Genomic DNA, 55,903 nt, shown 5'->3' with positions numbered 1-55,903 from the left:
GCCGAACCGTCCCACATGTGCGAGTTGAACAGCGGATTGCGGCCGGCCTTCACCTCGGCCTCGGAGGCGGCCAGCAGCGGCAGCACGAACCCGTCCAGCTTGTCCTTCGGGCAGTGGTCCGTGTGCAGGGCGATGTTCACGTTGTAGTTCTTGGCCACCTCGCGGGCAAACGCCGCGAAACCCAGCGAACCGGCAACCATGTCCTTCGTGGACGCACCCGACCAGTACGCCGCACCGCCGGTGGACACCTGCACGATCCCGTCAGACTCGGCCTCAGCGAAACCGCGCAGGGCCGCGTTCAGGGTCTGGGAAGAAGTGACGTTGACCGCCGGGAACGCGAAGCCGCCCTTCTTGGCACGGTCGATCATGTCGGCATAGATCTCTGGGGTTGCAATGGGCATGCTGACTCCTAAATCGAATTTCGTCTGCGGGTTGGGTGGACCCTGGAGTGAACCTCGTCGGCTAGGAACCATCCTAGCCATTTCTGTTCAGGGGCCGTGTTTCGGGTCACCCGGCCCGGTAACACTTTGTACTGCAGTTCCCCTGCTACGCCCCGTCCGGACCCGCGTTCGGCAGAGCAGCCGCCTCGTCTGCTCCGGGTCCATGGCTGCTGCGCATGCCGCTGCGGCCAGTCCGAACGATCCGTCCAGCACCGCCTTGTCGGCGCCCGCAGAAGCACCGAACGCGGCGAACTCGGCGGTGTGGTGCGCGGCGCCCCGCACGTCGTAGCCGACCATGGGATGAATGCTCGGCACGAGCTGCGAGACATTTCCCATGTCCGTGGAGGCCACCGGCTCGGCGCTGAACACTATGTCCCTGCCCTTGGCCGTCATCGCTGCCCGGTAGGCCTCTGACAAGAACGCATCCTGACGCAGTTCTGCATAGTCATTGCCCGTGGGTTTGACCTGAAGGGTGCAGCCGCTGGCATGGGCACCAGCTTCGAGGCACCGCCTCATCTTGTCCTGGGTCAACCGGAGGTTTTCGATGCTCACGGCCCGCATTTCAATGGTGGCCCGGGCCCGCTCTGGAATAACGTTGACGGCACTCCCGCCCTCCGTCACGATCAACGACACGATCGATCCCGCCGGCAGTTGCTGCCGTGCCAAAGCAATCGCCGTCTGCGCGACTACGAGCGCGTCGAGGGCGTTAACGCCTTCCGAAGGCGCCGCCGCGGCATGAGCGGGACGACCCTCAAACAGCACGTCCCACATGCACATGGCCAGGGACGAACCACCCACCACGTCCGTTGCCGCAGCGTGCGCCATCATGGCCAGCGATACATCGTCAAAAAAGCCCTCGCCGATCAGGTCCACTTTGCCGCCGGTGGTCTCTTCCGCGGGCGTTCCGAGCACCTTGACGGTAAGGCCCAGTTCGTCGGCCACGGCCGCCAGCGCCAGCGCCGCCCCTACAGCGCTGGCCGCATTCACGTTGTGCCCGCACGCGTGACCGATGGCGGGCAACGCGTCGTACTCAACGCAGAGTGCCACCACAAGCTCGCCGGATCCGAAATGCGCGCTGAATGCCGTCGGCTGCCCAGGCTGCGGCCCATTGAAGCTGAACCCGGCCATGCGGAGTACCCGGCTCACCCGCTTGGCGGCACGGAACTCCTGGCCGCCAAGTTCCGGATCCGCATGGATGGCGTGGCTCAGATCCAGGATCTCCGGCCTCCAGCGCTCCACGGCAACCTCGAGGGCGCCTTCTATGGCGGCCAGGGATAGAGGTACGACGGCGGCCCCTCCCCTGCTGCTGTTAGGTCCAGAGTTCATGCCGCCACCTCGGCAGCCCGAGGCTTGGGGTAGCCCGCACTCGCTGCGGCGGCGATCAAAGCCGCCACTGCCAGGGCACCCCAGATGGCCAACAGTCCGGTCTCTGTGATGTGCCCGGACCCGGCCGAGGCTGAGGAGATGAGCTTGACCACCGCGGCCCCCACCGCGATGCCGACGGACAAGGCCAGCTCATTGAGCCCGGCCGCCGTCGAGGTCTCCTCCACGGGAACGCCCTCGACGGACAGCGCGCGGGTTCCCGCCTGGTACATCCCCAGGCTCAGGTTGAACATGGCGAAGCCAACGCAGTAGCCCGGGAGCGATCCGTGGGCAACCACCATCACCAGGAAGCCGCCCGCCAACAACGCACCCGCGAAGACGAGGGTGGCGCGTTCGCCGAACTTCCTGAGCGCCTTGGCCGTGAGCAGAGAGGAAGCCAGCGAGAGAACAGAGGCCAGCGAAAGGACAATCGCGATCATCAGCGGGCTAAGGCCGAATCCGTAACCGGTCTGGTCCGGGTTGGAATGCAGGAAAATACCGTTGGTACCGAAGTAGCTGATGGACGCGAAGCCGAAGAAGAATGTGGCGACCGAAACAGACCGGGTCCGCCGATTTGCCAGCATCCGCAGGTCCATGAACCTGCGGCCCCCGGTTGCGCTGAAGTCACGCCTGGCCCAGTACGCCAGCAGGGCCAGGGCCGCCACGCCGGCCGCCAGGGTCCGGGCGTCGAGCCAGCCCCATTCCGGCGCCATCGAGAGCGCCACAACAAAAGCAATCAGCCCGAGTGAACAGGCCAGGAGCGGTGCCATGGCGATGCCCTCTCGAGTCGGGATCCCGGCGTCGGGCAGTACGAAGGAGCAGCCGAAGGCGACCACGGCGAAGGGTACCGCCACCCAGAGGCCAAGCGTCGGGTCGGTGGCGCCGATGATGCCGGCCAGAAGCCCGCCCGCTCCCACCATGATCATGAGCATGCCGATCATGACGCTCACGCCCGTTCGCGTGTGGCCGGGGCTGCTGACCCGCAGGATTCCCATCATGAGCGGGATGAAGCCCACCACGCAGGTCAGCATGACGACGCCCACTGTCACCGTCCACAGCGACGGCCACAGTGCCATCTGGAGCACGCCGGCCGTAACAACACCGGTGGACCAGCGCAGCACCAGCCGGTACCCGTAGCTGTCGCCGAGTCTTGAAATGATTGGCGTGAGAACAGCGAAGCTGACGTTGGAGATAAGGAAGATACCGTTGATGGTGGGGTCGTCAATCTCGAAGACCGGTCCCAACGCGGGCAGGATCGGATTGAGGTACCCCTGGGTGACCCCGCTGAGCGACTCGATGAGTGCCATTGCCAGGATCATTCCGGCAATGGTGGTGCGCGTTGTGGCTGCCATCGCAGGAGCTGCTGTTTTGCTTGCCATATGATTCCTCGTGGTCCGGAACGGATTGCTTGGTGGTGATGCGAGTCACAACGTTAGGGCTGTCGTTTACACTGGCTTCGAAATTGTTCGAAATCCACCTGAGGCGGCAAATATTGAACGAATCAGCCACGCTCACGGAGCTGGATCTGGAAATCGTGAATGCCCTGCAGATCAATCCCCGCGCCGAATGGAGCCGGATTGCGGACGCTTTGGGCCTGTCCGGCCCCACTGTGGCACGGCGCTGGAACGCTCTTGCCGAGCAGGGGCAGGCATGGATTACGCCCGCTCCCGGGCAGCGTTACCTCAGCGCAGGATGGTCAGCGTTCATACACTTGTCATCCCTGCCCAGCGAGGGTGAGACGCTCATCGAGCGGCTGTGCGCCGAGCCAGCGTTCGGAACCGTCTCGCTGGTCACCGGCTCGCACGACCTCTTTGTGGACTGCTTTGCGTCCAGCCACGGTGAGCTGATGGACATCGTCACCGGATCCTTCCCGAAGCTGCCCGGCGTCACACACCGGGAGGTCGTTTTCGTCACCAAGCTGTACCGGCAGGCCTCGGAATGGCGCAGCGGTACGCTGGAACCCGCCCGTGCCCGGCTCGTGTCAGCGGAACCGCTGCCTGAGCAGGCCGCGTACTCACCGGACCGGCTGGATTCGGCGTTGTTGGAAGAGCTCGCCAAGGACGGGCGGGCGAGCTGGGCGGAGCTGGGTGCCGCCTGCGGCGTCTCCCCCCAAACAGCACGACGACGCGTGGAGCGGTTCCTGGCCGCCGGTTACATAGCGCTCCGCTGCGATACGTCGACGGCGGCCCAACAGGGACTGCGGGAAGTCACGTTGATCCTGAACGTCCCTGCCCGCTACGTTGACGACGTCGGCCGCTACTTTGCGGCGCTCAGCAACTGCCGCCTCAGCGCGCAGGTTCTCGGCGCGCAGAACCTGCTGGTGACTCTATGGGTCCGGGACTACGTGCAAGTCCAGGGCTTCGAGCGCGAACTGGCCGATCGGGCTCCGGGAAGTGTGGTCATCTCCCGGCAGGCCGTTGTCCGGACTTTCAAACGCCTGGGCCACGTCCTGGACGAATCGGGATGCAGCCGCCGCGTGGTGCCGCTGCCACTGTGGACGGAAAGTCTTTAGCCGAATTTCACGCATGACTGGACGAGCCATTCGGTGATCCGGCCACTGTCGTCGCCCGCGTTTCTCTGTCCGATATACCGGACAGTGAAAGGCGTATTCTTGGAGAATGACCAGTACATCGCCGCGCCCCAAGGCCCCCGCCGCCGTGCAGGTTCTTGCGGTTCTTAGATACGTCGCGGAACAGGCAGGCCCGGTGGCCGCCTCGATCATCGCCCGGGACGTGGGATTGCCGCGTTCAACTGCGTATCAGTTGATCGCGGCCCTGGTTGATGACGGGTTTCTGGTTCATCTTCCGGAGGAACAAAAATACGCACTGGGTGTCACGGCACATGAACTGGGGACCGGTTATTCACGGCAGGCCCCGCTTCAGCGCATCGCCCGTCACCCGCTGGCGCGGCTCGTGGGCCGGACCCGTCGTACCGCCCACCTTGCCGTGATGCATGGCCGGGACGTCGTCTACGTCATCGAAGAGCGCGCTCCCCGCCAGCGCCCCCTGGTGACAGACACCGGCGTCCGGCTTCCAGCACATCTGACGGCCAGCGGCAGGGCGATGATGGCTCAGATGGATCCCACCCAGGTCGCCGCATTGTTCCCCGGCGCGGAGGCCTTCACAGTCCGCAACGACAACGGACCCCAGTCGTTACCGGCCCTGCGGGATTTGCTGTCGCGGGCGCGGTCGCTGGGCTACGCGTGGGAACAGGATGAGATCACTGTCGGCTTCTCTTCCGTTGCGGTGGCCGTCCTGGACCGGGAGCGCTATCCCGTGGCAAGTGTGGCATTGACTGTCTCCAACCGTGCGTTCCCCCATGGGGGTGCACGCCGCGCCAAGGACGCCGAGACTCCGGAGGAACGGGCATTGCGGATTGAGGACGTCGCCCGCGAGTGGATTCCCGAGGTGAGCCGTTGTGCCCGCGAGATATCCCGAAGGCTGGGTACCCGCGGTTGACCGCGGTTAACACATGAGCGTCCCGGCCATGTATCTGGCCGGGACGCTCTTCAGGTGTCAGGACTCTTTGTCGGATGCCGGCGCCTCCGCGCCTGCAAGGCCTGGCTACACGGCCGGGCGGGCGGGCGCGGGGGGCGGCGTTTGGAGCACTGCTTCAGGGGCAGCGTCGGCCGGATAGATCATGTGCGACGGTGCGTTGGAATTCCTCTTGGCCAGCGGGTAGAACACCAGGGCTGTGACGACCAGTCCCACGAGCCAGGAGATGTCTGCTCCGCCGAGCAGCTCCGTCATGGGTCCGGTGTAGAGGGTTTGGGCAAGGAACGGAATCTGTACGAGGATGCCCACCGCGTAGGTGATCAGGGCGGTCTTGTTCCATCGCCCGTACCGGCCGTTCAGGTCATACAGGGCGGGGATGTCCACCTTTTCCTTGGAAATCAGGTAGTAGTCGACCAGGTTGATGGAGCTCCAGGGGATGAAAACCATGAGCAGCAGCAGCACGAAGTTCTTGAAGTTGGCGATGAAGCCGGGCGACGCCAGGACCGCGATAAGCACGGACAGCCCGATGAAGCCGACGACGTAGGCGAACCGGGTCCAGGTGGCTACACCTGTCTTACGGGTGAAGGCCGTGACGGAGGTCAGCATGGTCATGTAGCCGCCGTAGGCGTTCAGCGTGTTGACGGTCAGCTTTCCGGTCACGATGACCAGGTAGATGACCACAGCGATGAGGCCTCCTCCGCTCATGTGTCCGAGGAAGGCGACCTGGCCGTCCAGGAACCTCTCCCCCTTGGGCAAAGCGAGGGCGGCGAAGAGGGCACCCAGGGTCATGGACCACTGTGAACCGAGCACCGTGCCAAAGTAGGACGCTTGGAACGTCTTGCGGGCGGGGGTATTGGATGGAAGGTACCGGGAGTAGTCGGCGACGTACGGGCCGTAGGTCAGCTGCCATCCGGCGCCGAGGGAGATGGCGAGCAGGAACGTGGGAAATTCAAAGTTCCCGGAGCCCAGGAGGGCTCCGACGTCCTGGCTGATCAGAAGCCGGATACCGAGGTAGGTGAAGCCGAGAATGCCCACGATAGTGGCGATGCGTCCCATCAGGTGAATGTATTTGTAGCCAAGCGTCGCCACCAGGATGGTCAGCGCCCCGAAGAGGACCATGCCCACAGCGGGTGTGCCGGTATGCAGGATCTGGTCCACGGCCTGGCCCGCCAGGACGGTGCCTGTGGCCGCGAACCCGAGATACATGATGACTACCAGCACCAGCGGGATAACCGCACCAAGAATGCCGAACTGGGCCCGGCTGGAAATCATCTGCGGAAGGCCGAGTTTGGGGCCCTGGGCCGCGTGCAACGCCATGACGGCACCGCCAAGAAGGTTGCCGATCAGAACGCCGATGATTGCCCACAGGGCGTCAGCGCCGAACAGCACTGCTAGGGCGCCGTCGACGATGGCGGTGATCTGCATGTTCGCGCCGAACCACAGCGTGAACTGCTGTGCCGGGGAACCGTGACGTTCGTTGTGGGGGACGAAGTCAATGGAGCGCCGCTCAATGCGCGGCCCTCCTGATCCCGTTTTTACTGTGGACTGCATGCTGTTCCTCACTTCGATGACAGGATTTGAGGTCCCCCAACCTTTGAATCAATCTGAGCACGGACCGTGAGGTGCATCACCCGCACTCATTGAGCTTCCGTCCGGGGTTTCGGACAATCCGGCCAAAACTGTTCTTCAGCTCATCCTCGATGGGGACCTTCCGATACCTTCGAATCACCCCCTGCGCCGACGGCAGTTCGAGCCGGGCGGCCCAAAATCTTTCCCCTTTTGCTGATAGCCGCTGCCTGCCCGGAGGACTTCATGAACGCCGTCCCGCCCGCCCCTCTTCTCAACGATCATTCCCCGGAGGGCTTCCCGCCAGCCGGGGCCGCAGAGCATGCTGTGGCCACGCCAAGCAGCGTCTGGCGGCTTCGCACAGACAGCTGGGACTTTCTCGCCTACACCACCAAACTTCTGAGTGCTGCCACTGGGAACGGGGATTCTGCCACCGGGCTGATGGCCGAATCCGTCCGGCTGTTGAACATCCTCGACTCCATCGAGCCCTACTTCGCCTGCCCCGGGCGCGGGCTGATGACAGACCTGCGCTCGAGTTTCGCGATGAAGGACTACCGCGTCGCCGGGGAGCTGATCGAGTCCGCACGCAGCACACTCGCACGTACTGTCGCCGGCACCACAGAACTCCCGCCAGCACCCCAGTACAGTGATCCGGCCGCTCAGCCGGGCACCGTGGCCGGGTCCAGGCGCCGGTTTGAGGTTCTCGTCATCGACGACATGTCCGAATCGGACCAGGAATCCCTCAAGGCAGATTTGCGCGGCAGGAGGCGCCGTGACGACGAGTTCACATACGACGTCATCGTCGTTCCCAGCTTCGACGACGCCCTCATTGCAGTGCTCCTCAACCCCGAGATCCAGGCCTGCGTCCTTCGCCCCGGTTTCGCCACAGCGACCCGACAACATCTGGGACATGATCTGAGGGCATTTCTGGACAGCTTCTCCGGGGCCAGCCCTGACCCGATACATCCTGTTCAGCGCATTCTTCGGCTGGCAGGAAAGCTCTCTGAACTGCGCCCCGAACTCGACCTGTACCTGATCGCGGGCGTAGCCATCGAAAAGGTCGCCGGATCCTTAACCAGGCATTTCCGCCGCATCTTCGCCCGGGCGGACGGGCTCGAACTCCATCTCTCCCTGCTCCGCGGAATCGCTGGCCGCTACGACACTCCCTTCTTCACGGCGTTGCAGCAATACAGCAAGCGGCCAGCAGGCGTCTTTCACGCGCTCCCCATCTCACGGGGAGGTTCGGTGGTGAATTCCAGATGGATCAAGGACATGGCCGATTTCTATGGCCTGAACCTGTTGCTCGCGGAGACCTCAGCCACCTCGGGCGGCCTGGACTCTTTGCTGGATCCCCACGGCGCCATCAGGGATGCCCAGAACCTGGCGGCCCGGGCCTTCGGCGCCCAAAAAACGTACTTCGTGACCAACGGGACCTCTACCGCGAACAAGATCGTTCATCAGTCGATCGTTGCCCCAGGAGACGTGGTACTCGTCGACAGGAACTGCCACAAATCCCACCACTACGCACTGATGCTGGCCGGCGCTCGGGTGGCCTACCTGGACGCCTACCCGCTCGACAAGCATTCGTTCTACGGCGCTGTCCCGCTCCGGAGCATCAAGCAGACTCTGCTGGATTACCGCCGAGCCGGCCGCCTGCACGAAGTCAAGATGATCACCCTGACCAACTGCACCTTCGACGGGATTGTCTACGACGTGGAAAGGGTCATGGCCGAATGCCTGGCCATCAAGCCTGACCTGGTCTTCCTCTGGGACGAGGCATGGTTCGCATTCGCAGGTTTCCACCCGCTCTACCGCCGGCGAACTGCCATGGCGGCCTCAAGGAAGCTGGAGCAGGACTTCGAACAGCCGCGTTACGCGCGACAGCACGCCGAGCAGGCCCTGGCGCTGCATGACCCGCAAACAGGGGAACCGGCCCCGGACGAAGAGTGGCTCAACACACGCCTGATCCCGGACCCTGCACGGGTCCGCCTGCGGGTATACGCAACCCAATCAACGCACAAGACCCTCACCTCCCTCCGCCAGGGGTCCATGATCCACGTCTACGACCAGGACTTTTCACGGCACAACGAGGATGCCTTCCGGGAGGCATATATGACGCACACCTCCACATCACCGAACTACCAGATCCTCGCGTCACTGGACATCGGGCGCCGCCAAGCCGAGCTCGAAGGCTACGAACTCGTGCAGCGGCAAGCAGACCTTGCGGTCAGTATCGCCCAGACAGTCGCCCGCCACCCGCTGCTGCGAAAGTACTTCAGGATCCTGACTGCCCATGACCTTATACCCGGCGAATACCGGCAGACTGGCCGGTCCTTCCCCCTGAGGGACGGGATCTCGTCGATGCACAATGCCTGGCGAAGCGACGAATTCGTTGTTGATCCCTGCAGGCTCACTCTTGACATAGGGCGGACGGGAATCGACGGCGACACGTTCAAGCACCTTCACCTGATGGACCGGTTCGGCATCCAGGTCAACAAGACCTCGCGGAACAGCGTTCTGTTCATGACCAACATCGGAACATCACGCAGTTCAGTGGCCTACCTCATCGAAGTCCTCGTCAAAATCGCTGAAACCCTCGAAGAGGACACCAGCAACCTGAACCCTGCAGATGAGCGAGCCGGCCGGGCACGGGTAAAAGCCCTGACGAGCGACCCTCCGCCCTTGCCGGATTTCAGTCACTTTGCCGCACCGTACCGCAGCGGGGAGCAGACGCCGGACGGGGACATCCGCGCCGCCTATTTCGACACGTATAAGTCGGAGGCCGTTTCCCATCTCACTCCCGACGAGCTCGCACGCCGGGTGGGCGCAGGAGAGGAAATTGTCTCTGCCGGATTCGTCACCCCGTATCCTCCGGGGTTTCCCGTCCTCGTCCCTGGCCAGGTCATCACTGGAGACATCCTTGCCTTCATGAGTGCCCTGGACACCAGGGAAATCCACGGCTTCAACCATCAGCACGGATACCGCGTGATCGTGGTGCCGGCGCAAAAAACCACTGACAGCCAAGCGACTGCCAATACCGGCGCGCCTCAGAACCAAGGAACACGATGAACCCGCCCGTCCCGTCACGGCCTGCATCAGTCGAAGAGCCCCCTTGCCCGGAGGACTGCCCCTACTGCACGGGACCCGAAACGGACTGAAACCGCCCCGGGCAGGGGAAACACGCGCGACGTGCCGTCTCGGCGGGAATCAGACGTGCTGGCCGAACACGTGCCGGCGCACCCACGCATGCATGGCGATCGCCGCAGCCGAGCCCGCGTTGATGGAGCGCGTGGACCCGAACTGCTCAATGGACAGCGTGGCCTCCGCTGCCTCGTGCACCTCCGGCGTCAGCCCTGGGCCTTCCTGCCCAAAGACCAGCACGCATTTCTGCGGCAGCTCGTAGGTCTCCAGCGGAACCGAATCGGGGAAGATGTCGATCCCGATGATGGCCAGCCCCTCCCCCTGGGCCCAGGCCACGAAGTCCTCCACGGTGGGGTGGTGGCGGACGTGTTGGTAGCGGTCGGTGACCATCGCCCCGCGCCTGTTCCACCGCCGTCGTCCGATGATGTGGACCTCCTTGGCGAGGAACGCGTTGGCGGTGCGCACCACGGTGCCGATGTTGAGGTCGTGCTGCCAGTTTTCGATGGCGATGTGGAAGTCGTGCCGTTTGGAGTCCAGGTCCGCGACGATCGCCTCGTGCCGCCAGTACCGGTACTTGTCCACGACGTTGCGCCGGTCGCCGTCGGCCAGCAGGTCCGGATCCCAGTGGTCACCCTCCGGCCATTCACCTTCCCAGGGCCCGACGCCGACCTCCGGCTTTTGTTCGGGCGTCCCGTTCTGGTCCGGCTGGGCTGGGTCTGGCTGCGGTTCGGGTGTCCCGGGCGTTTGCGTCACCCCTCAACACTAGACTGGGCTCCGAACGCAAACATCTCGCGAAGGATAAACATGGCAGAAGCGGACAAGGTAAAGACATCGGCGGCCGTGTACCGCAGCGGCCAGGAGATCGAGTGCTGGCTCACCGACATGGACGGCGTCCTGGTGCATGAGAACCAGGCGGTGCCCGGGGCCGCAGAGTTGGTCCAGCGCTGGGTGGACACCTCCAAGCGCTTCTTGGTCCTGACCAACAACTCGATCTTCACGCCGCGTGACCTCGCGGCCCGGCTGCGGGCTTCAGGCCTGGAAATCCCGGAGGAGAACATCTGGACGTCGGCCCTGGCGACGGCCCAGTTCCTGAAGGACCAGGTATCTGCCGGCGGACCGGACAGCGGAAACCGCGCCTACACCATCGGCGAGGCCGGGCTGACGACGGCGCTCCATGAGGCCGGATTCATCCTCACCGACCAGAACCCGGACTTCGTGGTGCTCGGCGAAACCCGCACCTACTCGTTCGAGGCGATCACCACGGCCATCCGCCTGATCCTCGCCGGCGCCCGCTTCATCGCCACCAACCCGGACGCCACCGGGCCGTCCAAGGATGGCCCGCTTCCGGCCACCGGCGCCATCGCTGCGCTGATCACCAAGGCCACGGGCCGGGAACCGTACGTGGTGGGCAAGCCCAACCCCATGATGTTCCGCTCCGCCATGAACCAGATCGACGCGCACTCGGAGACCACCGCGATGATCGGCGACCGCATGGACACCGACATCATCGCGGGCATGGAGGCCGGGCTGCACACCGTCCTGGTGCTCAGCGGCATCACCCAGCGCGAGGACATCGCCGCGTACCCGTTCCGCCCCAACCAGGTGCTGAACTCGGTGGCGGACCTCAAGAACCAGATCTGATCCGGGCCGCGGCCGGCGGCCGGCCGCGTCAGAACGGGGTCATCTTCCCGCCGCCTCCGGGCAGCGGGAAGATCTGGTTCTCCAAATCCTCGAGGATGGGCCGGTACACGAACGGGTTCCAGCCCGGGCTCGCGTGTGCCGGCAGCGCCCCCGTGGTCTGCCGGTCGTCCGAGGCCATGTTGGCGGCGAAGGTGCGCGCCCACGAATCACGCGACGTCTGGTAGTTGACGGTCTGGTCCCGCGGATTTCCGATGTAGGCCATGCGGGCGTCGCCGATCTGGCCCGCGAAGCGCGTGGCGTCGAAGTGGTAGATGTAGGCGGACTCCGTCTGGATCAGCACGCTGGAGGGGGCGATCGGGGACAGCTGCTCCAGCGACTGGTCCAGGATCTGGCGCCAGGTGCGCTCGTCCTTGTGGGCCACGCGCTCCCCCAGTTCGTAGCCGCCGCGCAGCACGGACGGGATCCGGAAGCCGCTTTCATAGAGGAACACAACGCCGTCGAACCAGCTCTGGTCCAGGACGTCGAACTTGCTGTAGGGGCTGCAGTCGAGGAGGATCAGCTCCACCTTGACGCCGTGCAGCTCCAGTAGCCGGGCGGCCACCTGCGTGGCCACCATGCCGCCGAAGCTGTGCCCATAGAAGTAGAGCGTGGTGAGGTTGTGTGCCCGGACGTGCTCGATCACCGCGATGACCAGCTGGTCGATGTCCAGTCCCAGGTTTGAATATCCCGCCGCCGCGAGCTGGCCGCGCAGCCGGAGGCTGCCACGGAGCGAGTTGAGGATCCACTGGGCTTCTTCCCAGCTGGTCTTGTAGCCGGGGAACAGGATCCAGCTGGCGTGCGGGAAGTAGCTCTGCGCGAAGTCGTCCTCAACCGTAAGGATCTTGTGGACCTGCCGCTCCTCCTGCACCCGCTTGGTGAAGAGCATGTCCGCCGCCAGGACGGTGGAGGCGCCGGCTCCGGTGAGGAAGGTCCGGCGGGAGAAGCGTTTCAGGTCCGCGGCGCGCCGGAGCAGCCGGGCAGCGTCCCCGCCCGGCGCCTTATGCCGGCCCGTCTGGCCGGCGGCCCCTTCATATGGCACTGAACTACCCTAGGCACAGCCCATCGGGGCAACACAAGTCTCAGCTCAGATGCCTGGCACGGCATACGGCCCGGCAGGCCGTTGATCGGAAAGGTGGGGTCTGGGCAGCCTCGTCAGCTGCCTGAGGCGTGTTTTTGAGCCGCTTCGGCCGGTTCCCGGCGAGCGATCTCCTCGCCGATTGCCTCGTACCGGGCCAGCAGTTCATGTCCGGAATGCCCGGCGGGATCGTCCAGCATCCCGAAGACCGCGTCGCTCGCGGCCAGCAGCTCGTCAGGCGAATAATCGGATAGCAGGCGGAGCCCGGCCTCCTCCAGTGGCTGGGACAGCTCTGACGGGTTTGTCAGCGTGAAGTCATGCCGCGATTCCGCCACGGCGTGGTCGCGGGCGGGCATGACCTCAAGGAACACCCCTGGTGCGCCTGCCGCGGCGACCTGATGTGTGCCGGCGTCGAGGGCGTTGAGGTCGAAGCGAAGTCCGGCGAGGGCGGATGACTCGACGAAAGCAGCGCGGGAAAGATCCACAGTGATGGGCGAAGAGATGCCCATCCGGCGGACGCGCCGGATTTGGTGCATCAGCTCCGGGCGGGACGCCAGGGTAAGGCTCCCGCGGACGTCAATGCGGGCGGTGCCGGCGGCGTCGTCGATCTTAATGAGGGGATTAAGCTGGTTGTCCATAGGTACTCCAAAACGGGGCGTCTATGGCCGACGGCTCAACCTTGGACAGCCTATCCCGGCTAGTCCCGCCGCACAACCAGCCGGAAACCGGGCTACCCCGCCTGGACCTTCCCGGGCTCCTCGAAGTGGGTGCTGGCCTCGCCGCCTCCCACCGAATTCACCAGCGACGCAGCGATGTCGCGAAGCTTCAGGTTGCTGTGGCTCGAGGCATCGGTGAGGATGCGCACGGCCGTCGCCTGGCTGCACCGGTTCTGCGCCATAACAATGCCGACGGCGATGTCGATGACGGTCCGTGATTCCAACGTGGCGCGGAGGTTCGTGGCGCTGTCGGAGTGCAGCGAAAACCTGACCGCCAGGCGCAGAGCCTGGGAGATCTCCCGGGTGTACCCGCGGGCGCGGGCTGCGGCAGCCTCGTTGAACTTGTGGGGTACGTCGGAGTAGAGGTTGAGAGCGGCTTTCGCGTCCCCCTGCAGGTTGAAGGGCAGCGACAGCACCGAACGCAGCCCGTGCGAAGCCACCGCATTAGCGTAGTCAGGACCCCAGCGGTCTTCTTCGAAGAGATCCGGAACGTGGACTTCCCGTTCTTCCTCCGCAGCCGTCAGGCACGGCCCCTGGGACAGCGAATACTGGATTTCATCCACCTCGCGGGCGGAGTCGCTGCTCCAGCCGATCGTCGCCGCCTTGCGGTCCCTCAGCAGCGTGATACCGCAGAGGGCGTCGTCGCCGTCGCCTGCCACCTGGTGCGCCGAGTACCGCGCCAGCTCGTTGAGGAAGTCTTCAAAATCGGCGCTCTCCAGAATGAGGTTCTGGATTTGCTCTACGCTGCTCAGGGCTTGATCCGACGGGCGCATGACGGGTACTCCAAGTGAAGGGACTTTTCCGGGGTACGGAAATACTAGGCCACCCGAGGTGTGCCGTCCACCAGGACAGCCGGTCAGCTCAGGCCGAGCTCGTCCTTGCTGAAGGCGTAGAGGTACGGCACGCCGGCTTCGGCTTCGATCTTTTCCTTGGCGCCCGTGTCGCGGTCGACGATCACGGCAACAGCCACGACGTTGCCGCCGGCGTTCCGCACACCCTCGACGGCGGTCAGGGCCGAGCCGCCGGTGGTGGAGGTGTCCTCGAGGACCAGGACCTTCCGGCCCTCGACCGAGGGCCCCTCCACCTGCCGGCCCATGCCGTAGGACTTCTGGGCCTTCCGGACCACGAACGCGTCGATGCCCCGGCCGGCGTCGGTGGCTGCGTGCATGACGGCGGTGCCCACCGGGTCGGCCCCCATCGTGAGGCCGCCGGCGCACTCAAAGTCGATGCCGGCGTCGTCAATCAGGGACAGCATGACCTGGCCCACGAGCTTGGAGGCCTCGTGGTGCAGGGTGATGCGGCGCAGGTCGATGTAGTAGTCCGCCTCGGCCCCGCTGGACAGGATGACCTTGCCGCGGACAACCGCGAGCTCCTTGATCAGTTCCAGAAGTCGGGCGCGGGCAGCAGCGGCGTCAAGCGTGGGAGTCATGGGGTCCAGTTTAGTGGCTGACCGGTTTGTGACGGACCGCCTAGGCAGTGGGCCGCCGCGCCTCCCGGCGGGCGAACGCCGGGGCGTGCTCGGGCCTGGGGCCGATGGCGATGAGCCGCGGCAGAATGCGGCGCATCGCAGGGAAGTGCCGGCCGACGAACTGCACAAACGGAGGTGCGCCGGACCGTTTTCCGCTGAACAGGGGAATGAACACGGCACGGTGCATGCCCCGCTGGACAGTCTGGATGATGACCGTGGGCGGCATCCGGCGCCGCTGCACCGCCGCAAGGTCCTTCACCGTGACTTTGCGGCGGTGCAGCGCGGGTGCCAGCCGGGCAGCCGCTGCGACGGCGTCCTGGATGGCGAGGTTAATGCCGACGCCTCCGGCCGGGGACATCGCATGGGCGGCGTCCCCGATGCACAGCAGCCCGTCCACGCACCAGCGCCGGAGCCTGTCCAGCCGGACGTCCAGCCAGTGGAGGTCCTCCAGTGACCGGATGGCGTCAACACGGTCGGCCAGGTCCGGGCGCAGTGCTGCAATCCGTTCGCGGAACCGTTCCAGCCCCTCGCTGCGGATACGCTCGCCTGCGCCCTTGGGTGCGAAGTAGCCCATTTGGTAGTAGTCGTCCCGGAACAGGGCAATCACGGCGTCGCGTTCCCCGAAGGCGGGAACGATGCCGGCCACCTCGCCCTGCTCGGACGCGAAGCGCGGCAGCTTGAACCACCAGGTGTCGAACGGCACCGGGTACTCCTTGGACTTCAGGCCCGCGGCCTGGCGCAGCACCGAGTGCCTGCCGTCGGTGGCCACCACGAGATCCGCGCGGAGCTCACCCTCTGCTCCGTCCTTGGTGAGGTACCGGATTCCGGCGACCCGGCCGCCGTCGTAAATCAACGAGGTTGCCTTGTGCTCCATGAGCAGCGTGAACGAAGGTTCCTCTGCGGCGGTCCGGGCCAGGAAGTTCAGGAAGTCCCATTGCGGCATCATGGCGATGTAGTTGTAAGGCGGCTTCAGGCCGGAGAAATCGCCGAGTGTGATGGTGCCGCCGCCGGGCCGCGGGAAGGCGACGTTGCGGAGCCGGCTTTGCGGCAGTTCGCGGAACTCAGCGCCGAGGCCGAGTTCGTCGATGAGCCGGATCGTGGAGGCATGGACGGTGTCGCCGCGGAAGTCCCGGAGGAAGTCGCCGTGCTTTTCGAGGACGGTGACCCGGACGCCGGCCCGCGCCAGCAGGAGGCCCAGCATCATGCCGGCCGGTCCGCCGCCCACCACTGCGCATCCCGTACTCTCCATGAGCCATACGGTACGCTCCCCGTGCACGGGAGCACAGAGCGCGGAGCCTGGACCCTTAAGCCCCCGGACCCTCTGGCGCTGCGTCTAGCTCGCGGCGCGGCAGACGAGGCGCTCAAGGCCGGTCATCGCCTGTTCGACGACGGCGTCCACGGGTGCGGCGATGTCCACCACCACGCCTGCCTCATCGGCCTGCAGCGGCTCCAGGGTGGCCAGCTGCGAGCCGAGGAGGGCGGGCGGCATGAAGTGGCCGGTCCGTCCCTCGGTCCGGGCGGTCAGGACCTCTTTGCTGCCGTGCAGGTGCAGGAACACGGTGTCCGGCGCCTGTTCCCGGATCGCGTCCCGGTAGCCGCGGCGCAGGGCCGAGCAGGCGAGAACCAGCCCGTCGGGGCCCGCGGCCGCCAGTTCCCGGTCCACGGCAGCGAGCCAGGGCCAGCGGTCCTCGTCCGTGAGGGGCGTGCCGGCTGCCATCTTTGCCACGTTTTCCACCGGATGGAGGGAGTCACCGTCGAGGAACGGTACGCCCAGTTCGCGGGCCACCAGGTCGCCGATGGTGGTCTTGCCGCAGCCGGAGACTCCCATCACGATAATGCGGTGCTTGGTGCTCATCAGTGGTTCCTACCAGTCGTGGACGGTGCCGTCGACGAGGCGGTTGTAGGGCAGGTAGGCCTGCTGGTACGGGTATGCGGCTGCGGCTTCCTCGTTGAATTCGACGCCGATGCCGGGCTTGTCGCCCGGGTGCAGGTAGCCGTCGGTGAACGTCATGGACTGCTCGAACACCTCGTTGGTCGCATCCGAGTGCTGCATGTATTCCTGGATGCCGTAGTTGTGGATCGCCAACCCCACGTGCAACTGCGCCGCGAATCCGACCGGGGAGATGTCCGTGGGACCGTGGAAGCCGGACTTGATCTGGTACTGCGCGGCGAAGTCCATGACCTTCTTCAACGGCGAGATCCCGCCGAAGTGGGTGGACGCCGCCCGGACGTAGTCGATCAGCTGTTCCTTGATGATGCTCTGGTAGTCGTACACGGTGTTGAAGATCTCCCCGATCGCCAGCGGCGTGGTCGTGTGCTGGCGGACCAGGCGCAGCGCCTCCTGGTTCTCCGCCGGGGTGCAGTCCTCCAGCCAGAACAGGTCATACGGCTCCAGGGCCTTGCCCAGCTTCGCGGCCTGGATCGGCGTCATCCGGTGGTGCCCGTCGTGCAGCAGCGGCAGCTCCGGGCCGAACTCGTTCCGGACGGCCTCGAACACGGTGGGCAGGTGCCGCAGGTAGGCCCGGGTGTCCCAGTCCTCCTCCACCGGGAACGCACCCCGCCCCGCCGGCTCATAGTCATACCGCTCCCCCGACGCCTGGGCCTGCGCGGCCACGCCGTAGACGGCCTTGATCCCGGGCACCGCGGTCTGGATCCGGACGGACTTGTAGCCCAGTTCCAGGTGCTCGCGGACCGAATCAAACAGGGACGGGATGTCCGCACCCGATGCGTGCCCGTAGGCGCGCAGACCGTTCCGGGACGCCCCTCCCAGCAACTGGTAGACCGGCATCCCGGCCAGCTTGCCCTTGATGTCCCACAAGGCCATGTCGACGGCGGCGATCGCGGCCATCGTGACCGGGCCGCGGCGCCAGTACGAGGACCGGTACAGGAACTGCCACGTGTCCTCGATCCGGTGCGGGTCCTTGCCGATCAGCAGCTGCGCCACGTGTTCCTTCAGGTACGCGGCCACCGCGAGCTCGCGCCCGTTCAACGTGGCGTCACCGATGCCGGTCACACCATCCTCCGTGGTGATCCGGAGGGTCACGAAGTTGCGGGACGGGCTTGTCACGAAGACTTCCGCGGCAATGATTTTCACAGCAGGTCCTTTCAGGGGAACAGGTTCAGGGGTCAGCTGGCGGGCGGGTCAGTTAGTGGATGCGGCGCTTGAGCGTTCGACGGCGGCCTCGGCCGTTTTGGAGGCATCGCCGCTTTCGCGGCGGGCCCGGATGTCGGTGAGGATCTCGGCGTGCATGACGTCCGTGAGCTTGTACTTGGACATGACCAGCACGGCCAAAAGGGTCATGACGGCGGGCAGCGCACCGGCGGCAACCTGGATTCCGAAGAGCGCTTCCGCGCTCTGCGCTGCACCGGACTTGTAACCGCCCATTGCCAGCGCATAGGCGGCCAGGGCCCCGCCGACGGCCTGGCCGGTCTTGCGGGTGAAGGAGAAGAGCGCATAGGTGATGCCTTCGGTGCGGACGCCTGTTTTCCATTCGCCGTATTCGACGGTGTCGGCTTCCAGGGCCCACACCACGATGTTGACGGCGAGGACACCAACGAGGCTGATTACCAGGCCGGAGAAGCCGATCCATACCTGAGTGGCCGGGGTGAGGAAGATGATGGCTCCGCCGAGGACCGTGAGCAGTGAAGAGTAGATGTAGACCCGCTTCTTGCCGATCCCGCGAACGAGCCGGGGCATGAAAGCTGCCAGCAGGAAAGTGACGGCCAGCTGCACGATGGAAACCACCGGGTACAGGTCCAGCCGGCCCAGGACGTCACGCAGGTAGTACAGCTGGACCGAGGTCAGGGCGAGGTAGCCGGTGAGGAAGAAGAAGGAGCTCAGGCAGAGCATCAGGAGCGGCTTGTTGCCCCTGAGCGTGTCGATGCTCTGCCTGAGGGTGACGTTGGGAACGGCCCGGTGCACCCGCTCCTTCGCGGTGAACACGGTGAAGAAGTACAGGGCTGCGCCGATGGCCACGAACACCAGGGTGATGGTGGTGAAGGTGCCCTGCAGGTTGGCGCCGGGTTTAATGAGCGGTGCCACGAAGATGCCCAGCGCCGAGCCCACCAGCAGTGCCCCGATCATGCGGGCGGAGCCGAGCTTGGCCCGGTCCCCCGGGTCCTGCGTCATCGCCCCGGCCAGCGATCCGTAGGGAATGTTGACCAGGCTGTACGCCAGGCCCAGGGCGGCGTAGGTGACGTAGGCGTAGAGCAGGCTGCCCGATTCACCGAGCTGCGGCACAGAGAACGTTGCCACGCTGAGCAGCAGCAGCGGGATGGAACCGAACATGATGAACGGGCGGAATTTGCCGAACCGCTTGCTGTACGTGCGGTCCACGATCCGGCCGGCGAAGACATCGGCCAGTGCATCGAAAATCCTGACGGCCAGAAGCAGCGTGCCGGCCGCTGCCGCGGAGATGCCGGCCACGTCCGTGTAGTACACCAGCAGAAACATGGTGGCGGTGGTGAAAGCGAGGTTGTTGGCAGCATCGCCGGCGCCGTAGCCGATGATGCTGAGCTTGTTCAGCTTTTTCATGAGTGGGCTCCTTTACCCGGCGCAGGCCAGAGGCCGGCGCAAAATGTGAAAAGCGTTAGGGGTTGGTGAGGGTCTTGCCGCTGACGTTCTTGGTGCCGGCGAGCGCGGACCAGCGCTGCCGCAGGGCAAAGGCGGCGGGCTTGGGCCGGCGGTCCCGGGTGAACACGCCCTTCTTGTTGCCGTCCACGCGCATGATGCCGTTCGAGGTCTGGAAGTCCGCGAAGTTCCAGACCTGCTCCCCCACCATGGCGTCCACCCGGTCGAAGACCCGGTGGTACATGGCCAGGAACGCGGCCTGGTACTCCTCGCTCCACGGCTGCTCATGGATGGAGTGGAATCCGGGCATGGTGTCCGGCCCGTATTCGGTCATGATCATGGGCTTGCCGTACTTGGTTTCCCACTCGCGCAGTTCCTTTTCCAGGACCTGCTCGGCGGTGTCGAGGTCACCGTTGTTCAGGTACCAGCCGTAGTAGCGGTTGAGCATGATGACGTCGAAGAGGTCGCCCAGCACTTCCTTGTCCGGGGTGTCGAACATGACGTTGACGTAGCCCACGGGACGGGTAGGGTCCAGCTCCCGGGTGAGTTCCGCGAGTGGCTGGAAGTACTCGCGGGCACCTTCCTCGGAGCCGTTGGGTTCGTTGGCGATGGACCAGATCACCACTGACGGGTGGTTCTTGTCCCTGGCCACAAGCTCGGTGATGGCCTGGCGGTGGTTGGCTGCCGTGTTGGCGTCCACGCCGCCGTCGCCATAGGTCTTTTTGTTGATGCCGCCGAACACGGCACCGAAGCCGAGGTGCAGCCCCACGGCGGCGGTCTCGTCGATCACCACGATGCCGTGCCGGTCGGCGAAGTCCATGACCTCTTCGGCGTAAGGGTAGTGCGAGGTGCGGAAGGAGTTGGCGCCCACCCAGTCCAGGAGCTGGAAGTCGTTGACCATCTGGGCGTTGCTGTGGCCCTTGCCGACTGTCACGTGGTCCTCGTGCATGCCAAATCCGGTGAAGTAGAACGGCTCGCCGTTGATGAGGAATTCCTTGCCGCTGACCTCAACGGTGCGGACGCCCACCGGCAGGGTGTACGTGTCAGCCAGCCTGCCGCCGTCGTAAATTTCCGCCGCCAGGCTGTACAGGTAGGCGGCGCCCGGCTGCCAAAGTACGACGCCGTCAATCACCAGGGTGCCGGTGGCACCTTCGGCGGTGGCCACCGTGGCGCCGTCGGCGTCCCTGAGCGTGACCTTCATGTCTTCGCTGCCGGTGCCGCCCGCGGTGGCGATGCGGTAGTCAACTGAGCCGGTGGTGCCCTCGAAGCCGGTCACTACGGTGATGTCCTCGACCGTGACGGCGGGGGTGCTGTACAGCCAGACGCTGCGGTGCAGCCCGGCATAGTTGTAGAAGTCGTGAAGGTAACTTTGCTGCCGGCGGCCATCCTCGGTAACGGTGATGGTGCCTGGCGGGATGGTTGCCTGGGTGAGTTCGTTGTTCACGGCGATGGTGAGCCGGAACGCCTGGCCGGCCGCCACGTGGTCCGTGATATCCGCGCTGAAGGGCATGTAGCCGCCCGTGTGCTCGGCCACCAGCACGTCGTTGACCCAGACCATACCCTCGTGGGTGGCTGAATCCAGGCGCACGTGGATCCGCTCCCCTGCCCAGCCGCGCGGCACGCGCACCTCGCGCTGGTACCAGACGTAGCCCACATGGTCGCGGATGGCCTTGTCCGGGAAGACGTCGTTGTAGCTGGCGGGAACACCCATCTCGAGGTCCGTGGCCAGCGGCGCCTTGAACCACTCCAGCTGATGCCCGGTCCGGTCAAAGTCCACCTTGAAGCGGTAGAGGCCGTCTAGGTTGATTAGCTCTCTGGTTTCGTTTGCCTGGGGCTTGAGCATTGGAGAAGTCCTTACGCGTCCTTGCGGGGCTTGTCCGGCGGCGGAGCCTGCCGGAGCCTGGAATTTATTTGAAGCTTTATGTAATGGTAGCCACGCCGGCAACCAAATGGCAAGCGGTTGCCATAAGTTGTCAAAAAAATATTGCGGGAGCCCGTGCAGGCGCCGCAATACTGGCCGCCGTTCTCACTGGTCCACGAACGAACCTTGGAGGCCGGCGACGAGCTCGACAATGTCAGCCTCAGCCGGGAGGTCCGGATCGAGCAGTCCAAGAAGGGATTCAAGCCGTTCACGCCCCTCGAGCCCGTTGGCCAGCCGAAGGGATCCGGCCAGGGGGTCGGTGATTTCCGAGGCACAGATAACGTAATCCGCCCAGGCGGCGATCATGCGCCCGGCCGCGGCGCCGGTGCGCCCGGCCGCCCTTTCCGCGCGCAGCACCGGCACGGCCCGGAGCCGCAGCTTGGTGCTCCCGTCCATGGCGATCTGCGCCAGGTTGTGGGCTATGCGGGCATTTCCAAAACGCTGCAGGAGCGCTGACCGGTAGTCCCTTATCCTCAGTTCCTCCCCTTGGAGATGGGCTGCCGCCTCGTCCCAGAACGCCTCGACGGCTTCCCGGCACGCAGCGTCTGCCAACGCCTGCGCAACCGTGGCGTGGCCGCGCAGCTGGCCTGCATAAGCCAGGAGCGAGTGCGCTCCGTTGAGGAGCCAGAGTTTCCGGTTTTCGAAAGGTTCAATGTTGTCCACGAATGTGGCCCCGGCATCTTCCCAGCGGGGACGGCCCGCGGGGAAATCGCCGCTCAGGACCCAGTCGCGGAAGGGCTCCGTGACCACGGCGGACTCATCGCGGTAGCCGCACGCGGACGCGACGCTGTCAAGGTCGGCGCTGGTGGTCCGGGGTGTAATGCGGTCCACCGACGTACTCACAAAGCTGACGTTGGCCAGGATCCATGCTGCCAGTCCGGCGTCGAATGCCTCCGCCATCCCCAGGACAGCCCGGCGGGCGAGCGTCCCGTTGTGGGCCAGGTTGTCGCAGCAGACGACGGCGAGCGGCCCGGAGCCGGACCGGCTCCGCGCAGCGAGGGCAAGGACCAGCCGGCCGAGCGGAGTGGCCGGCTTCCCGCTGGCCGCGGCACCCGCTGCGAGCAGCTGGAGATCCGCGGCGATCGCCGGCGCGGCCGCGTCCAGGCGTCCGTCCGGGCCGAGGCCATAGGCGGCTTCAGTGACCGTCAGTGTCACGATCGCCGTCCCGGGGGAAGCGATCAGTTCTGCCAGCCGGCCGACATCGTCGCCGTCGGCCGCCTCAACAATGCTGCCAATCACCTCGAAGCTGTCACCCGCATCCGAGCGCTCGACCAGCGTGTACAGCCCGTCCTGCTGCGACAAAGTCACCGCCGCATCCGGCCGCCTGCCGGTGAATGACGCGATGCCCCACGCGGAGGAGTCGCCGGCGTGCTGGGTGTACCAGGCCTGGTGGGACCGGTGGAAGGCACCCAGGCCGAGGTGCACGATGCGGATGGGGGCCGCCGCGCCAGGCATCAGGGCGCGGCTGAGCCGCGGCAATTCTGCATGCCTGGAGTCCCGCAACGGATCGGCGTGCACATCGGCGCTCATAGCTTGAAGACCCTTCGCGGCGAGCCGTCCACGATGTCCACAATGAGTTCGTGGGCGCGCTCCTCGCTGACGCGGTGCTCGGCGACCAGCCGGGCGAGGAAGGAAGCCTCGATCCGGCGGGACGCGTCATGGCGCGCAGGGATGGAGCAGAAGGCGCGCGTGTCGTCGATGAATCCCGAGGACCGGGAGAACCCTGCGGTCTCGGTGACGGCCGAACGGAACCGGAGCATGGCGTCCGGCGCGTCCAGGAACCACCACGGGGCGCCGAGGTAGACGGACGGGTAGAAGCCTGCCAGCGGTGCCAGTTCCCGGGAAAACACTGTTTCGTCGAGGGTGAACAGCACCAGGTGGAAGTCCTTCGCGGTGCCGAAGTCCTGGAGCAGCGGGCGGATCGCCTCGGTGTAGTTGACGGCGAACGGAATGTCGTGGCCGGTATCGGCACCGAATGCGTTGAAGGTGGGCTCGTGGTGATTCCGGAAGGACCCGGGGTGGATGGTCATGACCAGGCCGTCCTCCACTGACATCCGGGCCATCTGGTAGATCATGTGGGCTTCGAACGCATCGCGGTCCGCGGGCGTCGCCCGGCCGGCGCGGGAGAGGTCGAACAGCCGCGCCGCTTCGGCAGGCTCGAGCTTGAGGGTTGCCGGAGTCCGCACGCCATGGTCAGCGGACACGGCTCCATGCTCCACGAAGTAGCGCCGCCGGTTTTCGAGGGCCGCAATGTAACCGGCATAGCCTGCGCCGCCCTCGCCCGCCTCGGCAATGAGCCGGTCCACGTTCGCGGACCAGGTTGGGTGGGCAATGTTCAGGTAAGCGTCAGGCCGGAACGTGGGGAGAACGCGTCCGTGGAACGTGGGGTCTGCCGCGATGGCCTTGTGGCTTGCCAATGTGTCCAGTGGATCGTCCGTGGTTGCCAGGACTTCAATGTTGAAGTCCTTGAACAGTTCCCGCGGCCTGAACCCGGGCTCCGCAAGCCGGCCGGCGATGGCATCGTAGCTGGCGTCGGCGGTTTCGGCGTTCAGTTCGTCGCGCAGCCCGAAAACACTTTCCAGCTGCGTTCGGAGCCAGTAGCCGGAAGCTGTCCCCTCGAAGAGCGGCCAGGCCCGGCAGAACGCCCGCCAGACGTCGCGCGGCTTGGTGCTGTTGCCCGCATGCAGTTGGTCCAGCGGCACACCGGAGGCATGAATAAGGCGGGTGACGTAATGGTCGGGGCTCACCAGGAGCGCTGCGGGATCCGGAAACGGCGTGTTCTGCTCGATGACGGCGGCGTCAACATGCCCGTGCGGGGAAAGGATGGGGAGGTCCTGGACGCGGCCCAACAGCGACCGCGCGATGCTGCGCGTTCCTGGGTCGGCGGGAAGGAGCCTGTCTGGGTTGACGGCAATCGACTGTGACATGGATCCATGATCGGCGTCCCGGCAACTTTTTGTCAACCGGTTGCCAAAACTTGCCACAAGATTGCCATACGGGCGTGGGATGCGTGCGTTCTAGGTGGCGCGGGCCAGCAGCCGGCCGCTGGAACCCCGGGCGATGAGCGTTGTCCGCAGCTCCGGATGCCGGGCCGGAACCGGGGACCTGCCCGCAACAGGTTCCGTGCCCGGCACTGCGGTCAGCAGCAGTTCCAGGGCGGCGGCGCCGCACTGGCGCAACGGCGAAGCGATCGTGGACAGCTGGGGCGTCGTGAAGTCGGAGCCGAAAATATTGTCGAATCCAACCACGCTGAATTCGTCAGGAATGTTGACCGATGCCGTCTGGAGTTCCTGCATCAGTCCGATTGCCAGCAGATCGTTGTAGCAGAGGGCCGCGGTTGCCCCGGAACCGATCACGTCCCGCGCAGCGCGCCGTCCGCCGTCGAGCGTCGGCGAATCCGCCGGCAGCAGGACGCAGTCCAGCTTGGACCACTCGCAGGCCGCCCGGAAACTCTCCCAGCGCCGCGCCGCCATCCATGATTGCTTCGGCCCGCCAACGAAGGCCAGTTTGCGGTGGCCGTTCGCCGTGAGATGCCGGACGGCTTCGCCGATGCCGGGGTCGACGTCCGGGACGACAGAGCCGATGCCTTCGATGCTGCGGTTGATGACGACGACGGGTTTGCCCTCGGCGAGCTCGCGGATCCGTGCATCGGGCATGCGCGGGCTGGCCAGGATGACGCCGTCGGTCGCGGGGAGCATCCGCTGCGCGACCGTGAGTTCGGTGTCCGCGGATTCGGCAGACTCCGCCAGGACCATGGTGAAGCCGCTCAGGGCGGCCGCCGCCTCCGCTCCGCGGATGATGTCGAAGTAGATGGGGTTGGTGATATCGGAGACGATGAGGCCGAAGGTATTGGTGCGGCCGGTGGGGAGCGCCCTGGCGAAGGGATTCACGCTGTAGTTCAGCTCCGCGGCGGCGTCCTCCACAAGCTTTTGGGTCCTGGCGCTGACCCTGCCGGGCTTGCCAAGCGCGCGGGAGACCGTGGACGGGTTGACGCCGGCCAGCTTGGCGATGTCGTAGATCGTGGCCTTGCCGCCGGCCGTCTTGGAAGTCTTCGCCATGGTAGAGGAGCCTGTTCCGTGCTGCGGTGCTGTCTGACGTGCCGATCCTACGGCACTGCAGCCGGTTGCCGGATCCGGCGGGGCGTCCCGGGATCACCGGGCGCACCCGCTGGCACCGGCAACCGGGCATCACACACTGCACGCTTCGCCGGTCAGCGGGCCGCGGCTCCCGTGCCGACAGGTATTCCGGCGAGTTCGGCCGTCCGGCGCAGGTACTGCAGGTTGCCGGCCGTGCGCTCGGCCAGCGGGACTTCGGTGGAGAAATCCTCAACCGTGACCCAGCCGTCGTAGCCCGCTTCCGCCAGGGCCCGGAAGTAGCCCAGCACACTGCCCTGGCCCTCCGCCAGCGGCGCCCACTCGTTCTGCCACACCGCTCCCCCGGCCTCGTCCCGTTCGGAGCCGCGGACCCAGCGGGCATTCTTTACATGGACATGGGCGAGGTAGGGGCCAAGGAGCTGCAGTGCCGGGAGCGGCGACTCCCAGCCCTCTATCAGCAGGTTGCCCAGATCGTGGATAACGCCCACGTGCTGCGGATCCAGGCCGTCCAGCAGCCGGCGGGCTGAGGACGCCGAGGCGGTGACGGTCCCGTGGTGGAGTTCCACGAGGGCCTTCACCCCGTGGTGCGCCGCCCGCGACACGACCCACTCGTAGTGTTCGCGGGTGTCGGCAAACAGCTCAGGATACGGACGTCCGCTGGCTTCCTGCCCGCCCATGGTCGCGTTGCCCAGCGGCAGGACGTTGACCCGGACCTGCCGGGCACCCAGGGCGGCTGTGGCGGCCAGCATGCGTTCGACGTCGTCGTGGTTGTCGCAGCGGGCGTAGCCTCCAAGCCCCGAGTATTCCAGCCCCGCTTCGGCGGTGACCCGGGCGATCTCCGGAAGTGCGTCCTCCAGCCCCGTCATGGACCACGTTGCGCGGTTGCCGGCCCAAAAGCCAGGCTCGGCGGCGTCCGCCTGGTCCGTGATGCGCCATTCGATGCCGTCCCAGCCCTGGGCGGCCAGCTGGGCGGCGGCCTCGGCAGGAGACCAGTCCGGAGTGGAGGCTGTGAATACCGAAAACCTCATGCCGGCACCTCCTCCAGATCGCCCGTCCCGGTCCGCACATCCGTGTCGTTGTACTTTCCGTCCATGACATCGGCAATCCGCACCGCGTGCCCGAGCGTCGCCGAGAGGTAAAGGGAGCGCACGGTCGCAAGCGCGGTGACGGCGTCCCGGACCGTGACTCCGGCGGGACGCCCCTCCCGGATGGCCGCAACGATGTCCCGGTACTGCCTGACGTGCCCGGCCGGGTAGACGGTGGGATCCAGCGCTTCCACCTGCTCTTCCGGGTATTTCGCCAGTTCGTTGGCCGCCTGGTTGCCGCCGCCAAGCAGTCCCATGCTGCTTTCCGTGCTGTCCGCGGCATCCGCTGCGTGGAAGTACTCAAGGCGGTCATTGTCGATCACGGCAGATCCCTTGCTGCCCATGACCTGCAGGCGCACAGTCAGCCCCGGATATGCGGCTGTGGTGGCGTGCAGCACGGCGAGTGCACCCGATTCAAACGTCACCGTGGCCACGGCGGTGTCCTCGACTTCCAGGCCGTCGTGGGCCAGCAGCGCTGTCCGGGCGTTGATCTCAACCGGCCGGCCGAGGAACCACAGCAGCAGGTCCACCGTATGAACGCCCTGGTTCATGACTGCTCCTCCGCCGTCCATGGCCCAGGTGCCGCGCCACGCGCCGGAATCGTAGTACCCCTGGCTTCGCCACCAGCTGACAGAGGCAATGGCGGAGGTCAGCCGTCCGAAACGGCCGGCCCGCCGGGCCTCGTCGACAGCCCTGCTTGCCGGATCGAAGCGGTGCTGGCTGATCACGCTCGCCACAAGGCCCTTGCCCTCGGCATCCGCGGCCGCGGCCAGGATCTCGTTCGCCCGGTCCAGGTTGACGTCCAGCGGCTTCTCGATCACCACGTGTTTGCCGGCCTCAAGGACCTCCAGCGCCTGCACGATGTGAAGACCGCTGGGGGTGGCGATGATGACCAGGTCCACGGCGGGAGAAGCGAGCGCCTCGGTGAGGGTGCGGAAAGTGGCAGGCCGGGGCTCGCCGCCTTCCTGGACCCAGTCCGCCAATGCCTCTGACGCCTCCGTGATTTCATCAACGAGTGCGGTGACCTGCAGTTCCGGCAGTTCCCGCACTGCCGCCGCGTGTGTCCGGCCGATGACGCCGCAGCCGGCAATGGCCACGCGAAGCCGGGCCGGCACTACCTGGGGATTTTCGTTCATGTCTTCCTTGCTCACTTGGTTCCCACTCCTGCTTCGTTCAGTACCTTGGCAAAAGCACGGGCGGCGATGCCAAACGCGGTGGGACCGGAGAATCCACCCAGTCCGTGGGCTCCGGCGAGGTGCGGTTCAAGGCTTGCGAAGCCGCTGTAGCCGTCAGCCTTCAGCGCCTCGACCGTGCGGAGCACATCTCCGTCGCCCTCACCCGCGGGCACGACGGCGGAATCGGCGAACCGCGCATCCTTCACCTGCAGGTACTCAAGGTGCGGACGCAGCCTCGCGTAGCCTTCGGCGAAGGGCTTGACCCCGACCTGGACGAAGTTGGCCGGATCCCAGGCCACTTTGAGCGCCGGCGAGGCCACCGTTTCGATGATGTCCAGGACGCGTTCCGGGGTGTCGCCGAAGATGTCCTTTTCGTTTTCGTGCAGCAGGATCACGCCGTCCTCTTCGGCGACGGCGGCCAGGGCGCGCATCCGCTCCATGACGTCGTCGCGGATGCCCTCAACCGTCTGGTCCGCGCCGTAGTAGAAGGAAAAGATGCGGATGTAGCGGGCCCCCAGCACCCGCGCCGCGTTGGTCGCGCGCCGGAGCCGCTCCACCTCGTGGTCCACGGGCAGTGACACGTCAACCTTGCCGATCGGGGATGCTATCGCCGAGACCTTCATGCCGGCTGCGTCCAGCAGCCCCTTGAGTCGGTCCAGCTGATCACCGTCCAGGTCCACGATGTTGGTCCCCCACGCGCTGCGGACTTCAATGTGGTTGGCCCCAAGGGCCTGCAGCACCGCGATCTGGATGACGGGGTCGTCGTCGATCTCGTCGCCGAAACCGGACAGGGCCCACTCAACTGTTGTCGCACCGGTCATTGCTATTTGACTCCTCCGGCGGTCAGACCGCCCACTAGGTAACGCTGGAAAATGAGGTACAGGATGACCACCGGGGCCGCGCACACGAGCGAGGCCGCCATCATCTGGCCGTACAGCGGGATGGCACCGCCTTCCTGCGAGGCACCGAAGACCTGAAGGGCGACGGCGGCCGTCTGGCTTTCGGGCCGTGTCATCACGGACGCGAACAGGACATCGTTCCAGCCCAGCAGGAAGGCGAAGATTCCGGAGACCACGATCCCGGGCCAACTGAGCGGCAGGATGATCCGAACGAGTACGCCAACGTTGCTTGCCCCGTCGATCCGGGCTGCTTCCTCGAGTTCCCGGGGAAGTCCGCGAAGGTACGTGACCATGACCCACGTGGAGAACGGCATGGCGAAGGTCAGGTACGTGATGAACAGTCCCCACTGCGTTCCGATCACCTGGATACCAAGGTAGCTGGCTGATGAGGAGAACAGGACGAACACCGGCAGCACCATGAGTGTCCCCGGGACTGACTGGAGGGCCAGCAGTCCGCGGAGCACGGTCAGCCGGCCGCGGAACTGGTACCTGACCAGCACATAGGCGGTGGCGACCGAGAGCGCGGCCGAAACGACCGCCGTCGTTCCTGCCACGAGAACGCTGTTTGCCAGACCGGTGGCGAGCCCGACGCTGGACCAGATCTTGCCGTAGTTCTCCAAGGAGAAGCTGGAGGGCACGAATTCGCCGTTGGCGACGCCGATGTCCGAATTCACGGAAGCCAGGAAGATGTACGCCACCGGAACCAGGACCAGGGCGCACAGGAACACGAGGATGACTGCCAGCAGCGGCCCGGGCAGCAGCCTGGTCACCTCATGCTGCCGCTTGGAACCGGGCCGGAGCGGCTGGCCCGTGGTGGTGCTGGTGCTCACGGCAGTGGCGGTGGCTGTCACTTCTTGCCTCCGGGGGTCTCGGCGTCGTCGAGTTTCACGGCGCGCAGGTAGATGAACAACGGGATCGCGATCAGCACCAATGAGACGAACGCCATGGCCGCGCTGAGGCCGAAGCGGAAGCTCTGGAAGCTCGTGACGTAGGTCAGGATCGGGAGGACCTCGACGTCGGCCGGTGCCGGAACGCCGAACAGCACGAACGGCAGGGTGAAGTTATTGACGTGGTGGAGCATGCCGATGAGGAACGCGAGCGCCAGCGGGCCCTTCAGGTAGGGGAAGACAACGTACCGCAGCTTGTTCCACCACAGCGCGCCGTCCAGGGCGGAGGCTTCATGCACCTCATGGTCAACGGACTGCAGGCCGGAGAGCGCCAGCAGATAGATGAACGGCCACGACGCCCAGATCTGGACCAGGATGAGCGTCCAGTATGTCTGCGGGCCGTTGAGCCACAGCCCCGCATCGATGCCGATGGAGCCCAGTGCCGAATCAACAACCCCGTCGGGCTGGAACATGGTCCGCCAGACGGTGGCCACGACGAACGATGGCAGCACGTATGGCACCAGGAAGATGGAGCGGACCAGGGCCCTGCCCCGGAAGGAGTTCTGGGTGGCGACGGCGGCGGCAATCCCAAGCGGCAGGGTGACGACCATGGCGACCAGGGAGTAGCTCACGCTGAGCCAGACCGAGTGAAGGAGCGGCGAGGCAGTCAGCGCCTCCACGAAGTTCTCGATGCCGATGAAGGGGGAGCTGACCCATTTGCGCAGTGTGTACTGGTCCAGGCTCAGCGTGGACATGTAGATGCCCAACAGCAGCGGTGCCACGATGATGACGGACATCAGCAGGCCACCGGGAATCAGCATCCAGAGGGGGCGGTTCCGTTCGCTCAGGCCCTTGCGCCGTGCCGGTTTGGACCGTGCCGGTTTGCGGTTCAGCCGGGCCGGGCCGCCGGGCCCCGGTCCTGTGCCGGCCCCGTCCCCGGTTGCCTGGCGGGACCCGGGTGATTGCGGGGGCACTGCAGGGGAACGGGGTGCCGTCCTCAGGTCCTTGAAGGAATCAGTGGTCATCGCAGTTCCTGCCTAGGACTTCGCGGCCCGGTCGAGGGAAGCTTGTCCCTTCGTCTGGGCGTCCTTGATGCGGTTCAGGAGCCCGGACTCGTCAACGGACCCGTTTGAGAGATCCGGAACCGACTGGACGGTGACGTTGAGCAGGGCCAGCTGGATGTCGCCCCACGCCCCCGTGAAGGGAGTGGCCTTCGATTTGCCGGCGGCATCCACCACCGGCTTCAGCGTGGGATCGGTCAGGGACTTCAGGGCCTCGGCATTGGCTGGCAGGTCACCGAAGATCTTCTGGTAGTTCAGCTGCTCTTCCTTGGAGGTGATGAGCTTGATGTACGCGAAGGCAAGGTCCTTCTGCTTTGAGTAGTCCGCCACCACGACGTTGTCGCCTGAAAGGATGCTGGCTGCCTTGTCGCCGTCGCCCTTCGGTGCAGTCTCGCCGGGAGCCGTCGTCGGCATGGTGGCGTAGGCGAATTTCCCGGCCACGGAGGACTTCTCCAGAGTTGGGGCGGAGCTTGACGTTGTCATCATGAGGTAACCGGACTTGCCGGCGGCGAAGGCTGCCACCGCGTTGCTGTTGCTCCAGCCGACGGCGCTGGGATCCACCACTTTGTCCTTCGTAAGCCAGCCGAAGTACGTTTCGTACGCCTTCTTCACGGACGGATCGTCAAGCTTCAGGGTCTTGCCGTCCACCAGCGGGTTGCCGGCCTGGACTGACATGGCCCAGATGAACTTCCAGGGATCGAAGTTGTCCTTGTACCCGGTGGCCAGTCCGAACGTGCCGGTTGCCGGGTTGGTGAGCTTCTTGGCCTGCTGGGCCAGTTCATCCCACGTCGTGGCGGGCTTCTCGATTCCCGCGGCCTTCAGCAGTTCCTTGTTGTAGGCCATCACGAACGGGCGGCTGACGAAGGGAATTCCCGCCTGGTGCTCGGCGTCGGGGCCGGAGATGCCAAGGGCGGCCGGGTTGAACCTGTCCTTGCCGCCGACCTTCTTCCAGTCGTCATCGGTCAGGGTCACGAAGGCCTGCGTGGCATAGGCGGTGGGCGTGAATGTGGTGCCGAGGCTGTAGACGTCGGGGCCCTGTCCCGAAACAACGGACGTCTGGATGCGGGTCAGTTCGTCATTGGCCGAGGCGAACGTCTCGAATTCAATGTCGGCGCCCGTCTGGGCCTTGAACTTGGCACCGATGTCCTTGAACCATTCCTTCTGCTGGGCCGAATAGTGGGCATTCACACCCGTGAGCACACTCAGCTTCTTGCCCTTACCGTCAACGGCCCCGCCGGCGTCGTTCCCTCCGCCTCCGCAGGCAGTCAATGCCAAGGCCGCCGCAGTAATGACGGCGGCCAACCTGGCTGACGATGCAAACTTCATTGTTTCCTCCTCGGGTACCCCGCAGGCCACGGTCGTGTCCTGCGTCACATGGGCTTCGGCGTCGAGTCTATGGTGAGGAAAACCGGTCGGCAAGCGATTGCCAAAAATTGCCAACGGTGCTGCAATGGTCTGACAAAGCAGAACTACAGCGGAGCCGCAGCAGGTCTGCACGCCCCGAATCAGGAAGGCTGAATCAATGGCTGGTGTGGAACTTTCGCCGACGGACAGGACTCCGACGATCCGTGATGTGGCGGAGTTGGCGGGAGTGGCCACATCCACGGTTTCCAGGGCTCTGTCCAACCCGGACAGGGTCAACCGGGTGACCCGGGAGCGGATCCAGCAGGTTGCGGCCCAGCTGAATTACGTGCCGAGTTCACAGGCGCGGGGGCTCAGCTCCGGCCGCACGCAGGCCATTGCCGTTCTTGTCCCGGACGTCACCAACCCGTTTTATTTCGACATCATCCGTGGCACGCAGCACCAGCTGAAGGCTGCTGGTTACACCCAACTGCTCGTGGACACCGAGGAATCGCCCGAGATGGAGGAAGAGGCGCTGCACAAAATGCGGCGCTCAGCCGACGGCTTCATCCTGGCCGCCTCCCGCCTCACGGACACCCAGCTGGCGGAGTCCGCAGCCGTTCATCCGATGGTCACCATCAACAGGGCATCCGCGAATGCCCCCACGGTGGTCATAGACACGCCGTCTGCGATTGTTCAGTCGCTGGAGCATCTGGCCTCCCTGGGGCACACAAAGGTCTGTTTCGTCGGCGGGCCGGCCAGCTCATGGTCGAACGCCAAGCGCTGGAAATCCTTCGAGGATGAAACCCGGGGCCGCGGAATGACCACCTTCCGAGTGGGTCCGTTTGCTCCGAAGACCACATCCGGCGCCGCGGCCGCCGACGCGGCAGCACACACCGGCGCCACGGCCTGCATAGTCTTCAACGACCTCCTTGCCATCGGCATGCTTCAGCGTTTGCGGGAGCGGGGCATTCGCGTGCCGGAGGAAATGAGCATTGTTGGGTGCGACGACATCTTCGGCGCGGATTTCTGCAATCCCCCGCTGACCACCATCGCCTCCCCCATTGAGCAGGCGGGACGGGTGGCCGTCTCCATGCTGCTGGCCCAACTGAATCCGCTGCAGGGCGGGCCCAGCCGGCGGCTCGCCGTCATGCCGACCCATCTCACGATTCGCGGGTCCACCGGCCCGGCCCGCAGCGCGTAGCCGGTCTGCGACTCGGGCGGAAACAGTTGAGCCGTGCTGATCGCGCTGACTAGGCTGTGTCACATGCGCAAACTCCAAGCCAAGATCATCGAGGAAATGGGCGTCCAGCCCCGGATCGATCCCGCAGAGGAGGTTCGTAAGCGCGTCACTTTCCTGAAGGAGTACCTGAAGGCCACCCGCACCAGGGGCTTTGTCCTGGGCATCTCCGGCGGCCTCGACTCCTCGCTGGCCGGGCGCCTGGCACAGCTCGCCGTCGAGGAACTGCAGTCGGAGGGCACGGACGCGCAGTTCGTGGCCGTCCGCCTCCCCTACGGCGTCCAGCACGACGAGGAGGATGCGCAGGCGGCCCTGGACTTCATCAAGGCCTCCAAGGAGTGGACGTTCAACATTTCCGCCGCCGTGGACGGCTTCGAGGACGAGTTCGAAAAGACGGTCGGCAACGGGATCTCCGACTTCCATAAGGGCAACACCAAGGCCCGCACGCGCATGATCGCCCAGTACGCCCTGGCCGGGGAGCACAACTACCTGGTGATCGGCACCGACCACGGCGCCGAATCCGTCACCGGGTTCTTCACCAAGTACGGCGACGGCGGGGCCGACATCCTGCCGTTGTTCGGCCTGAACAAGCGGCAGAACCGCGCCCTCCTGGAGCACCTCGGCGCCCCGGAGCGGGTGTGGAAGAAGGTGCCCACGGCCGACCTCCTGGACGACAGGCCGGGCCGTACCGACGAGGACGAACTGGGCCTGAGCTACGACCAGATCGACGACTACCTCGAGGGCCGCGAAGTCTCCGAGAGCGCAGCGGAGCTGATCGAGGAGAAGTACCTGCGGACCCGGCACAAGCGCACCGTTCCGGTCAGCATCTTTGACACGTGGTGGAAGGGCGAAGGCCCGGAAGAACCCAGGGCGGGACTGTAGGCCCACCGGGCTGATCCCGCACGGCCCGGGCGGACCTCCCTACGGCAGCAACATGATCTTGCCGCGGCCGTGGCCCGTGCGGCAGATGTCCAGGGCATCGGCGGCTTCGATCAGGGGCATCCGGTGCGAGATCGTGAAGGTGATCTGGCCGTCCGCGGCGAGCGTGGCCACCTCCGCCACCCGGCCCTCCAGCTGCTGGACGGCGGCCAGGCCAGCCGCGGCTGACTGCTCGCCCGGGACTGTCGTCACCGCCCGGCCGCTCCCCTGAAGCAGCTCGGCGGTTGCCGCGAGCGAGTCCTCGCTGCCCACTGTGTCCAGCACTGCCGTGACCGTGCCGGCGCCTTCGGCCACCGAGCGCACCCGCTCCGCCAGGCCGGGGCCGTACGTCACCGGTTCGGCCCCCAGCTCGCGGAGGTACTCCTGGTTGGCCTGCGACGCCGTGCCGATCACCCGCGCGCCGAAGGCCTGCGCAATCTGGACCGCGGCCGAGCCAACCCCGCCCGCGGCGCCATGGATCAGCACGGTGTCCCCAGCTCCCAGCGCCAGCTGCTTCAGGGCTGAATACGCGGTGCCTCCCGCCACCGGGATGCATGCCGCCTGCTCGAAGTCCACACCGGCCGGCAAGGGGGTCAGCTGGTCGGCCGGCACCACTGCTTCCGTCCGGTAGCCACCCAGATGCCCGTTCCAGATGACCTCGTCACCCACCGCAAACCCTTCAAAAGCGGGCCCGACGGCGGTCACCACACCGGCCGCCTCACTTCCGGGCACTGCCGGAAAATCCAAGGGAACCCACTTTTTCAGGTATCCGGCCACGAGTTTCCAGTCCACGGGGTTGACGCTCACCGCCCGGAACTCCACCCGCACCAGGCCGTCTCCCGGCTCATCCAGCTGCTCCGTCCCCACCTTCAGGACCCGAGGATCGCCGTATTCCTCAAAGTAGACCCGTGTGCTCATGGCTCTGGCTCCTTCGTTGCAGTCCAGGCTATTCAAGGGGAGGGACTCTTCTGCAAGGGTAGGCACGCCCGGCGGGCACCACAACAGTTTCGCCCGGTTTCCCCGGACAGGCGGGTGTGGTGGCCGGCGTGGGCGGCTGCCGCTAGTTCTGGCGCCGGCGGTCGCCGCCCGCGCCGAGCCGGAGAGTGAGCCGGTGGGCTTCCTCCAGCAGGAGCCGCCCCAGCAGTTCACGCCGGTCCTCACGGAAGCGGGGCTCGATGCCTGTCAGGGACAGCGCCCACGACGGCCGCCCCGCCTGGTCAAACACTGCGGCCCCCATCCCCCAGCTGCCTTCCAGCACCAGGCCCGGGTTCACCGAATAGCCCCGCCGGCGTGTCTGGCGGAGATTGTTCCGGACCACATCTTCCGGGTGCCCGTGCGCATAGTTGCCGGCGTGGACATCCCAGTCGGCCAGGATCTGTTCCTGCTCGGCTTCGGGCAGGAACGCCATGATGGCCGTTCCGGCCGATGCCACGCCCAGCGGAAACCTGACGCCCTCGTGCAGCACGAAGGAGCGGACCGGGAAGCTGCCTTCCTCCCGCAGCAGGCAGACTGTCTCGGCGCCGCGCCGGATGGAGAAGAATGCGCTCTCACCGGTTTCCTCGGCGAGCCGGCGCAGGCTGGGCCTCGCGAGGTCCTCCAGGGGAAAGCGCGCCGCGGCCACCGAGCCCATCAGCAGGGCCTCGGGGCCCAGCACCCAGTTCCCACTCAGGGGGTCGTGGTCGAGGAGCCCCTCGGCCGCGAGCGACGTGAGGAGGCGGTGAACCGTGGGACGGGTCAGCCCCGAGTCCCGCACCAGCTCCACGAGCGGGCTGCCCTCCGGTTTGCGTCCCACGATGCGCAGAAGGCCTGCGATGCGGCTGACCACCTGCGCGCCCTGTACCGGTGCCTGGTTCACAATCGCTCCTAGATATCCATATTGTGGACACCATCCAGCCTATCGTCCACAGTGTAAAAGCGCGAGCGCCAGGCGATCGGAATCCTTGACACCACCGCCGGCACCCCCATACGCTCCACAGTCAGAACCGGCGTCCATAAAGTGGACTGCGGGACAGCTCAACGAGGAGATGCGAATGTCCAAACTGAAATCCGGCGCGGCCGATGCCCTGCGGGAAGTCCTCCGGGACGGGATCACCCTTGCGGTGGGCGGGTTCGGCCTGAGCGGTATTCCCGCCGACCTGATCGAGGCCGTGCGGAACTCCGGCGTGAAGGAACTGACCGTGGTGTCCAACAACATGGGCGTGGACGGCAAAGGCCTGGGCATCCTCATCGAAGCCGGCCAGGTCCGCAAGGTAATCGCCTCCTACGTCGGTGAGAACAGGCTCTTCGCCGAGCAGTACCTCGCCGGGGAACTGGAAGTGGAGTTCACCCCGCAGGGCACACTGGCCGAGCGGCTGCGCGCCGGCGGAGCCGGCATCCCCGCGTTCTACACCAAGACCGGCGTGGGCACCCTGGTCGCCGAAGGCAAACCGCACGAGGTGTTCGACGGCGAAACCTATGTCCAGGAGCGGGCCATCCGGGCCGACGTCGCACTTGTCCACGCCCACACCGCCGACACGGACGGGAACCTGATCTACCGCTACACCGCCCGGAACTTCAACCCCGTGGTGGCCACCGCAGGCGCTGTCACCGTCGCCGAGGCGGAGCTCATCGTGAATCCCGGCGCCCTGGACCCGAACCACATCGTCACCCCGGGCGTCTACGTCCAGCACCTGGTCCAGGCCGGTCACAGGGTCAAGGACATCGAACAGCGCACCGTCCGCCCTGCTGTCGGTCAGATCAGCACTGAACTGGTCAGCAACTAAGAAGGAGACTCCCGTGGCCTGGACCCGGAATGAAATGGCTGCCATCGCGGCCGAAGAACTGAACGACGGCGACTACGTCAACCTCGGCATCGGCATCCCCACGCTCGTGGCCAACAACCTGCCGGACGGCGTCCGCGTGGTCCTGCAGAGCGAAAACGGCCTGCTGGGCATGGGCCCGTTCCCCTACGAGGGCGAGGAGGACGCCGACCTCATCAACGCCGGCAAGCAGACCGTCACCATCCTGCCCGGCGGCAGTATCTTCGACTCCGCCACCTCGTTCGGCATGATCCGCGGCGGGCACGTGAAGGTGGCGATCCTCGGTGCCATGCAGGTTTCCGGCAACGGCGACCTCGCCAACTGGACCATCCCCGGCAAGATGGTCAAAGGCATGGGCGGCGCCATGGACCTCGTCGCCGGCACCCCGCGCGTCGTGGTCCTCACCGAGCACAACGCCAAGGACGGCAGCGCCAAGATCGTTCCCGAATGCACCCTCCCGCTGACGGGCGTCGGCGTCGTGGACCGGATCATCAGCGACCTTGCGGTCTTCGATCTGGTCAAGCACGACGGCGGGCGGCAGCTCACGCTGACGCGCCTCGCCCCCGGCGTCACGGTCGACGAAATCCGGGAGAAGACCGACGCCGAATTCACCGTCGCGGCGGGGCTGCTCGCCGAACCGGCCCAGCTTTGACAGGCCACGCCGCCGCGGGCGGGGAAATGCCGCGGCCGGCGGTCCAAAACCGGGCCAGTCCGCGCCGCCTCAAAGCCGGGACCGGCAGCTAAGTTTCCTCAGCCCCGCCCGCGGATCAGCCGGGCGATCTCGGCAAAGCCCAGCCGCTCGGCGTTGTCCAGGGCCGTCCGGCCCTGCGGATCGCGGATGGTGGGGTCGGCCCCGGCGTCGAGCAGCTGGCGCACCACGTCCTGCTGCCTCGGCCCTCCGTTGTTCAGGAGGATGGCTTCCTGCATCGCGGTCCAGCCGAGCTTGTTCACATGATTGACCGGGACCCCGGCGGCGATGAGGATCCGCACCGTCTCCACATGCCCGTGCTCGCTGGCCGGGATCAGGGCGGTGCCTCCGTAGCGGTTGGTGCTGCGGACATCCGCACCGTTGGCCAGGGTCAGCCGCAGGACCTCGTTGAAGCCCTCGGCGCCGGCGTACAGGAAGGCCGAATCCTGGATGGAGTCCTTGGCGTTCACGTTCCCGCCGTCGCGGATCAGCTCCGCCACGAGCGCCGCGTCCTTGGCCTTCGCAGCCCGGACCAGGCGCTGGTCCAGCTTCTGCTGCTCGGCCGGGGACAGGGCAGGGCGGGACATTTCCGGGCGGGCTGTTTCAGGGCGGGCAGGCGGCGACACTGGCCTGGTACTGGCGGCAGCGGACGACGCCGGCCGGCTGTGAGTGCCACCGATCCCTGAGGCGCCGCTTCCCGCCGTCGGGCTTGAACTGGCCGGGCCCGCGCCCGACGAGGTGCCGGGGGCGCACCCGGCCAGCAGAACAGCCACCAGTAGCGCCAGGCTTGCAAAGGGAACCCTGAACACCACGCGGCGCACGCTACTTTGCGGCGATCACGGCGGCGCCGGCCTCGGCGCATGCTTCATCCAGCTTGCCGTCCGGGGCGCCGCCGACGCCGATGCCTGCCACGGAGACGCCGTTCACCTTCAGCGGGACGCCGCCGGGGAGGAAGAGGGTGCCGGGAAGATCGGCGATGCTCGGCCCGTTGCCGCTGATCCGCTTGGCGAGTTCGCTCGTGGGGCTTCCGAAGGCAGCGGCGGTGTACGCCTTCTGCTTGGCGGATTCGATGGTGTGCTCGGCGGCGTTGTCGCCGCGAAGGAGTGCCTGCACGGTGCCGAACCGGTCCACCACGGCCACCGTGACGAACGGCAACTTGTCCGCCTGGCACTTGGCGAGCGCAGCACCGACTGCCTTGGCTGACGCACCGACGGTGACCCGGTTCTGGGCAACGACGTTCTCATCGACGGGCTGGACGTCCGCGGCCGGTACGGCCACCTGAGCGGCCGCAGGCTGGGCAGCGGCCGCCGCGGATGAAGCCCCTGATCCGGCATTGGCGACGGCGGTGGCACCGGCGGTGATGACGAGCGCTCCGGCTGCAGCGGCGGCAAAAATCTTCTGGGACTTCTTCACAGTGGTTCTCCTTCGATGGGCGGCTTCGGTGAGCGGCCGGCTTGCCAAACGGCTACGTTTCCATGGTGGACCCGTGCCAAGACGGGCGCATCAGGCCATCAGGTGGGGCAGACTGGTCCTTCCGGCTGGCGTTATCAGCCAAAAGGCTGAGAGACCAGCAACGGCGCGGGCAATAGCATGGTTCGTAGCACGTCACCCACCGGAACCGGATCCGCCATGCCTTCCCCAGCCCCTCCTGCCGCACCTGACCTGCCGCCCGCACGCACCGGCCCTGCCTCCCCTGATGCCGGCAGCCGGATGGGACGGATCGATGCAGCGGTCCACCTCGGTTTCGCCGTGCTCATCGTGGCCTCGGTGGTGCGGTACGTGATGCGGCACAGCGCCGCGGACAACCTGCTGGTCCTCGCGCTGGCGGCCGCCGCGTGCGCCCTGTACGCCGTCATCGCCGTGCTCGCCCAACGCCGGCGCCCGTGGGCCCTGTGGATGTTCGTGCTCGTTGCGGTCTGGGCCGTGCTGGTGGTCTCCGCGCCCAGCTTTGCCTGGTGCTCGTTTGCGCTGTTCTTCCTGTGCCGCACCGCCTTCAGCGGTGCCGTGGCCTATGCGGCGGCAGGGGCGACGGCGGCAGCCACCGCCGCAGGACTGTTCCGGCTCAGCGACGGCACCGACCTCGCCATGCTGCTGGGCCCGCTCGCCGTGGGCGTCCTGCTGACCCTGATCTACGACCGCATAGAGCACGACGCCGCCGAGCAACGGCGGCTGCACCGCGAAGTCTCGCTCGCCCAAGGACAGCTGGCCGCCAGCGAGCGCCGGGCCGGCACCATCGCCGAGCGCGAGCGCGTCTCCCGGGAAATCCACGACACCGTGACCCAGGGCCTGGCCAGCAGCCTGCTCCTGCTCGAAGCCGCGAACCGCGCGTGGCCGGAGCCGGCGGCGCGGCAGGACCTCCGGCAGGCCGGCGAGCTGCTGCGCCGGAACCTGTCCGATACCCGCAGCCTGGTCCACGAGCTTGCCTCGCCGGGCCTCGACGCCTCGCCGCTGCCCGACGCCCTGCTGCAGGCCGCCTCGCAGTATGTGCCGGGCGCCCGGCTGCTGGTCACCGGCGAACCCCGGCCGGTGGCGGCCGAAGTCCGCCATGCGCTCCTGAGGGTGGCCCAGAGCGCCGCCGCGAACATCAAGCTGCACGCGTCGGCAACCACCGCCACCATCACCCTCGGCTTTTTGCCGGGCGCGGTCACGCTGGACATCTACGACGACGGCACTGGCTTCGATCCGGCGGCGGCAGCACCGCCGTCGGACGCCGGAGGGTACGGCCTGCGGGCCATGCGGCAGCGGGTGGAGCAGCTCGGCGGCGCCTTCTCTGTGGAAAGCGCCCCCGGCGAGGGAACAGTTGTGGCGGCACAGCTGCCGGCACCGCTGCCAGCCAAGGGAGAAGAATGAGCATCATCACCGTGCTTCTGGTGGACGACCACCTCGTGGTCCGCAGCGGGCTGAAGGCCCTGCTGGGCACGCAGCCGGACATCGATGTGGTGGCGGAGGCGTCCTCGGGCGAGGAGGCCCTGGCCGCCGTGGCGGAGCACTCGCCCGACGTCGTGGTGATGGACCTGGCGATGGGCCCGGGCATGGACGGGATCGAGGCGATCCGAAAGCTCCGGGAACGCAACCGGAAGCAGGCCGTGCTGGTGTTCACCACCTATGATTCCGACGCCGATATCGTCCGTACCGTGGATGCCGGCGCCATGGGCTATCTCCTCAAGGACGCCGCGCCCGCAGAAATTTTCGCCGCCATCCGCGGCGCCGTCCAGGGCAAGAGCGTCATGAGCCCTCCGGTGGCATCGCGCCTGTTCCAGCAGCTGCGCAACCCCGACGAGGTGCTGACCCCGCGGGAGGCCGAGCTGCTGAGCCTCCTCATCGAGGGTCTCAGCAACCGGGAGCTGGGGCAGCGGCTGTTCATCTCCGAGGCCACCGTCAAGACACACCTCGCCCACATCTACGCCAAGCTGGGCGTGGAGACCAGGGCCGCGGCCATCGCCACCGCCATCCGCCGCGAGGGGATGCGCTAGCTGCGGGGCTAGACTCGAACCCATCCAGCCCCGCCCTTGAAGAGGAGCAGCCATGCGCGCCACCATCATCCACGGCCCCGGAGACATCAGGGTGGAGGACCGCGACGATCCGGCCATCCAGCTCCCCACTGACGCCGTGGTCCGGGTGACGGCTGCCTGCGTCTGCGGCTCGGACCTGTGGCCCTACCGCGGGGTGAAGCCCGTCCACCGGCCCACCGCCATCGGCCATGAGTTCGTCGGTGTCGTGGAGAGCACGGGCGCTTCCGATTCATCGCTTCAGGCGGGCGACTTCGTGATCGCCCCCTTCGTGGTCAGTTGCGGGCAGTGCCCGCAGTGCCTGAACGGCGTCACCGTGGCCTGCGAGCACCTCGCCGGCTGGGGCGGAAAGGACGACGCCGGGTTCCCTGTCGACGGCGGCCAGGGCCAGGCCGTGCGCGTCCCCCTCGCCGAGTCGACGCTCGTCAAGGTGCCGGATGTGGGCGAGCCGGACGCAGAGCTGCGCAACAGCCTGCTGACCCTCTCCGACGTCATGGCCACCGGCCACCACGCGGCGGTCAGCGCCCGGGTTGGCCCCGGCCGCACGGTTGTGGTGGTGGGCGACGGCGCCGTGGGGCTGTGCGGAGTCCTGGCGGCCAGGCGGCTCGGTGCCGAGCGGATCATCGCGATGTCCCGCCACGCCGACAGGCAGGCCATCGCCCGCGAGTTCGGCGCCACGGACATCGTGGAGGAACGCGGGGACGACGGCGTCGCCAAGGTCCGCGAACTGCTCGGCGGCGTCCTGGCGGACTCCGTGCTCGAGTGCGTGGGCACCAAGGAGTCCATGGAACAGGCGCTGCATTCCGTCCGGCCCGGGGGCGCCCTGGGCTTCGTCGGCGTCCCCACGGGCGGCGCGGAGGTCCCGCTGCGCTACCTGTTCGACAAGAACATCACCGTCTCAGGCGGAATGGCTCCTGCCCGCACCTATATTCCCGAACTGCTGAAGGACGTGCTGTCCGGCGCCATCAATCCCGGCCGGGTGTTCGACGTCGAGATGCCGTTGGAGGAGGCGCCCGAAGCCTACAAGGCGATGGACGAGCGCCGGGCCATCAAGGTGCTGCTGACGCCATAAAAACGGTTGCGCGGTGCCTGCACCGGGTCTACCGTGATGCGCATCAGTCACCACCGCCGTCGAGGGAGCCGTCATGGCCGGGTTTGTGCAGATCATCGAATTCCAGACCTCGCGCATCGAGGAGATCGAAGCGCTGGGCCGCCCGTCGAGAACCGAGGGAACCACCACCCCGACATTCCGGCGCATCAGCGCCACCGCGGACCGCGACCGTCCCGGGACCTACTACACCATCGTGGAATTCGACTCCTACGAATCGGCGATGGAGAACTCGAACCGCCCGGAAACCTCGGACTTCGCCGCGAAGATGGCGGAACTGTGTGACGGTCCCCCGGTGTTCCGCAACCTGGACGTCATGTGGGAGGACACCGGACAGGACCCGGAGACCACTCCCTAGGGCCGGAAACGGCGTCTCCAAATGACGTTTGGGCGCAAAATCTCCCGTTACAGGTGGGACTCCTGATGACGGCAGCTATTGCACGCCCGGCGGATGGCCCATAGGTTGGAGACAGCGGACAACAGTTTCCGTCTCTGCCTGCTGTCGGAGCAGGACCAGAAAAGGGTTACAAAGGAAGTAGCAATGGCAACAGGCACAGTTAAATGGTTCAACGCCGAAAAGGGCTTCGGCTTCATCGCTCCGGATGATGGATCGGCAGATGTATTCGCCCACTACTCGGCAATTGCCTCCAGCGGCTACCGCTCCCTGGATGAAAACCAGAAGGTCGAATTCGAAGTGACCCAGGGCCCCAAGGGTCCGCAGGCAGAGAACATCCGCCCGCTGTAACGGCTCATCAAAGACTCCCCTGTCCGTGCCTGGCACGCACAGGGGAGTTTTGGTTTCTGTCCCTGAGACCACCGGGCCGCCCGGTAGAGTGCCGCCATGGATGAAAAAGCGACCCTGCACCATTACCTGCGGACACGGCGTGCCCAGCTCCTCGCCAAGCTCGACGGCCTGGGTGAGTACGACATCCGCCGGCCGATGACGCCCACCGGAACAAACCTCCTGGGCCTGGTCAAGCACGTGGCCAGCGTGGAACTGGATTATTTCGGCGAGGTGTTCGGACGGCCGAGCGGCCGGGTACTGCCCTGGTTCGCCGACGGGGCCGAGCCCGACGCGGACATGTGGGCCACCCCGGAGCAGACCCGTGCGGAGATCGTCGGGCTGCACCACTTTTCAGCGGCGCACACCGATGCCACCATCGAAGCGCTGCCCCTGGACGCTCCCGGCGTTGTGCCCTGGTGGCGGGAGGAACGCCGCAACGTGACCCTGCACCAGATGCTGGTGCACATGTGCGCCGAAACTGCCCAGCACCTGGGGCACGCGGACATCATCCGGGAACTCATCGACGGCTCCGCCGGGCAGGGACCCAACGACCCCAACCTTCCCCAGCGCGGCGCCACGGAGCAGTCCGCCTACGTGCAGCGGCTGGAAGCGGCGGCACGCGAAGCCGCCACGCTCCCGAAAGTGACGCCCTAAACGAAGGCTGATTTCCCCGTCACGGCGCGCGCCACAATCAGGGAGTTGATTTCGTAGCTGCCCTCGTAGGTGTAGAGGATCTCCGCGTCGCCAAAGAGCTTTCCCATCTCGAAGTCGCTGCTGATGCCGTTGCCGCCCAGCAGGGACCGCCCCAGCGCCACGGAGGCGCGGGCCAGCCGGGTGGTGGTGGCCTTGGCCATGGCCGCCTGGGCCATTTCCAGCCTGCCCCCTTCCTGGATCCGGGCCAGCTGTGCCATCAGCGACAGAGAGGCCGAGGCATTGCCCAGGATCTCGGCGAGCTGCTGCTGGATCAGCTGGAAGCGGGCCAGCTCCTTGCCGAACTGGCGGCGCTGCAGCGAATAGGAGCGGGCAACATCAAAGGCTGCCAGCTGGATGCCAGCAGCCTGCCACCCTACCCACGCACGGGAATCCCGCAGCAGCTCGTTGGCCTTGGTGAAGTCCGTGGCCCCCGGGAGCAGGTTGGCCTCGGGAATGCGAACGCCATCGAGCCGAATGTCGGCGTTCTGCATGATCCGCAGGCCGATCTTGTTGCTGATCTTCGTCGCTGTGTATCCCGGGCGGTCCGTCTCAACGATGAAGCCCTTGATCTGCTGGTCAGCCACGTCCCGGGCCCACACCAGCGCAAAGTCTGCGATGGTCCCGGCGCCTATCCACCGCTTGGCCCCGTCAATAACCCATTCGCCGTCCTCAAGCCGGGCCGTCGTGGCCAGTCCGCCCGCTATGTCCGAGCCGTGGTCCGGCTCGGTCAGCGCAAAAGCTCCCAGCTGGGTGAAGGCGGTCAGGCCCGGCAGCCAGCGCTGCTTATGCTCGTCCGAGCCCAGGGCGTCGATCATGCCCACGATCAGCTCGTTGTGAATGCCCACCAGCGCTGACAGGGACACGTCGGCGCGGGCCACCTCAACGTACATGAGGCCCTTGAACAGCGTGGACGTCCCGTCCGTCTGAAGCCCGCCCAGTCCGTGCTTCCCCATCTCCGCGAGCAGCCCGAACGGGAACTCCTCCCGGTTCCAGTACTCGATGGACTGGGCCCGGACCCTGGACTGCAGGAAGTCCCGGATTTCGAGATAGCGCGTCCGCTCGGCCGGCGGAAGCAGGTCCACAACGTACATGAGATCCGCATCGGCAAACGGCAGTGGTTGGCTCCCTGCGTCTTCAGTCATGGCCATTACGGGCTGTCCGTTGTCACGTCCTTGTGGCTGCACGGGCATAGATCCCTTCGCTCTTCCAAACCCTTGGATGTCCTAGTATATTGCACAGTGATGTGGATCACTAGGACGTGTATCCCCGGGTGAAAGGTGCCCCATGACAGTCACCGACGACTTCCGTGCCGCACGCGACCAGCTGCTCGCCATGCGTCAGGACTACCGCCAGGCGAGGACCGGCTTCGAGTGGCCGCGGCCCAAGGAGTTCAATTTCGCCCTCGACTGGTTTGACGCCGTCGCGGCCGATCCCGCCACCGGCGGTAATCCTGCACTGGTGATCGTGGAACAGGACGGCTCGGCCACCCGCCGCAGCTTCGCCGCTTTGTCGGCACGGTCCAGCCAGGTGGCCAACTGGCTCCGCAGCCAGGGCGTGAAGCGCGGCGACCGCATGATTATCATGCTCGGCAACCAGGTTGAACTGTGGGAGCTCGTGCTGGCCGGCATCAAGCTTGGCATCGTGCTGATCCCCACCACCACCCTCATGGGGCCGGCTGACCTGAAAGACCGGGTGGAGCGCGGGGAGGCGTCCTGGGCCGCCGTCGGCAGTTCAAACCTCGGCAAGTTTGCCGAGGTGCCCGGAAGCTACCGGCTCATCGAAATCGCCGACGCCGCCAGCGCCGGCACCGGTACTGGCTTGCAGTACGCGGATTCCGCCACGTCCCCCTCGGACTTCAGCCCCGACGCACCCACCCTGGCGGACGAGACCCTGCTCCTCTACTTCACCTCGGGCACCACGTCCAAGGCCAAGCTCGTGGAGCACACGCACACCTCTTATCCGGTGGGCCACCTGTCCACGATGTACTGGATCGGCCTGGAGCCCGGCGACGTGCACCTGAATGTGGCTTCCCCGGGCTGGGCGAAGCACGCCTGGTCCAACCTGTTCGCCCCGTGGATCGCCGAGGCCTGCGTGTTCGTCTACAACTACGAACGCTTCGACGCCAAGGCCCTCATGGAGCAGATGGACCGCGAGAAGGTCACGAGCTTCTGCGCTCCGCCCACCGTCTGGCGGATGCTGATCCAGGCCGACCTCAGCCTCCTCAAAAACCCTCCCGCCAAGGTTGTTTCCGCGGGCGAACCGCTCAACGCTGAGGTCATTGGCCAGGTCCAGCGCGCCTGGGGCCAGACCATCCGCGATGGCTTCGGCCAGACCGAGACCACCGTGCAGGTGGCCAACACCCCCGGCCAGCCCGTGAAGATCGGCGCGATGGGCCAGCCCCTGCCGGGGTATGACGTGGTCCTCGTCGATCCGGCCACCGGAGAAGAGGCCGACGACGGCGAGCTGTGCCTGCGCCTGGATCCCCGCCCCGCCGGGCTGATGAAGTCGTACTACGGCGACCCGGAGAAGACGGCCGAGGCCTTCCGCGGCGGCTACTACCACACGGGCGACATGGCCAGCAGGGACGAGCACGGCGTCATCACCTACGTGGGCCGGGACGACGACGTCTTCAAGTCCTCCGACTACCGGCTGTCCCCCTTCGAGCTGGAGAGCGTGCTCATCGAGCACCCCGCGGTGGCGGAGGCCGCCGTCGTCCCCTCCCCCGATCCGCTCAAGCTGTCCGTTCCCAAAGCGTTCGTGGTGCTTGCGGCCGGCCACGAAGCGGGGCCCGAGCTCGCCGAGGAGATCCTGCGCTACTGCCGCGACCACCTGGCGCCGTTCAAGCGCATCCGCCGGCTTGAGTTCGCCGAGCTACCAAAGACCATCTCGGGCAAGATCCGCCGGGTGGAGCTGCGGCACAGCGAGGAGCTCCGCCACGCGGACGGCACCCCGCCGGGCACGGGCAGCGCCTCCCTCGGCCCCGGCACGGAATACTCCGAATCGGATTTTCCGGGCCTGAGAAACCAGGGCTGAGCCATGAGCGCTCCCTTGCCCCGTGACCCGATTGCCGACGCGCAGCGCAACTGGGAGACCCACGGCTGGGGTGACGTCGCCGCGCCGATGGCTGCCATCACTGCAATCATGCGCACCCAGCAGATCCTGATGGCGCGGATTGAGGGCGCCCTGAAGCCGTTCGGGCTGACCTTCGCGAGGTATGAGCTGCTCGCGCTGCTCAGCTTCGCCAGGAGCGGCGCGCTGCCCATGAACAAGGCGAGCGCCCTGCTCCAGGTCCATCCCACCTCGGTGACCAACGCCGTCGACCGTCTCCAGACAGCGGGACTGGTGGTGCGCTCACCGCATCCCACCGATGGGCGCACCACCCTGATCGAGCTCACGGCCGAAGGCCGCACGCTGGCAAAACGGGCGACGGCGGTGCTCAACACCGAGGTTTTCGGCCAGTCAGGGTTCGGCGAAGGCGACGTGACCCAGCTGATCCGGATCCTGCGCGACTTCCGCCGCGGCGCCGGGGACTTTACCGGCTAGCCGCTGGGCACACCCTGCTTGTCCGCAGGGGTCTCCGCTTGTCCTTCCGACCGCCGCCGGAGCTCCTGGACGAACGCGTCGAGCAGGGCAGCCTGGTCCGGGCTGTTGGCCAGCCGCACGAGGTCGGCAGCCGTGCTGGCCACCTTGATGTTGGTGTCCTGGCTGTACTGGGCCAGCAGCTCAAATGCCGCCTCGGAACCGATCCGCAGGATTCCCATGAGGATGCCCTTGGCCTGCTCGATGGTGCCCCGCGTGCCAAGGGCACCTTCAACCGCTTCCCGCGCCGCCCGTTCAGTTTCCCAGTGCAGCGTGCTGGTCAGGTCAACGATGAATCCTTCAACAGCAACGAGCCTGCCGTCCTCCACGAGCGCCTCGCCGCCAGTGAGGACACGGTGTTCCCGCACGCGCGCATCAATGATGCGGTGGTAGCTGCAGAAGAATCCGCCCGCCTCACAGGCTGCCATGAAGATGTCGTGGCAGCGTTCCCTGTCGTCCGGGTGCTTGTGCGCATAGAGAAGCTCCATGGTGGGGACGATCTCGCCGCGGCGGTAACCGTGGAGCGCGTACAGCTCATCAGACCATTCGAGCCGGCCCGAAACGGCGTCATAGTGGAACGTCCCGGCATCACAGTCTACCGGCCCGAGGGCGCTCGAGTACGCCCGCACGGATTTCGGAAGGCTCATGGGGGCTCCCTGCCGCCCTACCCGGCCATCCCCTGGCACTGAACGGGCATTCGCTTCGGCAGCGGATGTACGGCAGCACGGGCTCGGGCGACGGGGAACCGCTCCGCCGGTGCCGCGGCCAGTTCCTTCACGTGCCCCATTCCGGCATATTCACGGACGGCGGCGATCCCTTCAACGGCAGCCGCTTTGCTGGGGAAAGGGCGGGACACGGCCATCACGGTGCCGTCCGGGGCGGTGAGCTGGAACCTGAATGAAGCCTCTGCGTCGGTGAAGAGTTCGAACATGCCAGCCATTTAGCCCTCCTGGATTCGGGAACACGGCGTCCGGGACGTCGTCGTCGCCGGAAGCAGCTGAAGTTTTCTCAGTGCCGCGCCCGCAGGTGAGCCGGGGCGGAAATTGAGGAATTTATGAAATTGTGAACTACTTCCCGCATGTTGGCAAGGGTTGTCCGGCACGGCCAGCCGCTATTATGCGCGGCCCCGGCAAAAGTTCTTGCCTGTTTCGCGGGGACAGACCGTTCTGTCTCTATACTTAGGTCTATACGCCTTGGGGGCACCAGTTTGGCGGGTCGGACAGTGCGACTGCAAGGACAGTGGAAGGAATCCATAATGGGTGACATGCCCGACGGCGTGATTCACACCGAGGTAAAAGCGGACCTCTTTAAGTCCATGGGACACCCTGCACGCATCCTGGTCCTGGAGATGCTGGTCGGCGGCCCGGTGACAGTGAGCAGCCTCCGGGACGGCACCGGCCTCGAGGCCTCGAACCTCTCACAGCACCTCGGCATCCTGCGGCGCCAGCGGCTGATCGTTCCTTCGCGGAAGGACGGCCGGCTGTTCTACGAGCTGACGTCCCCCGAGGTGCGCGAAGTCCTCGAGGCGGCGCACGGCCTGCTCGGCACCATCCTCGACAGCGGCCTCCGGCACCAGAATGCCGGATCCACGGACGCCGCGGCCCCCTCCCTGACGCCCGCGGCACAGGCCGCGGGCTAGCCGGCGGCTTTTAAGCGGGGTCGGCGACGGCGGCCGGTGCGGAATGCCCGAAAAGCCAGGCCGCGACGTCGCTCCTCAGCACATCGTGCGGGCTGCCCGTTCCGCTGACGCTTCCGGCCGGAACATAGTAGCCGCGGCCGCCGCCTGGACCGCCGGCAGCCCGGTCCAGCGCCTCCACGATCCTGCGGCTCAGGTGCCCCTGCGGGCCGGTGGCATGGATTTCTTCAAGCTCGGCTGCGGTGAGCCGTCCCAGTACAGCAGCAATATCGGCCACGATCGTTCCCCTCTTCGCGTTGCCTCGAATAACAGGATTGCCTGCAATAGCAGGTTTGCCTGAAGTGCAACGCTAAGGCATTGCGATTAACGCCGGGTGAATTCGAGGCGGCAATTTCCGGCCCCCCACCTTGGAGTTTTTGTACAGATATCGCGGGTTAAAGCGCCTTTAGCGGCCGATATCTGTACAAAAACTCCAGCGGAGGTAAGAGGATTAGCCCGGTCAGTAGAGGAAGATGTCGATCCACGTTCTGTTGTGCGCGTGGAGCAGCACCAGGAAGAGCACGAAGTCGAAGAGCAGGTGCACGCTCACGATGTACGACAGCGACTTCGTCACCGTGAAGATGCGGGCCTGCAGCAGGGCGAAGGGGTAGATGAAGAACGGCGCCCAGGCCCTGAACCCCAGTTCCCACAGGAACGAGGTGAACAGCACCGCCTGCAGCAGGTTGGCCTGCCAGTCGGGCAGGTGCCGGCGCAGCAGCGCGAAGCACGTGCAGATGAAGAACAGCTCGTCCCAGATGCCCAGGGCGTTGGTGCCCACGAAGAGCCGTGCGATGCCCTCGGGGTCGTGCACGGCGGGCCAGTTCAGGTAAACCCCGGTCCGGATCATGTAGACCGGGAGCAGGGCGTAACCGATCACCACGACGGCGGGCAGGTACCACTTCTCCGCCAGTGTCCATTTCTGCCCGGTCCGGACCGGAAAAACCACCGCATGCTCTTTGGTGACGAACCGCGACACCGCGTAGGGGATCGCCACGGCAGCGATCATGGCCGATCCCATGACGAGCATGTGGGACGTGCTGACGTCGGTGGTGATGGGCACTGCGCTGATAATGGCCACCCCGGCGGCAATCAGCGCGAGGTCGCGGAACAGCAGCCGGTCCACCAGGGCCGCAACCACGAGGGCGGCGGCGAGCAGGGCATAGCCCGGCAGGCTCTGGTCCAGCGCGAACAGGACGAAGCCGGCCACCGAGACCATGGCTGCCGGGATAACGCGCAGCGAAGTGCCCTTCACTGTGCGCTCCCCGGTCAGCGGAGTGCTCACCGGTGCCTGAACTCCGGCTGGCGCTTCTCCGTGAAAGCAGCCATGCCTTCCTTCTGGTCCTCCGAGGCGAACAGCGAATGGAACAGCCGGCGCTCAAACAGCACGCCCTGCGCCAGCCCCGTCTCGAAGGCCGCATTGACGGCCTCCTTGGCCAGCATGGCAGCCGGCTTCGACTTGGACGCGATAACCTCCGCGGCCTTCAGCGCCTCCTCCACGGTGTCCGCGGCCGGCACCACGCGCGCCACCAGGCCTGAGCGCTCTGCCTCGTCCGCGTCGATGAACCGGCCGGTGAGGATCATGTCCATCGCCTTGGCCTTGCCCACGGCGCGGGTGAGCCGCTGCGACCCGCCCATGCCCGGAACGACGCCGAGGTTGATCTCGGGCTGGCCGAACTTCGCGTTGTCGCCGGCGATGATGAAGTCGCACATCATGGCCAGTTCACAGCCGCCGCCCAGGGCGAAACCGGACACCGCCGCGATCAGCGGGATGCGCAGGCGGGTGAGGTCTTCCCACCCGCGGAACCAGTCGGCGTCGTACATCTCCAGATAGCCCTTGTCCGCCATCTCCTTGATGTCGGCGCCCGCGGCGAAGGCCTTCCCGGAGCCGGTAATCACGACGGCGCCCACACCGGGATCTGCGTCCATGGCCGCAACCGCCGACACGAGTTCTTCCAGGGTGGTCCTGTCCAGGGCGTTCAGGGCCTCGGGCCTGTTCAGCGTCACGAGGCCAACGCGCCCGCGGCGCTCCACCAGAATGTTCCCGTACTCGTGCGTCATCCATGCCCCTCACGTGGTTGGTATGTCCTGAAACTAAGCCTACTGTCCTGACTTGTCCCGGATGTCGGTGATGATGCCGGAGAAATCCCGGCCTGCCCCGCCCTCCGCGGCGAAGGTGTCATAGATCTCGGAGGCCAGCGGACCCATCCGGGCAGCCACGCCGGTGGACCGGAGGGCGTTGAGCGCCAGCCGGAGGTCCTTGGCCATCAGGGCCCCGGCGAACCCGGGCTGGTAGTCGCGGTTGGCCGGACTGGTGGGCACCGGTCCCGGGACGGGGCAGTTGGTGGTGAGGGCCCAGCACTGCCCCGACGCCGCGGATGCGACGTCGAACAGGGCCTGGTGCGTCAGCCCGAGCTTCTCCCCGAGCACGAACGCCTCGCTGACGGCAATCATCGAGACACCCAGGATGAGGTTGTTGCAGACCTTCGCCGCCTGGCCGGCGCCATGCTCTCCGCACAGCACCGCGCGCTTGCCCATCACGTCGAACAGGGGCCGCACCGTCTCGAAGTCCTCCGGCAGTGCACCGACCATGAACGTCAGCGTCCCGGCCTCCGCCCCCACCACGCCGCCGGAAACCGGCGCGTCCACGGACCGGTGCCCGGCGTTGAGGGCCAGTCCGGCCGCTTCCCGTGCCTCATCGACGTTGATGGTGGAGCAGTCAAGGAACATGGTGTTCGGCGGCGCGGCGGCCAGCAGTCCCGGCTCCCCGCCGCTGCCCCGGTACGCATCCAGCACGTGTTGGCCGCTCGGGAACATCGTGAGCACCACGTCGGCGCCGGTGACGGTTTCCGCGGCACTCGCGGCGATGGGGACACCATGCCCCCGCGCGGCGTCCAGCGCGGCGGGCACCACATCGAAGCCGATCACCTCATAACCTGCCCTGACCAGGTTGACCGCCATGGGGCCGCCCATGTGGCCCAGCCCCAGGAAGGCAACGCGCGGTTTGGCTGTGTCAGGCATGGTTGCTTCATCAGGCATGGTCCGACTCCTTTTCCCACAGAACCAGTTCCCGGTCCCCCAGCGGCGCAAAGTACCGCTCGACGTCGTCCGTGTGCACTTCACTCAGCGTGGCCGGACGCCACTGGGGGTTGCGGTCCTTGTCCACCACCTGCGCCCGGATCCCCTCCCGGAAGTCCGGGCCGCTGAGGCAGTGCAGCCCCACCCGGTATTCCTCCACGAGCACTTCATCCAGGGTCAGCCCGCGCGACCTGCGCAGCGAGGCCAGGGTCACCTTGACGGAGGTTGGCGACTTCGCCTCGATGGTGTCGGCGGCCGCCGCGGCTTCCCCTCCTGCGGCCCGCAGCCGCCTGACGATCTCCTCGGCGTCGTCCGCGGAATAGCAGGCGTCGATCCAGTCCCGCTGTGCCTCCAGTGCGGAGGCGGGCGCCTCTTCGGCAAAACGTACGACGGCGGTTTCCGCGCTTTCGTGTTCCAGCGCCGCGGCGAGCTCCGCGAGCCTTCCGGACGGAACAAAGTGGTCGGCCAGCCCCAGGAACAGCGCATCCGACCCGCTGAGGTGGGCGCCCGTGAGGGCAGCATGCGTGCCTGTCTCCCCCGGTGAGTGTGCGAGCAGGAGGGTGCCGCCGACGTCGGGCACGAAACCGATGGTGGTCTCCGGCATCCCGGTCCGGGTCCGTTCGGTGACGATGCGCAGGGAGCCGTGCGCGGAGATGCCCACGCCGCCGCCCAGCACCAGCCCGTCCATGAACGCGACGTAGGGCTTGGGGAACCGCCCGATCAGCGAGTTCATGCGGTATTCATCCGCCCAGAAGCTGGCTGTTTCGCCGCCGCCGGCGAGGATGTCCCGGTAGATGGCCACGATGTCCCCGCCCGCGCACAGGCCGCGGTCGCCGGCACCCTGGACCAGCACGGTGGCCACGGTGTCGTCGTCCGCCCAGGCGGTGAGCTGTTCCAGGACGGCGGCCACCATGCCGGCAGTGAGCGCGTTGACTGCCTTGGGCCGGTTGAGCGTGACCACCCCCAGCTTGCCCCGTTGTTCGAACACTACGTCCGGTTCGGGAAGCGTCTCCGGTTCGGAGGACGGTGCCGGCGTTCCGTTCGGGGCAGGTTCAGTCATCAGCTTCCTTCCGGCATGATGAAGCTGGCGCCCTGCCGGATGCCGGAGGGCCAGCGCGAGGTCACGGTCTTGGTCTTGGTGTAGAAACGGAAGGCGTCGGCGCCGTGCTGGTTGAGGTCACCGAACCCGGACGCCTTCCAGCCGCCGAACGTGTAGTAGGCAATGGGCACCGGAATGGGGACGTTGATGCCCACCATTCCCACCTGCACCCTGCTGGCGAAGTCCCGGGCCGCGTCCCCGTCGCGGGTGAAGATGGCCACCCCGTTGCCGAACTCGTTCTCGCTGCAGAGCCGCAGCGCCTCGTCATAGTCGGGTGCGCGGAGGACGCTGAGTACTGGGCCGAAGATCTCCTCGCGGTAGATCTTCATGTCCTTGGTGACGTTGTCGAACAAGGTGGGGCCAATCCAGAAGCCGCCCTCGTAGCCGTCCACGGCCAGGCCGCGGCCATCCACCAGGAGCGAGGCGCCCTCCTCCTCGCCGGATTTGATGTAGCCCTCGATCCGCTCCTTGGCGGCGGGCGTCACCACCGGCCCGAAGTCGGAGTCCTTGGCCGTGCTGTGCCCCACCTTCAGGGATTTGATCCGCTCCTGCAGCCGGGCCACCAGGTTGTTCGCGGTCTCCTCCCCCACGGGGACGGCCACGGACACCGCCATGCAGCGTTCTCCGGCCGAGCCGTAGCCGGCGCCGATCAGGGCGTCGGCGGCCATGTCCAGGTCCGCGTCCGGCATGATCACCATGTGGTTCTTGGCGCCGCCGAAGCACTGGGCCCGCTTGCCGTGGGCAGCCGCCGTGGCGTAGATGTACTGGGCGATCGGGGTGGAACCCACGAAGCCGATGGCCTGGACACGTCCGTCCTCGAGGAGCGCATCCACGGCTTCCTTGTCGCCGTTGACCACGTTGAAGACGCCGTCCGGGACCCCCGCCTCGGAGTAGAGCTCGGCCAGCCGCAGCGGCACGGACGGATCGCGTTCGGACGGCTTGAGGATGAAGGCATTGCCTGCCGCGAGCGCGGGCCCGGACTTCCACAGCGGGATCATGGCGGGGAAATTGAAGGGCGTGATGCCTGCGACCACGCCCAGGGGCTGGCGCATGGAGTGGACGTCGATGCCCGCGCCGGCGTCGTCGGAGAACTCGCCCTTGAGCAGGTGCGGGGCGCCGGCGGCGAACTCCACCACCTCGATGCCTCGCTGGATGTCGCCCCTGGCATCGGCGAGGGTCTTGCCGTGTTCCGAGGACAGGAGGGCGGCGAGCTCATCCATGTTCTGGTTCACAAGGTCCACGAACCTGAGCAGGATGCGGCCGCGCCGCTGGGCGTTCATGGCGCCCCACTCCGGCTGGGCTTTTTCGGCGTTGGCGATGGCGTTGCGGACTTCTTCCGCGCCCGCCAGCGGCACCTTGGCCTGGACCTCGCCGGTGCAGGGATCGAAGACGTCGCCGTACCGGCCGGACGTGCCTTCTACCCGCCGGCCGCCAATGTAGTGGGAAGGTTCGCGAACCAATGGATGCTCCTTTGCATGACCCCGGTCATCTCTGGTGCTGAATCTACTCGGACTTCCTACTAAATTCCAGAGTCCGCCGGGCGGTGTTGGCAGCCAGGGTGGAGTGCCGCCGTCGTGGGGCACTTTGGCCGGGAACCCGCCGCCTCGGAGCGTCAAATCCGGCGTGTCCCGCGGCAAAGAGCCCCGTTTCGGACGCGCTTCGGGCAATACCGGCAGGCGTTCGCCGGAACCCCCATCCGCGTCCAAGTTCGGTAAGTTAGGACTGTGAAGATAGCTACCTGGAATGTGAACTCGCTGCGTGCCCGTGCCGACCGTGTGGAGGCGTGGCTGCAGCGCTCCGACTGTGACGTCCTGGCCATCCAGGAAACCAAGTGCAAGGACGACAACTTTCCGTGGGAGCTCTTCGAGCGCATGGGCTACGAGGTGGCGCACTACGGCGTCAACCAGTGGAACGGTGTGGCCATCGCCTCCCGGGTGGGCCTGGACGATGTCGAACGCGGCTTCACGGACCAGCCGCACTTCGGCAAGGCGGGCAAGGATCCCGTGCAGGAAGCCCGTGCCATGGCCGCGACCTGTGGCGGCGTCCGCGTCTGGAGCCTCTACGTCCCCAACGGGCGCTCCCTCGACGACGAGCACATGCCCTACAAGCTCAAGTGGCTTGATTCCCTCAAGGACCACGCGGCCGGCTGGATCTCCGAGGACCCGTCCGCGCAGGTCGCGCTGATGGGCGACTGGAACATCGCCCCCACGGACGACGACGTCTGGGACATCGACCTGTTCCTCACCCAGGGCTACACCCACGTCAGCGAACCGGAGCGCGCCGCGTTCCGCGCCTTCGAGTCCGTGGGGTACTCCGACGTCGTCCGCCCCCACACCCCGGGCCCGGGCGTCTACACGTACTGGGATTACACCCAGCTGCGCTTTCCCAAGAAGGAGGGCATGCGGATCGACTTCGTGCTCGCCTCGCCTGCGCTCGCCTCACGGGTTTCCGGCGCGTCGATCGACCGCGAGGAACGCAAGGGCAAGGGCGCGTCCGACCACGCACCGGTGATTGTGGAACTGACCGACTGATGTAGGCTGACGGCTGATGACAGGCAGGCATTCATGACGGGCAACCTCTACCGGGGCCAGGCCGGGCTCCCGTTCTCCTCCACGCTGCGCGTCTACGAGCCGCTGGACGCGTTTCCCGAGGACCAGCGGGCCGCCATCAAATCAGCCGGTGAGCGCGCGGTGTCGCGCGCCGCCGTCGAGAACGCGGAACTGCTGGCTTCGCTGGGCAGGATCACCCGACCCGGCGGCGAT

55 protein-coding genes (2 of these 55 running past the window's edge) are annotated in these 55,903 nt (G+C 66.4%); 19 read left to right on the top strand and 36 right to left on the bottom strand.

Annotated elements, in window-relative coordinates; genetic code table 11:
• From fbaA to ACFRAH_RS04710, 3 genes are all read right to left on the bottom strand, one after another.
• On the bottom strand, positions 1-401 hold the 5' portion of the coding sequence (gene fbaA, locus ACFRAH_RS04720; protein WP_377989761.1) for a class II fructose-bisphosphate aldolase. 619 nt of this gene lie to the left of the window's left edge; only the first 401 of its 1,020 coding nucleotides appear in the window; its start codon is at positions 399-401; its stop codon lies off the left edge, out of view.
• An 87-nt stretch (positions 402-488) separates the two neighbouring features.
• A complete protein-coding gene (locus tag ACFRAH_RS04715; RefSeq protein ID WP_377989760.1) occupies positions 489-1,766 on the bottom strand; it encodes a M20 family metallopeptidase in 1,278 nt (425 codons plus the stop codon).
• A complete protein-coding gene (locus tag ACFRAH_RS04710) occupies positions 1,763-3,181 on the bottom strand; it encodes an MFS transporter (protein WP_377989759.1) in 1,419 nt (472 codons plus the stop codon). Before ACFRAH_RS04710 ends, ACFRAH_RS04715 begins: the two co-directional genes overlap by 4 nt.
• Before the next feature lie 113 nt (positions 3,182-3,294).
• Here ACFRAH_RS04710 and ACFRAH_RS04705 point away from each other — a divergent pair, with 113 nt between their 5' ends.
• Together ACFRAH_RS04705 and ACFRAH_RS04700 are read left to right on the top strand one after the other, a co-directional pair.
• Positions 3,295-4,314, top strand: coding sequence for an Lrp/AsnC family transcriptional regulator (locus ACFRAH_RS04705; protein ID WP_377989758.1), 1,020 nt, complete (start codon positions 3,295-3,297; stop codon positions 4,312-4,314).
• A 106-nt stretch (positions 4,315-4,420) separates the two neighbouring features.
• Positions 4,421-5,260: an IclR family transcriptional regulator gene (locus tag ACFRAH_RS04700; RefSeq protein ID WP_377989757.1), complete on the top strand. Its 840-nt coding sequence runs from the start codon at positions 4,421-4,423 to the stop codon at positions 5,258-5,260.
• A gap of 105 nt (positions 5,261-5,365) precedes the next feature.
• Here the strand turns inward: ACFRAH_RS04700 and ACFRAH_RS04695 are convergent, their stop codons facing one another.
• Complete coding sequence (locus ACFRAH_RS04695; protein WP_377989756.1) at positions 5,366-6,847, bottom strand: purine-cytosine permease family protein; 1,482 nt, start codon at positions 6,845-6,847, stop codon at positions 5,366-5,368.
• Positions 6,848-7,108: 261 nt separating this feature from the next.
• Here ACFRAH_RS04695 and ACFRAH_RS04690 point away from each other — a divergent pair, with 261 nt between their 5' ends.
• Positions 7,109-9,931, top strand: a complete 2,823-nt coding sequence (locus tag ACFRAH_RS04690) for an aminotransferase class I/II-fold pyridoxal phosphate-dependent enzyme (protein ID WP_377989755.1) — start codon at positions 7,109-7,111, stop codon at positions 9,929-9,931.
• A 138-nt stretch (positions 9,932-10,069) separates the two neighbouring features.
• Here ACFRAH_RS04690 and ACFRAH_RS04685 read toward each other — a convergent pair whose 3' ends face one another.
• Positions 10,070-10,756: a TrmH family RNA methyltransferase gene (locus ACFRAH_RS04685; RefSeq protein ID WP_377989754.1), complete on the bottom strand. Its 687-nt coding sequence runs from the start codon at positions 10,754-10,756 to the stop codon at positions 10,070-10,072.
• Between the two features lie 51 nt (positions 10,757-10,807).
• Between ACFRAH_RS04685 and ACFRAH_RS04680 the strand changes: the two genes are divergently transcribed.
• Positions 10,808-11,644 (top strand): HAD-IIA family hydrolase, encoded by an 837-nt coding sequence (locus tag ACFRAH_RS04680; RefSeq protein WP_377989753.1) that lies wholly within the window; start codon positions 10,808-10,810, stop codon positions 11,642-11,644.
• Between the two features lie 28 nt (positions 11,645-11,672).
• Here the strand turns inward: ACFRAH_RS04680 and ACFRAH_RS04675 are convergent, their stop codons facing one another.
• The 18 genes from ACFRAH_RS04675 to ACFRAH_RS04590 form a co-directional block, all read right to left on the bottom strand.
• Entirely contained in the window at positions 11,673-12,722 is a 1,050-nt protein-coding gene (locus ACFRAH_RS04675; protein ID WP_377989752.1) for a thioesterase domain-containing protein, read from the bottom strand.
• 113 nt (positions 12,723-12,835) lie between these two features.
• Complete coding sequence (locus ACFRAH_RS04670) at positions 12,836-13,396, bottom strand: hypothetical protein (RefSeq protein ID WP_377989751.1); 561 nt, start codon at positions 13,394-13,396, stop codon at positions 12,836-12,838.
• Between the two features lie 92 nt (positions 13,397-13,488).
• On the bottom strand, positions 13,489-14,247 hold the full coding sequence (locus ACFRAH_RS04665) for a GAF and ANTAR domain-containing protein (protein WP_377989750.1): 759 nt from the start codon (positions 14,245-14,247) through the stop codon (positions 13,489-13,491).
• Positions 14,248-14,330: 83 nt separating this feature from the next.
• On the bottom strand, positions 14,331-14,903 hold the full coding sequence (pyrE, locus tag ACFRAH_RS04660) for an orotate phosphoribosyltransferase (RefSeq protein ID WP_377989749.1): 573 nt from the start codon (positions 14,901-14,903) through the stop codon (positions 14,331-14,333).
• A 40-nt stretch (positions 14,904-14,943) separates the two neighbouring features.
• A complete protein-coding gene (locus ACFRAH_RS04655; protein ID WP_377989748.1) occupies positions 14,944-16,191 on the bottom strand; it encodes an FAD-dependent oxidoreductase in 1,248 nt (415 codons plus the stop codon).
• 84 nt (positions 16,192-16,275) lie between these two features.
• On the bottom strand, positions 16,276-16,797 hold the full coding sequence (locus ACFRAH_RS04650; protein WP_377989747.1) for a gluconokinase: 522 nt from the start codon (positions 16,795-16,797) through the stop codon (positions 16,276-16,278).
• 9 nt (positions 16,798-16,806) lie between these two features.
• Complete coding sequence (manD, locus tag ACFRAH_RS04645) at positions 16,807-18,036, bottom strand: D-mannonate dehydratase ManD (protein ID WP_377989746.1); 1,230 nt, start codon at positions 18,034-18,036, stop codon at positions 16,807-16,809.
• Positions 18,037-18,084: 48 nt separating this feature from the next.
• Positions 18,085-19,476, bottom strand: a complete 1,392-nt coding sequence (uidB, locus tag ACFRAH_RS04640) for a glucuronide transporter (RefSeq protein ID WP_377989745.1) — start codon at positions 19,474-19,476, stop codon at positions 18,085-18,087.
• Between the two features lie 55 nt (positions 19,477-19,531).
• Positions 19,532-21,355, bottom strand: a complete 1,824-nt coding sequence (gene uidA, locus ACFRAH_RS04635; protein WP_377989744.1) for a beta-glucuronidase — start codon at positions 21,353-21,355, stop codon at positions 19,532-19,534.
• Positions 21,356-21,538: 183 nt separating this feature from the next.
• Positions 21,539-22,963 carry a mannitol dehydrogenase family protein gene (locus ACFRAH_RS04630; protein ID WP_377989743.1) on the bottom strand — a complete coding sequence of 475 codons (1,425 nt, stop codon included), beginning with the start codon at positions 22,961-22,963 and terminating at the stop codon, positions 21,539-21,541.
• Positions 22,960-24,360 carry a glucuronate isomerase gene (gene uxaC, locus ACFRAH_RS04625; RefSeq protein ID WP_377989742.1) on the bottom strand — a complete coding sequence of 467 codons (1,401 nt, stop codon included), beginning with the start codon at positions 24,358-24,360 and terminating at the stop codon, positions 22,960-22,962. Before uxaC ends, ACFRAH_RS04630 begins: the two co-directional genes overlap by 4 nt.
• A 90-nt stretch (positions 24,361-24,450) precedes the next feature.
• Positions 24,451-25,491, bottom strand: a complete 1,041-nt coding sequence (locus ACFRAH_RS04620; RefSeq protein WP_377989741.1) for a LacI family DNA-binding transcriptional regulator — start codon at positions 25,489-25,491, stop codon at positions 24,451-24,453.
• Between the two features lie 152 nt (positions 25,492-25,643).
• Positions 25,644-26,555, bottom strand: a complete 912-nt coding sequence (locus tag ACFRAH_RS04615; protein ID WP_377989740.1) for a sugar phosphate isomerase/epimerase family protein — start codon at positions 26,553-26,555, stop codon at positions 25,644-25,646.
• Complete coding sequence (locus ACFRAH_RS04610; RefSeq protein ID WP_377989739.1) at positions 26,552-27,748, bottom strand: Gfo/Idh/MocA family protein; 1,197 nt, start codon at positions 27,746-27,748, stop codon at positions 26,552-26,554. Before ACFRAH_RS04610 ends, ACFRAH_RS04615 begins: the two co-directional genes overlap by 4 nt.
• 11 nt (positions 27,749-27,759) lie before the next feature.
• On the bottom strand, positions 27,760-28,608 hold the full coding sequence (locus tag ACFRAH_RS04605) for a sugar phosphate isomerase/epimerase family protein (RefSeq protein ID WP_377989738.1): 849 nt from the start codon (positions 28,606-28,608) through the stop codon (positions 27,760-27,762).
• Between the two features lie 2 nt (positions 28,609-28,610).
• A complete protein-coding gene (locus ACFRAH_RS04600) occupies positions 28,611-29,537 on the bottom strand; it encodes a carbohydrate ABC transporter permease (RefSeq protein WP_377989737.1) in 927 nt (308 codons plus the stop codon).
• Positions 29,534-30,598: a carbohydrate ABC transporter permease gene (locus ACFRAH_RS04595; protein WP_377989736.1), complete on the bottom strand. Its 1,065-nt coding sequence runs from the start codon at positions 30,596-30,598 to the stop codon at positions 29,534-29,536. Before ACFRAH_RS04595 ends, ACFRAH_RS04600 begins: the two co-directional genes overlap by 4 nt.
• A 12-nt stretch (positions 30,599-30,610) precedes the next feature.
• Positions 30,611-31,960: an ABC transporter substrate-binding protein gene (locus ACFRAH_RS04590; RefSeq protein WP_377989735.1), complete on the bottom strand. Its 1,350-nt coding sequence runs from the start codon at positions 31,958-31,960 to the stop codon at positions 30,611-30,613.
• A gap of 196 nt (positions 31,961-32,156) precedes the next feature.
• Between ACFRAH_RS04590 and ACFRAH_RS04585 the strand changes: the two genes are divergently transcribed.
• Both ACFRAH_RS04585 and nadE read left to right on the top strand, forming a co-directional pair.
• A complete protein-coding gene (locus ACFRAH_RS04585) occupies positions 32,157-33,179 on the top strand; it encodes a LacI family DNA-binding transcriptional regulator (protein WP_377989734.1) in 1,023 nt (340 codons plus the stop codon).
• 63 nt (positions 33,180-33,242) lie between these two features.
• Positions 33,243-34,097 (top strand): ammonia-dependent NAD(+) synthetase, encoded by an 855-nt coding sequence (gene nadE, locus ACFRAH_RS04580; RefSeq protein ID WP_377989733.1) that lies wholly within the window; start codon positions 33,243-33,245, stop codon positions 34,095-34,097.
• 39 nt (positions 34,098-34,136) lie between these two features.
• Here nadE and ACFRAH_RS04575 read toward each other — a convergent pair whose 3' ends face one another.
• A complete protein-coding gene (locus tag ACFRAH_RS04575; protein WP_377989732.1) occupies positions 34,137-35,051 on the bottom strand; it encodes an NADP-dependent oxidoreductase in 915 nt (304 codons plus the stop codon).
• Positions 35,052-35,193: 142 nt separating this feature from the next.
• Positions 35,194-35,988 carry an IclR family transcriptional regulator gene (locus ACFRAH_RS04570; RefSeq protein ID WP_377989731.1) on the bottom strand — a complete coding sequence of 265 codons (795 nt, stop codon included), beginning with the start codon at positions 35,986-35,988 and terminating at the stop codon, positions 35,194-35,196.
• A 175-nt stretch (positions 35,989-36,163) separates the two neighbouring features.
• Between ACFRAH_RS04570 and ACFRAH_RS04565 the strand changes: the two genes are divergently transcribed.
• Both ACFRAH_RS04565 and ACFRAH_RS04560 read left to right on the top strand, forming a co-directional pair.
• The gene (locus ACFRAH_RS04565; protein ID WP_377989730.1) at positions 36,164-36,895 is read left to right on the top strand and encodes a CoA transferase subunit A; all 732 of its coding nucleotides are present in this window, start codon (positions 36,164-36,166) and stop codon (positions 36,893-36,895) included.
• A 13-nt stretch (positions 36,896-36,908) separates the two neighbouring features.
• Complete coding sequence (locus ACFRAH_RS04560) at positions 36,909-37,583, top strand: CoA transferase subunit B (protein ID WP_377989729.1); 675 nt, start codon at positions 36,909-36,911, stop codon at positions 37,581-37,583.
• A 98-nt stretch (positions 37,584-37,681) separates the two neighbouring features.
• Here the strand turns inward: ACFRAH_RS04560 and ACFRAH_RS04555 are convergent, their stop codons facing one another.
• Together ACFRAH_RS04555 and ACFRAH_RS04550 are read right to left on the bottom strand one after the other, a co-directional pair.
• Entirely contained in the window at positions 37,682-38,206 is a 525-nt protein-coding gene (locus ACFRAH_RS04555) for an ankyrin repeat domain-containing protein (RefSeq protein WP_377989728.1), read from the bottom strand.
• Positions 38,207-38,441: 235 nt separating this feature from the next.
• Positions 38,442-39,032 (bottom strand): heme-binding protein, encoded by a 591-nt coding sequence (locus ACFRAH_RS04550; RefSeq protein WP_377989727.1) that lies wholly within the window; start codon positions 39,030-39,032, stop codon positions 38,442-38,444.
• Positions 39,033-39,248: 216 nt separating this feature from the next.
• Between ACFRAH_RS04550 and ACFRAH_RS04545 the strand changes: the two genes are divergently transcribed.
• From ACFRAH_RS04545 to ACFRAH_RS04520, 6 genes are all read left to right on the top strand, one after another.
• On the top strand, positions 39,249-40,469 hold the full coding sequence (locus ACFRAH_RS04545) for a sensor histidine kinase (protein ID WP_377989726.1): 1,221 nt from the start codon (positions 39,249-39,251) through the stop codon (positions 40,467-40,469).
• Positions 40,466-41,092 carry a response regulator gene (locus ACFRAH_RS04540; protein ID WP_377989725.1) on the top strand — a complete coding sequence of 209 codons (627 nt, stop codon included), beginning with the start codon at positions 40,466-40,468 and terminating at the stop codon, positions 41,090-41,092. Before ACFRAH_RS04545 ends, ACFRAH_RS04540 begins: the two co-directional genes overlap by 4 nt.
• A 52-nt stretch (positions 41,093-41,144) precedes the next feature.
• The gene (locus ACFRAH_RS04535; protein WP_377989724.1) at positions 41,145-42,200 is read left to right on the top strand and encodes a zinc-dependent alcohol dehydrogenase family protein; all 1,056 of its coding nucleotides are present in this window, start codon (positions 41,145-41,147) and stop codon (positions 42,198-42,200) included.
• Positions 42,201-42,273: 73 nt separating this feature from the next.
• Positions 42,274-42,594, top strand: a complete 321-nt coding sequence (locus tag ACFRAH_RS04530; protein WP_377989723.1) for a putative quinol monooxygenase — start codon at positions 42,274-42,276, stop codon at positions 42,592-42,594.
• A 183-nt stretch (positions 42,595-42,777) separates the two neighbouring features.
• On the top strand, positions 42,778-42,981 hold the full coding sequence (locus ACFRAH_RS04525) for a cold-shock protein (RefSeq protein WP_003799085.1): 204 nt from the start codon (positions 42,778-42,780) through the stop codon (positions 42,979-42,981).
• Between the two features lie 96 nt (positions 42,982-43,077).
• Positions 43,078-43,674 carry a DinB family protein gene (locus tag ACFRAH_RS04520; RefSeq protein ID WP_377989722.1) on the top strand — a complete coding sequence of 199 codons (597 nt, stop codon included), beginning with the start codon at positions 43,078-43,080 and terminating at the stop codon, positions 43,672-43,674.
• Here the strand turns inward: ACFRAH_RS04520 and ACFRAH_RS04515 are convergent.
• Entirely contained in the window at positions 43,671-44,855 is a 1,185-nt protein-coding gene (locus ACFRAH_RS04515; protein WP_377989721.1) for an acyl-CoA dehydrogenase family protein, read from the bottom strand. The two genes, ACFRAH_RS04520 and ACFRAH_RS04515, sit on opposite strands and share 4 nt — an antisense overlap.
• Before the next feature lie 142 nt (positions 44,856-44,997).
• Here ACFRAH_RS04515 and ACFRAH_RS04510 point away from each other — a divergent pair, with 142 nt between their 5' ends.
• Both ACFRAH_RS04510 and ACFRAH_RS04505 read left to right on the top strand, forming a co-directional pair.
• On the top strand, positions 44,998-46,746 hold the full coding sequence (locus ACFRAH_RS04510; RefSeq protein WP_377989720.1) for an AMP-binding protein: 1,749 nt from the start codon (positions 44,998-45,000) through the stop codon (positions 46,744-46,746).
• A gap of 3 nt (positions 46,747-46,749) precedes the next feature.
• Entirely contained in the window at positions 46,750-47,256 is a 507-nt protein-coding gene (locus ACFRAH_RS04505; RefSeq protein WP_377989719.1) for a MarR family winged helix-turn-helix transcriptional regulator, read from the top strand.
• Here ACFRAH_RS04505 and ACFRAH_RS04500 read toward each other — a convergent pair.
• Together ACFRAH_RS04500 and ACFRAH_RS04495 are read right to left on the bottom strand one after the other, a co-directional pair.
• Complete coding sequence (locus ACFRAH_RS04500; RefSeq protein WP_377989718.1) at positions 47,253-47,939, bottom strand: PAS and ANTAR domain-containing protein; 687 nt, start codon at positions 47,937-47,939, stop codon at positions 47,253-47,255. The two genes, ACFRAH_RS04505 and ACFRAH_RS04500, sit on opposite strands and share 4 nt — an antisense overlap.
• A gap of 17 nt (positions 47,940-47,956) precedes the next feature.
• Positions 47,957-48,232: a YegP family protein gene (locus tag ACFRAH_RS04495; protein WP_377989717.1), complete on the bottom strand. Its 276-nt coding sequence runs from the start codon at positions 48,230-48,232 to the stop codon at positions 47,957-47,959.
• Between the two features lie 315 nt (positions 48,233-48,547).
• Between ACFRAH_RS04495 and ACFRAH_RS04490 the strand changes: the two genes are divergently transcribed.
• A complete protein-coding gene (locus ACFRAH_RS04490) occupies positions 48,548-48,931 on the top strand; it encodes an ArsR/SmtB family transcription factor (RefSeq protein WP_377989716.1) in 384 nt (127 codons plus the stop codon).
• A gap of 10 nt (positions 48,932-48,941) precedes the next feature.
• On the opposite strand, the gene ACFRAH_RS04485 is transcribed toward ACFRAH_RS04490, so the two are convergent.
• The 6 genes from ACFRAH_RS04485 to ACFRAH_RS04460 form a co-directional block, all read right to left on the bottom strand.
• Positions 48,942-49,205, bottom strand: coding sequence for a hypothetical protein (locus ACFRAH_RS04485; protein ID WP_377989715.1), 264 nt, complete (start codon positions 49,203-49,205; stop codon positions 48,942-48,944).
• 222 nt (positions 49,206-49,427) lie between these two features.
• Complete coding sequence (locus tag ACFRAH_RS04480) at positions 49,428-50,249, bottom strand: type II CAAX prenyl endopeptidase Rce1 family protein (RefSeq protein WP_377989714.1); 822 nt, start codon at positions 50,247-50,249, stop codon at positions 49,428-49,430.
• Entirely contained in the window at positions 50,246-51,025 is a 780-nt protein-coding gene (locus ACFRAH_RS04475) for an enoyl-CoA hydratase (protein WP_377989713.1), read from the bottom strand. Before ACFRAH_RS04475 ends, ACFRAH_RS04480 begins: the two co-directional genes overlap by 4 nt.
• A gap of 39 nt (positions 51,026-51,064) precedes the next feature.
• Positions 51,065-51,985 (bottom strand): 3-hydroxyisobutyrate dehydrogenase, encoded by a 921-nt coding sequence (gene mmsB / locus ACFRAH_RS04470; protein WP_377989810.1) that lies wholly within the window; start codon positions 51,983-51,985, stop codon positions 51,065-51,067.
• 10 nt (positions 51,986-51,995) lie between these two features.
• Positions 51,996-53,102 carry an enoyl-CoA hydratase/isomerase family protein gene (locus ACFRAH_RS04465; protein ID WP_377989712.1) on the bottom strand — a complete coding sequence of 369 codons (1,107 nt, stop codon included), beginning with the start codon at positions 53,100-53,102 and terminating at the stop codon, positions 51,996-51,998.
• A complete protein-coding gene (locus ACFRAH_RS04460; RefSeq protein ID WP_377989711.1) occupies positions 53,102-54,601 on the bottom strand; it encodes a CoA-acylating methylmalonate-semialdehyde dehydrogenase in 1,500 nt (499 codons plus the stop codon). The genes ACFRAH_RS04465 and ACFRAH_RS04460 overlap by 1 nt, the downstream gene beginning before the upstream one ends.
• A gap of 264 nt (positions 54,602-54,865) precedes the next feature.
• Here ACFRAH_RS04460 and ACFRAH_RS04455 point away from each other — a divergent pair, with 264 nt between their 5' ends.
• Positions 54,866-55,672, top strand: a complete 807-nt coding sequence (locus ACFRAH_RS04455; RefSeq protein ID WP_377989710.1) for an exodeoxyribonuclease III — start codon at positions 54,866-54,868, stop codon at positions 55,670-55,672.
• 33 nt (positions 55,673-55,705) lie between these two features.
• Positions 55,706-55,903: the beginning of a hypothetical protein gene (locus ACFRAH_RS04450; RefSeq protein ID WP_377989709.1), read on the top strand. 702 nt of this gene lie beyond the right edge of the window; the window shows 198 of its 900 coding nt (coding positions 1-198); the start codon lies at positions 55,706-55,708; its stop codon lies beyond the right edge, outside the window.

The organism is Arthrobacter sp. NPDC056727 (assembly GCF_042790555.1).
Lineage (GTDB): Bacteria > Actinomycetota > Actinomycetes > Actinomycetales > Micrococcaceae > Arthrobacter.
The sequence above is the reverse complement of the archived record's forward strand: the minus strand, read 5'-3'. Positions and strand labels throughout refer to the sequence as shown.

Bases quoted from the DNA above. Each gene is read 5' to 3' on its own strand.
- ACFRAH_RS04620 (WP_377989741.1), bottom strand. From the start codon at position 25,491: ATGGCGAAGACTTCCAAGACGGCCGGCGGCAAGGCCACGATCTACGAC.
- ACFRAH_RS04515 (WP_377989721.1), bottom strand. From the start codon at position 44,855: ATGACTGAAGACGCAGGGAGCCAACCACTGCCGTTTGCCGATGCGGAT.
- ACFRAH_RS04695 (WP_377989756.1), bottom strand. From the start codon at position 6,847: ATGCAGTCCACAGTAAAAACGGGATCAGGAGGGCCGCGCATTGAGCGG.
- mmsB (WP_377989810.1), bottom strand. From the start codon at position 51,985: ATGCCTGACACAGCCAAACCGCGCGTTGCCTTCCTGGGGCTGGGCCAC.
- ACFRAH_RS04565 (WP_377989730.1), top strand. From the start codon at position 36,164: ATGTCCAAACTGAAATCCGGCGCGGCCGATGCCCTGCGGGAAGTCCTC.
- ACFRAH_RS04505 (WP_377989719.1), top strand. From the start codon at position 46,750: ATGAGCGCTCCCTTGCCCCGTGACCCGATTGCCGACGCGCAGCGCAAC.
- ACFRAH_RS04710 (WP_377989759.1), bottom strand. From the start codon at position 3,181: ATGGCAAGCAAAACAGCAGCTCCTGCGATGGCAGCCACAACGCGCACC.
- ACFRAH_RS04520 (WP_377989722.1), top strand. From the start codon at position 43,078: ATGGATGAAAAAGCGACCCTGCACCATTACCTGCGGACACGGCGTGCC.
- nadE (WP_377989733.1), top strand. From the start codon at position 33,243: ATGCGCAAACTCCAAGCCAAGATCATCGAGGAAATGGGCGTCCAGCCC.
- ACFRAH_RS04510 (WP_377989720.1), top strand. From the start codon at position 44,998: ATGACAGTCACCGACGACTTCCGTGCCGCACGCGACCAGCTGCTCGCC.
- ACFRAH_RS04595 (WP_377989736.1), bottom strand. From the start codon at position 30,598: ATGACCACTGATTCCTTCAAGGACCTGAGGACGGCACCCCGTTCCCCT.
- uxaC (WP_377989742.1), bottom strand. From the start codon at position 24,360: ATGTCACAGTCGATTGCCGTCAACCCAGACAGGCTCCTTCCCGCCGAC.
- ACFRAH_RS04665 (WP_377989750.1), bottom strand. From the start codon at position 14,247: ATGCGCCCGTCGGATCAAGCCCTGAGCAGCGTAGAGCAAATCCAGAAC.
- uidA (WP_377989744.1), bottom strand. From the start codon at position 21,355: ATGCTCAAGCCCCAGGCAAACGAAACCAGAGAGCTAATCAACCTAGAC.
- ACFRAH_RS04495 (WP_377989717.1), bottom strand. From the start codon at position 48,232: ATGGCTGGCATGTTCGAACTCTTCACCGACGCAGAGGCTTCATTCAGG.
- ACFRAH_RS04615 (WP_377989740.1), bottom strand. From the start codon at position 26,555: ATGAGGTTTTCGGTATTCACAGCCTCCACTCCGGACTGGTCTCCTGCC.
- ACFRAH_RS04700 (WP_377989757.1), top strand. From the start codon at position 4,421: ATGACCAGTACATCGCCGCGCCCCAAGGCCCCCGCCGCCGTGCAGGTT.
- ACFRAH_RS04575 (WP_377989732.1), bottom strand. From the start codon at position 35,051: ATGAGCACACGGGTCTACTTTGAGGAATACGGCGATCCTCGGGTCCTG.
- ACFRAH_RS04610 (WP_377989739.1), bottom strand. From the start codon at position 27,748: ATGAACGAAAATCCCCAGGTAGTGCCGGCCCGGCTTCGCGTGGCCATT.
- ACFRAH_RS04500 (WP_377989718.1), bottom strand. From the start codon at position 47,939: ATGAGCCTTCCGAAATCCGTGCGGGCGTACTCGAGCGCCCTCGGGCCG.
- ACFRAH_RS04650 (WP_377989747.1), bottom strand. From the start codon at position 16,797: ATGAGCACCAAGCACCGCATTATCGTGATGGGAGTCTCCGGCTGCGGC.
- ACFRAH_RS04605 (WP_377989738.1), bottom strand. From the start codon at position 28,608: ATGACCGGTGCGACAACAGTTGAGTGGGCCCTGTCCGGTTTCGGCGAC.
- ACFRAH_RS04585 (WP_377989734.1), top strand. From the start codon at position 32,157: ATGGCTGGTGTGGAACTTTCGCCGACGGACAGGACTCCGACGATCCGT.
- ACFRAH_RS04655 (WP_377989748.1), bottom strand. From the start codon at position 16,191: ATGGAGAGTACGGGATGCGCAGTGGTGGGCGGCGGACCGGCCGGCATG.
- ACFRAH_RS04540 (WP_377989725.1), top strand. From the start codon at position 40,466: ATGAGCATCATCACCGTGCTTCTGGTGGACGACCACCTCGTGGTCCGC.
- ACFRAH_RS04630 (WP_377989743.1), bottom strand. From the start codon at position 22,963: ATGAGCGCCGATGTGCACGCCGATCCGTTGCGGGACTCCAGGCATGCA.
- ACFRAH_RS04690 (WP_377989755.1), top strand. From the start codon at position 7,109: ATGAACGCCGTCCCGCCCGCCCCTCTTCTCAACGATCATTCCCCGGAG.
- ACFRAH_RS04680 (WP_377989753.1), top strand. From the start codon at position 10,808: ATGGCAGAAGCGGACAAGGTAAAGACATCGGCGGCCGTGTACCGCAGC.
- ACFRAH_RS04590 (WP_377989735.1), bottom strand. From the start codon at position 31,960: ATGAAGTTTGCATCGTCAGCCAGGTTGGCCGCCGTCATTACTGCGGCG.
- ACFRAH_RS04555 (WP_377989728.1), bottom strand. From the start codon at position 38,206: ATGTCCCGCCCTGCCCTGTCCCCGGCCGAGCAGCAGAAGCTGGACCAG.
- ACFRAH_RS04545 (WP_377989726.1), top strand. From the start codon at position 39,249: ATGCCTTCCCCAGCCCCTCCTGCCGCACCTGACCTGCCGCCCGCACGC.
- ACFRAH_RS04465 (WP_377989712.1), bottom strand. From the start codon at position 53,102: ATGACTGAACCTGCCCCGAACGGAACGCCGGCACCGTCCTCCGAACCG.
- ACFRAH_RS04530 (WP_377989723.1), top strand. From the start codon at position 42,274: ATGGCCGGGTTTGTGCAGATCATCGAATTCCAGACCTCGCGCATCGAG.
- ACFRAH_RS04535 (WP_377989724.1), top strand. From the start codon at position 41,145: ATGCGCGCCACCATCATCCACGGCCCCGGAGACATCAGGGTGGAGGAC.
- ACFRAH_RS04490 (WP_377989716.1), top strand. From the start codon at position 48,548: ATGGGTGACATGCCCGACGGCGTGATTCACACCGAGGTAAAAGCGGAC.
- ACFRAH_RS04715 (WP_377989760.1), bottom strand. From the start codon at position 1,766: ATGAACTCTGGACCTAACAGCAGCAGGGGAGGGGCCGCCGTCGTACCT.
- ACFRAH_RS04475 (WP_377989713.1), bottom strand. From the start codon at position 51,025: ATGACGCACGAGTACGGGAACATTCTGGTGGAGCGCCGCGGGCGCGTT.
- ACFRAH_RS04525 (WP_003799085.1), top strand. From the start codon at position 42,778: ATGGCAACAGGCACAGTTAAATGGTTCAACGCCGAAAAGGGCTTCGGC.
- ACFRAH_RS04670 (WP_377989751.1), bottom strand. From the start codon at position 13,396: ATGGACAACCAGCTTAATCCCCTCATTAAGATCGACGACGCCGCCGGC.
- uidB (WP_377989745.1), bottom strand. From the start codon at position 19,476: ATGAAAAAGCTGAACAAGCTCAGCATCATCGGCTACGGCGCCGGCGAT.
- pyrE (WP_377989749.1), bottom strand. From the start codon at position 14,903: ATGACTCCCACGCTTGACGCCGCTGCTGCCCGCGCCCGACTTCTGGAA.